The organism is Aeromonas salmonicida subsp. salmonicida (genome assembly GCF_001643305.1).
In the GTDB taxonomy this organism is placed as follows: domain Bacteria; phylum Pseudomonadota; class Gammaproteobacteria; order Enterobacterales; family Aeromonadaceae; genus Aeromonas; species Aeromonas salmonicida.
On sequence record NZ_LSGW01000049.1, the window covers coordinates 170,761 to 221,010 of the forward strand.

At 59.8% G+C, this 50,250-nt stretch carries 55 protein-coding genes (1 of these 55 only partly in view); 27 read left to right on the top strand and 28 right to left on the bottom strand.

Annotation, left to right across the window (positions count from 1 at the left end; translation table 11 throughout):
* The 3 genes from AXW79_RS07740 to AXW79_RS07750 all read left to right on the top strand — a co-directional run.
* A protein-coding gene (locus tag AXW79_RS07740; protein ID WP_005313737.1) for a DUF1294 domain-containing protein crosses the window boundary here: on the top strand, positions 1 to 228 show its 3' portion. 114 nt of this gene lie to the left of the window's left edge; 228 of the gene's 342 nt are visible here — the last part of the coding sequence; its start codon lies beyond the left edge, outside the window; it ends in the stop codon at positions 226 to 228.
* A gap of 165 nt (positions 229 to 393) precedes the next feature.
* On the top strand, positions 394 to 606 hold the full coding sequence (locus AXW79_RS07745) for a hypothetical protein (RefSeq protein ID WP_005313739.1): 213 nt from the start codon (positions 394 to 396) through the stop codon (positions 604 to 606).
* A 202-nt stretch (positions 607 to 808) separates the two neighbouring features.
* Positions 809 to 1,264: a hypothetical protein gene (locus AXW79_RS07750; protein ID WP_005313742.1), complete on the top strand. Its 456-nt coding sequence runs from the start codon at positions 809 to 811 to the stop codon at positions 1,262 to 1,264.
* A 68-nt stretch (positions 1,265 to 1,332) separates the two neighbouring features.
* Here AXW79_RS07750 and AXW79_RS07755 read toward each other — a convergent pair whose 3' ends face one another.
* The 4 genes from AXW79_RS07755 to AXW79_RS07770 form a co-directional block, all read right to left on the bottom strand.
* The gene (locus tag AXW79_RS07755; RefSeq protein WP_005313744.1) at positions 1,333 to 1,974 is read right to left on the bottom strand and encodes an FMN-binding negative transcriptional regulator; all 642 of its coding nucleotides are present in this window, start codon (positions 1,972 to 1,974) and stop codon (positions 1,333 to 1,335) included.
* A 240-nt stretch (positions 1,975 to 2,214) separates the two neighbouring features.
* A complete protein-coding gene (locus AXW79_RS07760) occupies positions 2,215 to 2,739 on the bottom strand; it encodes a DUF4865 family protein (RefSeq protein ID WP_005313746.1) in 525 nt (174 codons plus the stop codon).
* Positions 2,736 to 3,128, bottom strand: a complete 393-nt coding sequence (locus AXW79_RS07765) for a tautomerase family protein (RefSeq protein WP_005313748.1) — start codon at positions 3,126 to 3,128, stop codon at positions 2,736 to 2,738. The genes AXW79_RS07760 and AXW79_RS07765 overlap by 4 nt, the downstream gene beginning before the upstream one ends.
* Positions 3,119 to 3,445, bottom strand: coding sequence for a carboxymuconolactone decarboxylase family protein (locus tag AXW79_RS07770; protein ID WP_005313751.1), 327 nt, complete (start codon positions 3,443 to 3,445; stop codon positions 3,119 to 3,121). Before AXW79_RS07770 ends, AXW79_RS07765 begins: the two co-directional genes overlap by 10 nt.
* Before the next feature lie 96 nt (positions 3,446 to 3,541).
* On the opposite strand from AXW79_RS07770, the gene AXW79_RS07775 reads away from it, so the two are divergent.
* Positions 3,542 to 4,435, top strand: coding sequence for a LysR substrate-binding domain-containing protein (locus tag AXW79_RS07775; RefSeq protein WP_005313753.1), 894 nt, complete (start codon positions 3,542 to 3,544; stop codon positions 4,433 to 4,435).
* Positions 4,436 to 4,560: 125 nt separating this feature from the next.
* On the opposite strand, the gene argH is transcribed toward AXW79_RS07775, so the two are convergent.
* The 5 genes from argH to argC form a co-directional block, all read right to left on the bottom strand.
* Positions 4,561 to 5,946: an argininosuccinate lyase gene (argH, locus tag AXW79_RS07780; RefSeq protein ID WP_005313756.1), complete on the bottom strand. Its 1,386-nt coding sequence runs from the start codon at positions 5,944 to 5,946 to the stop codon at positions 4,561 to 4,563.
* A gap of 193 nt (positions 5,947 to 6,139) precedes the next feature.
* Positions 6,140 to 7,375 (bottom strand): argininosuccinate synthase, encoded by a 1,236-nt coding sequence (locus AXW79_RS07785; protein WP_005313759.1) that lies wholly within the window; start codon positions 7,373 to 7,375, stop codon positions 6,140 to 6,142.
* Between the two features lie 69 nt (positions 7,376 to 7,444).
* A complete protein-coding gene (locus tag AXW79_RS07790; protein ID WP_005313762.1) occupies positions 7,445 to 8,356 on the bottom strand; it encodes an ornithine carbamoyltransferase in 912 nt (303 codons plus the stop codon).
* A gap of 25 nt (positions 8,357 to 8,381) precedes the next feature.
* Entirely contained in the window at positions 8,382 to 9,161 is a 780-nt protein-coding gene (argB, locus tag AXW79_RS07795) for an acetylglutamate kinase (RefSeq protein ID WP_005313765.1), read from the bottom strand.
* Positions 9,162 to 9,177: 16 nt separating this feature from the next.
* The gene (gene argC, locus AXW79_RS07800; RefSeq protein WP_005313768.1) at positions 9,178 to 10,185 is read right to left on the bottom strand and encodes an N-acetyl-gamma-glutamyl-phosphate reductase; all 1,008 of its coding nucleotides are present in this window, start codon (positions 10,183 to 10,185) and stop codon (positions 9,178 to 9,180) included.
* A gap of 278 nt (positions 10,186 to 10,463) precedes the next feature.
* Between argC and argE the strand changes: the two genes are divergently transcribed.
* From argE to AXW79_RS07820, 4 genes are all read left to right on the top strand, one after another.
* Complete coding sequence (argE, locus tag AXW79_RS07805; protein WP_005313771.1) at positions 10,464 to 11,609, top strand: acetylornithine deacetylase; 1,146 nt, start codon at positions 10,464 to 10,466, stop codon at positions 11,607 to 11,609.
* 212 nt (positions 11,610 to 11,821) lie between these two features.
* A complete protein-coding gene (gene ppc, locus AXW79_RS07810; protein WP_005313775.1) occupies positions 11,822 to 14,455 on the top strand; it encodes a phosphoenolpyruvate carboxylase in 2,634 nt (877 codons plus the stop codon).
* A 173-nt stretch (positions 14,456 to 14,628) separates the two neighbouring features.
* Positions 14,629 to 14,955 carry an ArsR/SmtB family transcription factor gene (locus tag AXW79_RS07815; protein ID WP_005313778.1) on the top strand — a complete coding sequence of 109 codons (327 nt, stop codon included), beginning with the start codon at positions 14,629 to 14,631 and terminating at the stop codon, positions 14,953 to 14,955.
* Between the two features lie 46 nt (positions 14,956 to 15,001).
* The gene (locus AXW79_RS07820) at positions 15,002 to 16,087 is read left to right on the top strand and encodes a flavin-containing monooxygenase (RefSeq protein WP_005313781.1); all 1,086 of its coding nucleotides are present in this window, start codon (positions 15,002 to 15,004) and stop codon (positions 16,085 to 16,087) included.
* Between the two features lie 189 nt (positions 16,088 to 16,276).
* On the opposite strand, the gene arsC is transcribed toward AXW79_RS07820, so the two are convergent.
* From arsC to AXW79_RS07845, 5 genes are all read right to left on the bottom strand, one after another.
* Positions 16,277 to 16,708: a glutaredoxin-dependent arsenate reductase gene (gene arsC, locus AXW79_RS07825; protein WP_005313784.1), complete on the bottom strand. Its 432-nt coding sequence runs from the start codon at positions 16,706 to 16,708 to the stop codon at positions 16,277 to 16,279.
* A 2-nt stretch (positions 16,709 to 16,710) separates the two neighbouring features.
* Positions 16,711 to 17,781 carry an ACR3 family arsenite efflux transporter gene (gene arsB / locus AXW79_RS23425; protein WP_011898325.1) on the bottom strand — a complete coding sequence of 357 codons (1,071 nt, stop codon included), beginning with the start codon at positions 17,779 to 17,781 and terminating at the stop codon, positions 16,711 to 16,713.
* Positions 17,781 to 19,688: an arsenical pump-driving ATPase gene (gene arsA / locus AXW79_RS07835; RefSeq protein ID WP_443261217.1), complete on the bottom strand. Its 1,908-nt coding sequence runs from the start codon at positions 19,686 to 19,688 to the stop codon at positions 17,781 to 17,783. Before arsA ends, arsB begins: the two co-directional genes overlap by 1 nt.
* 75 nt (positions 19,689 to 19,763) lie before the next feature.
* Complete coding sequence (arsD, locus tag AXW79_RS07840; protein ID WP_005313794.1) at positions 19,764 to 20,207, bottom strand: arsenite efflux transporter metallochaperone ArsD; 444 nt, start codon at positions 20,205 to 20,207, stop codon at positions 19,764 to 19,766.
* Positions 20,208 to 20,211: 4 nt separating this feature from the next.
* Positions 20,212 to 20,580: an ArsR/SmtB family transcription factor gene (locus tag AXW79_RS07845; protein WP_005313796.1), complete on the bottom strand. Its 369-nt coding sequence runs from the start codon at positions 20,578 to 20,580 to the stop codon at positions 20,212 to 20,214.
* A 367-nt stretch (positions 20,581 to 20,947) separates the two neighbouring features.
* Here AXW79_RS07845 and mutS point away from each other — a divergent pair, with 367 nt between their 5' ends.
* On the top strand, positions 20,948 to 23,503 hold the full coding sequence (mutS, locus tag AXW79_RS07850) for a DNA mismatch repair protein MutS (protein ID WP_005313798.1): 2,556 nt from the start codon (positions 20,948 to 20,950) through the stop codon (positions 23,501 to 23,503).
* A gap of 80 nt (positions 23,504 to 23,583) precedes the next feature.
* On the opposite strand, the gene AXW79_RS07855 is transcribed toward mutS, so the two are convergent.
* Positions 23,584 to 25,182 (bottom strand): BCCT family transporter, encoded by a 1,599-nt coding sequence (locus AXW79_RS07855; protein ID WP_005313800.1) that lies wholly within the window; start codon positions 25,180 to 25,182, stop codon positions 23,584 to 23,586.
* Between the two features lie 9 nt (positions 25,183 to 25,191).
* The gene (locus AXW79_RS07860) at positions 25,192 to 25,719 is read right to left on the bottom strand and encodes a hypothetical protein (protein WP_005313801.1); all 528 of its coding nucleotides are present in this window, start codon (positions 25,717 to 25,719) and stop codon (positions 25,192 to 25,194) included.
* A 162-nt stretch (positions 25,720 to 25,881) separates the two neighbouring features.
* Here AXW79_RS07860 and AXW79_RS07865 point away from each other — a divergent pair, with 162 nt between their 5' ends.
* Positions 25,882 to 26,361 (top strand): MarR family winged helix-turn-helix transcriptional regulator, encoded by a 480-nt coding sequence (locus tag AXW79_RS07865; protein WP_005313803.1) that lies wholly within the window; start codon positions 25,882 to 25,884, stop codon positions 26,359 to 26,361.
* 78 nt (positions 26,362 to 26,439) lie between these two features.
* On the opposite strand, the gene AXW79_RS07870 is transcribed toward AXW79_RS07865, so the two are convergent.
* Positions 26,440 to 27,021: a YjaG family protein gene (locus tag AXW79_RS07870; RefSeq protein ID WP_005313805.1), complete on the bottom strand. Its 582-nt coding sequence runs from the start codon at positions 27,019 to 27,021 to the stop codon at positions 26,440 to 26,442.
* Positions 27,022 to 27,183: 162 nt separating this feature from the next.
* Between AXW79_RS07870 and AXW79_RS07875 the strand changes: the two genes are divergently transcribed.
* Entirely contained in the window at positions 27,184 to 28,128 is a 945-nt protein-coding gene (locus AXW79_RS07875) for a D-2-hydroxyacid dehydrogenase (protein ID WP_005313807.1), read from the top strand.
* A gap of 71 nt (positions 28,129 to 28,199) precedes the next feature.
* On the opposite strand, the gene mepM is transcribed toward AXW79_RS07875, so the two are convergent.
* The gene (gene mepM, locus AXW79_RS07880; RefSeq protein ID WP_005313809.1) at positions 28,200 to 29,537 is read right to left on the bottom strand and encodes a murein DD-endopeptidase MepM; all 1,338 of its coding nucleotides are present in this window, start codon (positions 29,535 to 29,537) and stop codon (positions 28,200 to 28,202) included.
* 260 nt (positions 29,538 to 29,797) lie between these two features.
* On the opposite strand from mepM, the gene AXW79_RS07885 reads away from it, so the two are divergent.
* Both AXW79_RS07885 and AXW79_RS07890 read left to right on the top strand, forming a co-directional pair.
* The gene (locus tag AXW79_RS07885; RefSeq protein WP_005313811.1) at positions 29,798 to 31,096 is read left to right on the top strand and encodes a LapD/MoxY N-terminal periplasmic domain-containing protein; all 1,299 of its coding nucleotides are present in this window, start codon (positions 29,798 to 29,800) and stop codon (positions 31,094 to 31,096) included.
* Complete coding sequence (locus AXW79_RS07890) at positions 31,093 to 32,034, top strand: TAXI family TRAP transporter solute-binding subunit (protein WP_005313814.1); 942 nt, start codon at positions 31,093 to 31,095, stop codon at positions 32,032 to 32,034. The genes AXW79_RS07885 and AXW79_RS07890 overlap by 4 nt, the downstream gene beginning before the upstream one ends.
* Here the strand turns inward: AXW79_RS07890 and AXW79_RS07895 are convergent.
* Together AXW79_RS07895 and znuA are read right to left on the bottom strand one after the other, a co-directional pair.
* Entirely contained in the window at positions 32,029 to 32,703 is a 675-nt protein-coding gene (locus tag AXW79_RS07895) for a transglutaminase-like cysteine peptidase (protein ID WP_005313817.1), read from the bottom strand. The genes AXW79_RS07890 and AXW79_RS07895 overlap by 6 nt on opposite strands.
* Positions 32,704 to 32,778: 75 nt before the next feature.
* Positions 32,779 to 33,714 carry a zinc ABC transporter substrate-binding protein ZnuA gene (znuA, locus tag AXW79_RS07900; protein WP_005313820.1) on the bottom strand — a complete coding sequence of 312 codons (936 nt, stop codon included), beginning with the start codon at positions 33,712 to 33,714 and terminating at the stop codon, positions 32,779 to 32,781.
* A 94-nt stretch (positions 33,715 to 33,808) separates the two neighbouring features.
* Between znuA and znuC the strand changes: the two genes are divergently transcribed.
* On the top strand, positions 33,809 to 34,573 hold the full coding sequence (gene znuC, locus AXW79_RS07905; RefSeq protein WP_005313822.1) for a zinc ABC transporter ATP-binding protein ZnuC: 765 nt from the start codon (positions 33,809 to 33,811) through the stop codon (positions 34,571 to 34,573).
* Between the two features lie 20 nt (positions 34,574 to 34,593).
* Complete coding sequence (gene znuB, locus AXW79_RS07910) at positions 34,594 to 35,373, top strand: zinc ABC transporter permease subunit ZnuB (protein WP_005313824.1); 780 nt, start codon at positions 34,594 to 34,596, stop codon at positions 35,371 to 35,373.
* A gap of 108 nt (positions 35,374 to 35,481) precedes the next feature.
* Here the strand turns inward: znuB and AXW79_RS07915 are convergent, their stop codons facing one another.
* On the bottom strand, positions 35,482 to 36,390 hold the full coding sequence (locus AXW79_RS07915; RefSeq protein WP_005313826.1) for a LysR substrate-binding domain-containing protein: 909 nt from the start codon (positions 36,388 to 36,390) through the stop codon (positions 35,482 to 35,484).
* Between the two features lie 91 nt (positions 36,391 to 36,481).
* On the opposite strand from AXW79_RS07915, the gene AXW79_RS07920 reads away from it, so the two are divergent.
* Positions 36,482 to 37,339, top strand: a complete 858-nt coding sequence (locus tag AXW79_RS07920) for a DMT family transporter (RefSeq protein ID WP_005313828.1) — start codon at positions 36,482 to 36,484, stop codon at positions 37,337 to 37,339.
* 1 nt (position 37,340) lies between these two features.
* Here the strand turns inward: AXW79_RS07920 and AXW79_RS07925 are convergent, their stop codons facing one another.
* Positions 37,341 to 37,922, bottom strand: a complete 582-nt coding sequence (locus AXW79_RS07925; protein ID WP_005313830.1) for a uracil-DNA glycosylase family protein — start codon at positions 37,920 to 37,922, stop codon at positions 37,341 to 37,343.
* Positions 37,923 to 38,024: 102 nt separating this feature from the next.
* Between AXW79_RS07925 and rarD the strand changes: the two genes are divergently transcribed.
* Positions 38,025 to 38,921 (top strand): EamA family transporter RarD, encoded by an 897-nt coding sequence (rarD, locus tag AXW79_RS07930; protein ID WP_005313832.1) that lies wholly within the window; start codon positions 38,025 to 38,027, stop codon positions 38,919 to 38,921.
* On the opposite strand, the gene AXW79_RS07935 is transcribed toward rarD, so the two are convergent.
* The gene (locus tag AXW79_RS07935; RefSeq protein ID WP_034284035.1) at positions 38,903 to 39,634 is read right to left on the bottom strand and encodes a substrate-binding periplasmic protein; all 732 of its coding nucleotides are present in this window, start codon (positions 39,632 to 39,634) and stop codon (positions 38,903 to 38,905) included. The genes rarD and AXW79_RS07935 overlap by 19 nt on opposite strands.
* A 44-nt stretch (positions 39,635 to 39,678) precedes the next feature.
* Between AXW79_RS07935 and AXW79_RS07940 the strand changes: the two genes are divergently transcribed.
* Positions 39,679 to 40,089, top strand: coding sequence for a GIY-YIG nuclease family protein (locus AXW79_RS07940; protein WP_011898319.1), 411 nt, complete (start codon positions 39,679 to 39,681; stop codon positions 40,087 to 40,089).
* Here AXW79_RS07940 and pspG read toward each other — a convergent pair.
* The 4 genes from pspG to AXW79_RS07960 all read right to left on the bottom strand — a co-directional run bounded on the left by pspG (position 40,086) and on the right by AXW79_RS07960 (position 42,131).
* A complete protein-coding gene (gene pspG, locus AXW79_RS07945; protein WP_005313840.1) occupies positions 40,086 to 40,304 on the bottom strand; it encodes an envelope stress response protein PspG in 219 nt (72 codons plus the stop codon). The two genes, AXW79_RS07940 and pspG, sit on opposite strands and share 4 nt — an antisense overlap.
* Before the next feature lie 46 nt (positions 40,305 to 40,350).
* Positions 40,351 to 40,557, bottom strand: coding sequence for a PspC domain-containing protein (locus AXW79_RS07950; RefSeq protein WP_005313843.1), 207 nt, complete (start codon positions 40,555 to 40,557; stop codon positions 40,351 to 40,353).
* Positions 40,558 to 40,559: 2 nt separating this feature from the next.
* A complete protein-coding gene (pspA, locus tag AXW79_RS07955) occupies positions 40,560 to 41,192 on the bottom strand; it encodes a phage shock protein PspA (protein WP_005313844.1) in 633 nt (210 codons plus the stop codon).
* Between the two features lie 210 nt (positions 41,193 to 41,402).
* On the bottom strand, positions 41,403 to 42,131 hold the full coding sequence (locus AXW79_RS07960; protein ID WP_005313847.1) for a 1-acylglycerol-3-phosphate O-acyltransferase: 729 nt from the start codon (positions 42,129 to 42,131) through the stop codon (positions 41,403 to 41,405).
* A 176-nt stretch (positions 42,132 to 42,307) separates the two neighbouring features.
* Here AXW79_RS07960 and AXW79_RS07965 point away from each other — a divergent pair, with 176 nt between their 5' ends.
* The 9 genes from AXW79_RS07965 (at position 42,308) to atcC (ending at position 49,505) form a co-directional block, all read left to right on the top strand.
* Positions 42,308 to 42,685 (top strand): hypothetical protein, encoded by a 378-nt coding sequence (locus tag AXW79_RS07965; protein WP_005313850.1) that lies wholly within the window; start codon positions 42,308 to 42,310, stop codon positions 42,683 to 42,685.
* Between the two features lie 50 nt (positions 42,686 to 42,735).
* Positions 42,736 to 44,778: a protein-disulfide reductase DsbD family protein gene (locus AXW79_RS07970; RefSeq protein ID WP_005313860.1), complete on the top strand. Its 2,043-nt coding sequence runs from the start codon at positions 42,736 to 42,738 to the stop codon at positions 44,776 to 44,778.
* Positions 44,775 to 45,506, top strand: coding sequence for a DsbA family protein (locus AXW79_RS07975; protein ID WP_005313861.1), 732 nt, complete (start codon positions 44,775 to 44,777; stop codon positions 45,504 to 45,506). The genes AXW79_RS07970 and AXW79_RS07975 overlap by 4 nt, the downstream gene beginning before the upstream one ends.
* Positions 45,507 to 45,508: 2 nt before the next feature.
* Complete coding sequence (locus AXW79_RS07980) at positions 45,509 to 46,033, top strand: protein disulfide oxidoreductase (protein WP_005313862.1); 525 nt, start codon at positions 45,509 to 45,511, stop codon at positions 46,031 to 46,033.
* A 184-nt stretch (positions 46,034 to 46,217) separates the two neighbouring features.
* Positions 46,218 to 46,694, top strand: a complete 477-nt coding sequence (locus AXW79_RS07985; protein ID WP_005313864.1) for a DoxX family protein — start codon at positions 46,218 to 46,220, stop codon at positions 46,692 to 46,694.
* Positions 46,695 to 46,994: 300 nt separating this feature from the next.
* A complete protein-coding gene (atcJ, locus tag AXW79_RS07990) occupies positions 46,995 to 47,279 on the top strand; it encodes a cold adaptation protein ActJcold adaptation protein ActJ (protein ID WP_005313867.1) in 285 nt (94 codons plus the stop codon).
* Positions 47,280 to 47,285: 6 nt separating this feature from the next.
* Positions 47,286 to 47,813, top strand: coding sequence for a cold adaptation protein AtcA (atcA, locus tag AXW79_RS07995; RefSeq protein ID WP_005313869.1), 528 nt, complete (start codon positions 47,286 to 47,288; stop codon positions 47,811 to 47,813).
* A 13-nt stretch (positions 47,814 to 47,826) separates the two neighbouring features.
* On the top strand, positions 47,827 to 48,588 hold the full coding sequence (gene atcB / locus AXW79_RS08000; protein WP_005313872.1) for a cold adaptation protein AtcB: 762 nt from the start codon (positions 47,827 to 47,829) through the stop codon (positions 48,586 to 48,588).
* Positions 48,589 to 48,599: 11 nt separating this feature from the next.
* Positions 48,600 to 49,505, top strand: coding sequence for a cold adaptation protein AtcC (gene atcC / locus AXW79_RS08005; protein WP_005313875.1), 906 nt, complete (start codon positions 48,600 to 48,602; stop codon positions 49,503 to 49,505).
* A 299-nt stretch (positions 49,506 to 49,804) separates the two neighbouring features.
* On the opposite strand, the gene AXW79_RS08010 is transcribed toward atcC, so the two are convergent.
* On the bottom strand, positions 49,805 to 50,128 hold the full coding sequence (locus tag AXW79_RS08010) for a hypothetical protein (protein ID WP_011898315.1): 324 nt from the start codon (positions 50,126 to 50,128) through the stop codon (positions 49,805 to 49,807).
* Positions 50,129 to 50,250: the final 122 nt, after the last annotated feature.

Here is a 50,250-nt window from a genome sequence, read left to right on the forward strand (position 1 = left end):
TACGCCCACGACAAGCGGCAGGCCATTCGCGGCGGCTGGCGCATCCCCGAATCTCGCCTGCATCTGCTGGAGCTGTGCGGTGGCTGGCCCGGGGCGCTGGTCGCCCGCCACTGGCTGCGTCACAAGACCCAGAAGGGCAGCTACCGGCTGGTGTTCTGGTTTATCGTGCTGCTGCACCTCACCCTGTGGGGACTCTGGCTCGGACGCCCCCTCTGGCAGGGGGTCTGAGGCGCCACTACCACAAACGTGGCCGGCATCAAGTTCCTGGCAACGGATGGCATAAGCCCGGGTATCACAGGGCTCATGCTCACCACCAGAGCGGGCATTGCGGCCCCTCACCGGGTATGAGACAACAGGGCCATTTCTCGCATATTTATCGACAAGGAGTCACTCATGACCATGTGGACAGGCATAGTCCTGATCGTCTTTATCAGCATGCTGTTCGGCTATCTCACCAAACGTGCCCGCTACCAGCTGGGAGATGCCCGCATCACTGACCGCCTCGGCAAGCAGGATGTGACCATCAACAAGTTGCAGGAGCGTATTGCCAACCTGGAAGCCATCGTCATCGAAGAGGAGAAGCGTCGCCCCTTCAAGGACCTCTGATCCGGCGACCTCGGCGGCAAACCGGCCAGCCTGGCGCTGCAAGGGTTTGCCGCTTCTCCCGCAATCCTTCCCCTCCCCCATATAGCCCCAAAAACTAAATTCACAGCAGGATCAGCACCCTGTCTTAGATTGCTGCATTTTTCGCCAACCTGGCTCAATCCCTGCTCTGTCATTGTCATCAGCCGTACCGGAGAGTGACATCATGATCAGCACCCTGCTTCCCATCGCCTCGATAGCCCTCAAGCTGGGCAGCTATCTGCTGAGCAGCAATGCCAAAGCCCAGCCCGAACCTGAGCCGGTACAGGAAGAACGCCTGCCCCCCACAGTCCAGAGCCTGTTCCAGCGGCTGGGGGTCAAGGATGCCGACAGCGAGCAGAACCGCCCCGCCATCAACCAGTTTATGAGCGAGCTGATGCAGACCCTGGGTCAGGAAAACAATGGCCAATCCCTGACCGAGGCCATAGACACAGCCCGCAACCAGCTCGCCAACGGCACCCAGAGCACCCGCTTGGATGCCCTGCAAAGCAGACTCGATACCCTAAAAGGCACACTGGGCAGCAGCGATCTGAACCTGGATCAACTGCTAAGCGCCTTCAAGCAGACCCTGCCCAATGGCAAGGGCGAAGGGGTCGGCAAGCTGCTCAATGCCAGTGCCTGATTGAAAATAAACACATAAAAACGGCAACCTCGGGGGTTGCCGTTTTTATTGAGACCAGACGGGATAATCTATTGCTGTGGTAGCGACTGTGGTGGGCTCAACATAGACTCTGCAATCTCTACCTGCCCACGCGCTTGCAAGCTGTCTGCGGCGCCCTGACGATCCGCCTCCGCCTTGTTTTGACTCAGTTTGAACTTGCCGACCAGCCCGGTTATCTCGATTTCGATACCAACAACAGCCTGCACCATGGCCTCAATATATTCCCTCGGCGCATCCGCCATCTTCCAGGGGGCAGACTCGATGGCCTCATGAGTGCGGGTCAGGTTCGCCAGCAGACGGCGAACGAAGCGCGCATCATCGTGGATACAAATTCGGCCGTGGGCGTGTACCACGCTGTAATTCCAGGTCGGCACCTGCTGGTGATGCACTTGCTTGCTCGGATACCAGCTGGGGGAGATATAGGCATCCGCGGCCTTGAAGATCACCAACACCTCGTCGCCATTGCTGGCCTCTTGCCAGAGCGGGTTGTTGCGGGCGACATGGGCGCGCAATACGCCCTGCTCCCCACTCCCGGCATCCAGCTCGAACGGCAGATGGTTCGCATCCAGCCCCCGCTCACCGTGGGTGATCAGGGCCCCCAGCGGATGGGCCAGGATCAGTTGATGCAGCGACGCGAGGTCGGGCGTTTCGAAATGGGATGGCAGATACATGCAGGCTCCTTTATCCGGGGTGGTGTGTCCGTACGCAATACCTCGAGATCATGCCCCGCTAGGCGAGCGCCGTCATCTCGAATCTGCCTGCCGATATCCTACGAGAACCTTGATCGTATGCGGCTGGCAACGACCATCAAGCGCTAAACACCAGCACTTCACTGTAAACCAAGTTTAACGCCGCATGCAGGTGAAATGACGAGTGAGGACATAGATCCCCCTCATGTCGTCGTCACCCACTCAGGCTGGAACTCCTTTGGCCAGATAACCAATGTGATAGGCGTCGGCCCCTGCCGGTATCGTCGGCGGGGGCGACGGCAGGAGATCCACCTCCAGCCATTGCCAACGGGAAACATCCCATCCGCTCAGCATGGCCCCGGTGTGCAGCTCGGCCAGGCTGCAGTGCGGCGCAATGCGGGTGCGCCGCAAGATGGCCACCCTGGCCTGGTCAAGCGCCTCCATCTGCGGGGCTGACAGCAGATGCCAGGTCTCGATATGGGGCCAGCCAAAGTGCCTTGTGAGCGCCGCGAAACCCTCGCTGACAAGGAAACTGTGCATCGCCTCGACGCTTTGCCACACATAGAAGGGGGCATAGCGATTCTCCCTGCATGGCAGCGCGGCCTCGTCATGGCGGCCATAGAGATAGGCCTTGAACAGCAAGCCGGGGAAGCCGTCGAGTTTGGTGCCATTGCTGGCGATACGCTCTTCGATAAGCCCCATGTCGTAATCCGCCGGCAGGGTGAATCTGTAATGCATGGCGATCATAAGATCACCCCCTGCCGAAACATCAGACCCCGTCCGAAACTCCACTCCTCGCTGCCGTTCAGCTGAATGACCACCATGAGGTTGTCGGGGTGAATGTCCATGTCTGCGTGCAGACGCTCGGCAAGCCGCTCATAGAGCCGCTGCTTGACCTCAGTGCTGCGCGGCCTCCCCGCCAGGATCTGGAAGAGGATGAAGTCTCCGTCCCGGCGGCCGGTCTGATAATGGGGATGATAAACAAGCGCCTTGGCTGGCAAGGCCTCCAGGATCTGGAATTTGTCCTCCCGCGGTACATCAAACACCTCCACCAGGGTCTCATGATAGAGGTCGGAGAGCTGTTGCAGGCGCGCGTCACTCATCCCCTCGCGCAGAGTGATACGGGTCAGCGGCATGGGTGCGGCTCCTCACGGCTGGGCAGGTAGCTCACGGCGGTGACCGCCGCAGGCAATCCGGCGTAGAAAGCGAGATGGGTGAACAGCTCCTCAAGCTGTTCCCGTGTCAGGCCGTTTTGCTGGGCAAACGCTATGTGCCACGGCAGCTGTTGCACCCGGCCCAGCGACGCCAGTATGGCCAGGGTGATCAGGCTGCGTTCGCGCGCAGACAAGGCGGGCCGCTGCCAGATATCGCCAAACAGCGTCTCTTCCGCCAGCTGGGACAGTCTCGGCGCTGCCCGCGCCAGGTCGTCACGATCAAGAACAGGATGGGTCATGGCAATCTCCTTGGTTGGTGAAGCCACTCTCTATCACTGCTACAATTTTAAAAATCAAAACGTTCAAGACGAACAATCCCGATTATCAGGACTATCATGCAACCCCTTCCCCTGAACCTGGATCTCGATGCTCTGCGCAGCTATGTCCTTGGGCTGGACTGTGGCAGCTTTGCGCTGGCGGCGCAGCGGCTGTGCCGTTCCACCTCGGCGGTCAGCGCCCAGTTGAAAAAACTCGAACAGCAATGCGGTACCGAACTGGTCATGAAGAGGGGTCGCCACCTGGTCCCGACGGCCAGTGGCGAACGACTGCTGGGATATGCCAAACGGCTGCTGGAGCTCAATGACGAAGCCGTGCTTGCCCTGAAAGGGGAGCTGCTGCAAGGGGAGATCAGGCTGGGAGTTCAGGAAGACTTTGGTGAATCCCTACTGCCCGCCGTGCTGGGCCCCCTCTGTCGTCAGCACCCCACGCTGCGCATGACGACGCGCATCGATCGCAATGCGCAGCTGATGAAAGGGATCAGGGAGGGAACCCTCGACATGGCCCTGGCCTGGCAGCACCCGGAAGAGAGGATTGACGCCCATCTCATCGACTTGGTGTCACTCCAGTGGATTGCTCACTCGAACTGGGATCCGGCGCCCCTGCTGGCACGCGGAGAGCCCTTGCCCCTGGTGCTCTTCGATGCCCCCTGCCTGATGCGTTCACGAGCCCTCAAGGCTCTGGACGATGCAGGTATCCCGTGGCGCATCGCCTTCACCAGCCAGAGCCTGGGCGGGATCTGGGCGGCCTTGCAGGCAGGGCTCGGGATCACAGTGCGCTCTGCCATCGATATGCCGACCTCTCTCTCCCCGTTGGCCTATGTGCTGCCGTCGCCGGGCACGCTGGGGGTCGTACTGCTGGGAGCAGGCAATGGATCCGGTGAGGCCGAACGCCAGTTGCAAAGCCTGCTCACCCAGGCGGTGCAGCGGGCCCATGCCACGCACCAGAGCTGAAGATACGGTCTCTTTTTCCTGGCATCTGCGCAAGCCATCTCCCTCCCCTTCATCATCAGGCAAACAAAAAACGGCAACCTCGGATTGCCGTTCTGCTTTCTTCTTCGAATGACAAGCCGGTGGGGTTAACCCGCCCATTTGGCCAGCCACTGTTCGGCGGCGGTGAGGGCCGCATCCACCAGCTCGCGGGCGACGCCGCCTTTGGCGACCCGCTTGGCCAGCGTCGCTTCCAGCTCCAGATTGGGATAGACATCCTCGCCGATGACGGGGCTGAAGCGCTGGAACTCGGGCAGCGAGAGATCTTCCAGCGGCTTCTTCACCTCAAGCGCATAGACCACTGTCTCGCCGACGATATGGTGCGCCTCACGGAAGGGTATCCCTTTGGCCACCAGATAGTCCGCCAGCTCGGTGGCATTGGCATAGCCGCCCTGGGCCGCCGCCTTGGTACGCTCGACGTTCACCTTCAAGTCGATCAGCACCAACGCAGCCATGTCGAGGCAGTCGTGCCAGGTGTCGAGGGCATCGAACAGCCCTTCCTTGTCTTCCTGCATGTCCTTGTTGTAGGCCAGCGGCAGCGCCTTCAGGCTCATCAGCATGCCCATCTGGGCGCCGACCACCCGCCCTGTCTTGCCACGAATGAGCTCAAGCGCATCCGGGTTCTTCTTCTGCGGCATCAGGGAGGAACCCGAGGTGACCGCATCGGACAGCTCGACAAAGCCCGCCTCGCCGGTGTTGTAGAAGATGAGGTCTTCGGCAAAACGCGACAGGTGGGTCATGGAGAGGGACGCCACGTGCATCAGCTCCACCACGTGATCCCTATCCGACACCGAATCCAGGCTGTTGCGGGTCGCGCCGCCAAAGCCCATGTCCAGTGCCAGCGCTTCACGGTCGATGGCATAGGCGGTACCCGCCAGGGCGCCGCAGCCGAGCGGGCTGGTGTCGAGGCGCTTCAGGGCATCCTGCAGACGGGAATAGTCCCGCTCCAGCATCTCCACATAGGCCAGCGCCCAGTGGGCGAAGGTGACGGGCTGGGCGCGCTGCAAGTGGGTGTAGCCCGGCAGCACAGCAGCCTGATTGGCACGGGCAGAGGCGACCAGCCCGGCTTGAAGGGCACTGATGGAACCGAGCAGCAGCTCCCCTTGCGCCTTGCACCAGAGTTTCAGGTCGGTGGCGACCTGATCGTTGCGCGAGCGGCCAGTATGCAGCTTCTTGCCAAGATCGCCGACGGCGGCGATGAGCTGACTTTCGACCCAAGAGTGAATGTCTTCGGCATCGGAATTGAGGATCTGGTGGGGATCCTGCTGCACCGAGGCGAGCAGCACTTCCATCGCCTGTTGCAGCTTTCCTTGCTCGTCGGCTGTCAATACGCCCACTTTCACCAGCGCCTTGGCCCAGGCCATGGAGCCCTGGATATCCTGCTCCGCCAGCCGGTAATCGAACCGCAGCGAATCGTTGAACTGCTTGAACCTGCTATCGGCTCCCTGACTGAAGCGTCCACCCCAAAGTGCCATACTGCTCTCCTTGAATGCGTTGTCGGCGGCGTCTTGCGCCGTCGAGCTTGAAATCGTGCCCTGTTTTTCTGCGAGCCTGTTATCTCACAGAAGCGGCCGAGGCGCTGCCGCTCTGCTCACACCCCACCATATGGGAGGGCTGATAAAAGAGGGGGCCATGCCCCCTCACCAGTATCAACGGATTGGCGTCAGCTTAGCCGTGGGTATGGTCACCGCCGATCGCCTGATGCTGCTCCTTCATGGCGCGGATCCGGCTGGCCAGGGTGTAGAGACGGATAAAGCCTTCTGCATGGCTCTGGTCATACACTTCATCGGCACCGAAGGTGGCGAAGTCTTCGGAGTAGAGGCTGTTCGGCGACTTCTTCTGCACCGCAGTGACCTGACCCTTGTACATCTTCAGAATGACTTCACCGTCGAGATCCTCGGCGATGGCATTGGCGGAGGCGACGATGGCCTTGCACAGCGGAGTGAACCAGCGACCGTCATAGACCAGGTGAGAGAACTCGGCACCCAGCTTTTCCCGCCAGGCGCGAGTCGGTCTGTCCAGTACCAGCTCTTCCACCGCGCGCAGTGCCGCCACCATGACGGTGCCGCCCGGAGTTTCGTAGCAGCCACGGGACTTCATGCCCACCATGCGGTTTTCGGTGATGTCGATCCGGCCCACGCCGTGCTTGCCGGCACGCTCGTTCAGGGTGGTCAGGATCTGGTGCGGGCTCAGCGGCTGGTCGTCCACGGCAACCACTTCGCCTTTGGCGACGGTCAGCTTGACGTATTCCGGCTCGTTCGGTGCCTGCTCGGCAGAGACGGTCCACTGCCAGACCGCTTCGGACGGCTCGTTCCAGGTGCTCTCGAGCTCGCCACCCTCGGTGGAGATGTGCCAGGCGTTGGCATCACGGCTGTAGATCTTCTTCAGGGTCGCCTTGCAGGGAATGTCGCGGGCTTCAAGATAGGCCAGCAGATCTTCCCGGGAGCGCATGTCCCACAACCGCCAGGGGGCGATCACTTTCAACTGGGGTGCCAGGGCAGCCACGGCACCTTCAAAACGCACCTGATCGTTGCCCTTGCCGGTACAACCGTGGGAGATGGCATCGGCGCCTTCCGCCAGGGCCGCTTCTACCATCGCCTTGGCAATGATGGGACGGGCCATCGAGGTGCCCAGCAGGTAGGTGCCTTCATAGACGGCGCCGGTTTTCAGGGTCGGATAGACGTACTCTTTGACGAACTCTTCCCGCAGATCCTTGACGATGCATTTGACCGCGCCGGACGCGATGGCCTTCTGCTCGATCCCTTCCAGATCGTCACGCTCCTGACCCACGTCGGCGACGAAGGCGATGATTTCGGCATCGTAGTGCTCTTTGAGCCAGGGAATGATGGCCGAGGTATCCAGTCCGCCCGAGTAAGCCAGTACGATCTTGTTGATTCCGCTCATTTTACTTCTCTCCATGATGATTCGATAAGGTGTTGTAATTCAGGGTCGGTGGCCGCGTTGCTTATTCCGCTACTTGTTGCCAAGCAGGGTCAGCAGCACGGCGTTCTGGATATGCATCCGGTTCTCTGCCTCATCCATGATGAGGGAAGCAGGCCCGTCCATGACGTCGGAAGTGATCTCCAGCTCCCGGTGCGCCGGCTGGCAATGCAGCACGTGCTGGATGCCGGTGCGCTCAAGCAGGGCCTGGTTGATCTGATAAGGCATGAAGATATCTTTTACCTGCTCCATTGGTGTGTTGTCACCCATGGAGACCCAGGTATCGGTATAAACCACGTCAAACCCTTCAATGTCGCCCACGTCATCGCTGATGTGAATGGTGGCGCCGGAATCGGCCGCCAGCGCCTGGGCCTGCAGGAAGATCTGGGTATCCGGGCCATAGCCTTTCGGGCAGATCAGAGTCACGTCTGTACCCAGAGTGGCCCCCAGCAGCAGCAGAGAGTGGCTGACGTTGTTGCCATCGCCGAGGTAGGCAAGCTTCACCTTCGACAGATCGTCGTAATGCTCGGCAATGGTCATAAAGTCGGCCAGCCCCTGACAGGGGTGGTAAAGATTACACAGGCTGTTGACCACGGGCACAGAGCCGTAGGCTTGCAGGTCAACCAGGGTCTGGTGATCGAATACCCGCGCCACTATGGCGTCACACCAGCGGGACAGGTTGGCGGCGAAATCCTTCACCGATTCCCGCTTGCCCAGGGCACCGTTCTGTTGATCCAGATAGACGCTATGGCCGCCCAGTTTGGCGATGCCGATGTCGAAGGTCACCCGGGTGTGCAACGAGGGCTTCTCGAACAGGGTAACCACACTCTTGCCCGCCAGTGCCTGGCTGTACTTTTTCGGGTCGGCCTTGACCGCTTTCCCCAGCGCTATCAGCGCCTCGATTTGAGCCTTGCTCAGATCGCTATCTTTCAGAAGATGTTGCATCGGAGGTTCCTTTTTCCAGCCAGGGTTAGAGGGTGACTTGGGTGCCGACGGCACCGCCAGCCAGCAGCTTGAGCAGTTGATCCGGGTAACGCCAGCTGGCGACACAGACCGGCTTGCCGAGGGTCTCGGCGGCGTGCAAGGCGGCTTTCACCTTGACCGCCATGCCATCGCTGATCACGCCCTTCTCCATCAGATCCAGTGCGGTTGCCTTGTTCAGCTGCGGCACCAGCTTGCCCTTGCCATCCAGGATGCCGCTCACGTCCGACAGCATCACCAGGTCAGCACCGAGCGCCTCGGCGATGGCGGTGGCCGCCTGATCCGCGTTGACGTTCATCAGCTGGCCGTCGGCCGTGATGCCGATGGAGCTCACCACGGGCAGGAAGCCCTGCGCCAGGATACCGGTCACCAGCGCCGGGTTGCCTGGCTGGCAATCACCGACTGCACCGAGATCCGGATCGAGCTGGGTCACCTGGCACAGACCGCCATCGGCCAGACAGAGTCCCACGGCCGGAATGCCGGTGGCGATGGCCTTGGCCATCATCTGCTTGTTGGCCGTCCCGGCCAGCGCACCCGCAATGAAGGGGATCTGCTCGAACGGGGTGACCCGCAGGCCGTTCTTCTTGGTGGAACTCAGGCCCAATCCCTTGAGCAGGTCATCCACCAGACAGCCGCCACCGTGCACCAGCACCAGGGGTCTGTGTTGCTCATCCAGAAACGTTTTGAGGGTGCCGAACAGGGCGGTCAGCGCCTCGTCGTTCTCGATCAGGGCCCCACCCAACTTGATAACCAGTGTCTGCTTGTCCATATCTCTCAATCCTTTCTTAAATCAGGCCGGTGGCCGGGTCAAAACCGAATTTAATATTTATGCATTGCATTGCCTGGGAGGCGGCGCCCTTGAGCAAGTTGTCGATGGCAGAGACCACCACCAGCATATTGCCCTGCTGCTGCCAGGCGATATCGCAGTAGGGAGTGCTTGCCACGCCACGGATGGAGGGCATCTGACCGGTGAGGCGCACCAGGGGTTTTCCTTCGTAGGCCTTGAGGAAGGCCTGATCCACCTGGGTCGGCGTCACGCCATCCGCCATCTGCACATAAATGGTGGCCAGGATGCCGCGCACATAGTTGCCAAGGTGGGGCTGGAACAGCACCTCCTTGCCCAAGTGGTGGCTGATCTCCGGCTGATGCCTGTGGTTGAAGGTGCCGTAGGGGCTCAGGCTCACTTCGCAAAAACTGGTATTGATGGCCGCCTTGCGACCGGCCCCGGAGACACCGGATACCGCATTGATGATGGGCTGCCATCCCTCGGCAATCAGACCGGCCTGTTGCAGCGGCTTGAGAGCGCACAGAGAAGCAGTCGGGTAGCAACCTGGCACAGCAATCAGCTGGGCGGCGGCAATGGCATCGCTGTTCCATTCCGCCAGACCGTAGGCGGCCTGCTCCAGCAACTGCTCGTTCTCGTGGGTGAAGCCGTAGAAGGAGGAGTAGAATTGCTGGTCCTTGACCCGGAAGGCGCCGGAGAGATCGAACACCGGCAGCCCCTTGGCCAGGAACTTGGGTGCGAGCTCGGCACTCACCTCATGGGCGGTCGCCAGCAACACCAGGTCGGCCTGGGTCAGGATCCGGGTCATGCCATCTTCATCCAGCGGCAGCAGCGGCTGATCCAGCGCGCCGACCCACTGGGGATGCAGAGAAGAGAAGCGCTTGTGGGCATCCTGGCTGCCGGCGGAAACATAGAGACCGAACAGCTTGAGTTGAGGATGGTTCTGGACCAGTGCGGCCAGTTCGGCTCCCGCGTAGCCACTGGCACCGACGATAACGGTGTTAAGCATTTTTGAGTATTCCAAGTCAGAGTTCGAAATTCACAGCATGGCGCTGCAGACAGTGCAAGGGGTGAGGAACCGCCCCTTCAATGCAACGAGTGCGGAGGGGCAATTCAGGCGGGGTTGTGTCGTCGGTTATAGATCAGGTGACAGAATATTAACTTTCCCTTACAACTAGAAGCCTTGTTGATGAGCCACGAATTCAGGCAAACTCAAAGAATATTCATGCACTCACTTTGCATTTGTATTTTCTAACAGAAACGTTCCGGGGACGCAAGGAGCAGCTGATGGCCAATCTGGATTTTTTTGCACTTTATAAGAATATTATTGCGATTCCCTCTATTAGCAGCACAGATCCGCACTGGGATCAGAGCAACGAGGCGGTGATCCGGCTGCTGGCCGACTGGTTCGGCCAACTCGGCTTTCAGTGTGAAGTGACGGCGCTGCCGGAGCTGCCCGGCAAGTTCAATCTGGTGGCCACCATAGGCCAGGGAGAAGGCGGTCTGCTGCTTGCGGGCCACACGGACACAGTGCCGTTCGACGAAGGGGGCTGGCGCAAGGATCCCTTCAAGGTGACCGAAGAGGGCAACCGCCTGTACGGCCTCGGCACCATCGACATGAAGGGATTCTTCGCCTTCATAGTGGAAGCCCTCAAAGAGATCGACCTCACCAAACTCACCAAGCCGCTGCGCATTCTGGCCACCGCCGATGAGGAAACCACAATGGCGGGTGCACGCGCCATCGCCGCCGCGGCCGAGATCAAACCCGACTATGCGGTGATCGGCGAACCGACCGGGCTGGTGCCCGTGGTGGCCCACAAGGGCCACATGTCGGAAGCGATCCGCATTACCGGCAAGAGCGGTCACAGCTCGGATCCCGCCAACGGCGTCAATGCGCTGGAGATCATGCATCAGGCCATGGGGCGGGTGCTGCGCCTGCAACTGCGTCTGGAAGAGACCTATGCCGACTACCGGTTCGCGGTGCCGCAACCCACGCTGAATCTGAGATACATACATGGGGGAGACAGCCCGAACCGCATCTGCGGCTGCTGCGAGCTGCACATCGACATGCGTCCCACCCCGCAAGTGGGGCCGGACGAGCTGATGGGCATGCTCAAAGAGGCGCTCGCGCCCATAGAGGTTCATCAGCCAGGCGGCCTGCACCTGCAACACCTGCACGAGCCCATTCCCGCCTATGCCTGCGCGGACGACTCAGTACTGGTGCGCGAGGCGGAGCAGGCAAGCGGACACAAGGCGGAATCGGTGAACTACTGCACCGAAGCGCCCTTTATCCAGCAGTTGGGATGCCAGACAATTGTGATGGGCCCTGGTCACATAGCCCAGGCTCACCAGCCGGACGAATACCTGGATCTGTCGTTCGTCAAACCCACCACGGCAGTGCTGCAACACCTGATCCGCCGGTTCTGCCTGTAAGCCATAGGGTATGTAAGTAAGTTACTGACAGTCTGCCCGGGACAGGTGAAGGAAATACATGTTCTGAATCGGCCTGTTATTTGACCTTGCGCAGACAATCTGGGTAGATTGTCACCCTAAGATGACGGAGCATATGTTGTAATCACACAACAATAAGTGAGGCTGTCTCTCACCTCGGATGGAGAGAGACACCAACCAGATAAGGATGTGGAATGAACGAAAAGTACGCCGCTCTACGCGCCAACGTAGGCATGCTGGGTCAACTGCTGGGCAAGTCCATCAAGGATCATCAGGGACAAGCCTTCCTCGACAAGATCGAAACCATTCGCCAGTTGGCCAAGTCCTCCCGCAAAGGCAATGAGGCAGACCGGGAACGTCTGCTCGAAACCCTGCGCACCCTGAGCGATGACGAGCTGTTGCCGGTGGCCCGCGCCTTCAGCCAGTTCCTCAACCTGGCCAACGTGGCCGAACAGTTCCACACCATCTCCCGCCGCTGCGAAGAGCAGGTCTGCACGCCGGATCCGCTGGAGCAGATGTTCGCCAAACTCAAGGCATCCAACCTGTCGCAGGAGGCCATCATCCAGGCCGTGCGCGAGTTGGATATCGATCTGGTGCTGACCGCTCACCCGACCGAGGTGACCCGTCGAACCCTGATCCACAAACACGTCCAGCTCAACGACTGCCTGGAAGCGCTGGAACTCTCCGATCTGCTGCCCCGCGAGCGGGACAAGATCCTCAATCGCATCGAACAGCTGGTCAATCAGGCCTGGCACACCAACGAGATCCGCGAGCAGCGCCCGACACCGGTGGACGAAGCCAAGTGGGGCTTTGCCGTGGTGGAAAACAGCCTCTGGCCGGCCATTCCCGAATTCATGCGCAATCTGGACGAGCGTCTGCAACAGCACCTGGGTGTGCGGCTGCCGCTGGATGCCGCGCCGGTCAAGTTCACCTCCTGGATGGGCGGTGACCGCGACGGCAACCCCTTCGTCACGGCCAAGGTGACCGCAGAGGTACTGGAACTGGGCCGCTGGATGGCAGTGAGCCTCTTCTACAAGGACATCAAGGAGCTCACCTCCGAGCTCTCCATGTCCGACTGCACCGACGCCGTACGCGAGCGGGTGGGCGATCACCCCGAGCCCTATCGCGCCCTGGTGCGCGAGTTGCGTGAAGCGCTGCGCGAGACCCAGGAATACCTCACCGCCAAGGTGCAGGGTCAGGTGAGCGAGAGCCGCGACCTGATCACCACCACAGCCCAGCTGCGCGAGCCGCTGGAGCTCTGCTACCACTCAATGCACGCCTGCGGTATGGGCAACATCGCCGATGGCATGCTGCTGGACGTGCTGCGCAAGCTGGCCTGTTTCGGCATCCATCTGGTCAAGCTGGACATACGTCAGGATGGCGAGCGCCACGGTCAGGTCTTCTCCGAGCTGACCCGTTATCTGGGCATGGGCGACTACGCAGAGTGGAGCGAAGACGACAAGCAGGCTTTCCTGCTCAATGAGCTCAACTCCCGCCGCCCCCTGATCCCGACCGACTGGGAGCCGAGCGACGAGACTCGCGAGACCATAGACACCTGCCGGGTGATCGCCCAACACGACCCGGATGCGTTCGGCATCTACATCATCTCCATGGCGGGCGCCCCGTCCGATGTACTGGCGGTACAGCTGCTGCTGAAAGAAGCCGGCTGCAAGTTCCGCATGCCGGTCGCCCCCCTGTTCGAAACCCAGGAAGACCTGATGGCGGGCACCGCCGTGATGGAGCGCCTGTTGTCGGTGGACTGGTATCGCGGTTACATCCAGGGTCGCCAGTACGTGATGATCGGCTACTCGGATTCCGCCAAGGATGCGGGCATGATGGCCGCAGGCTGGGCCCAGTACGCTGCCATGGAATCTCTGGTGGCACTGGCCGAAGCCAGCAATCTGCGCCTGACCCTGTTCCATGGCCGTGGCGGCACCGTCGGCCGTGGCGGCGCCCCCGCCCATCAGGCGATCCTGTCCCAACCGCCAGGATCCCTGCGCGGTGGGCTGCGAGTGACCGAACAGGGCGAGATGATCCGCTTCAAGTTCGGTCTGCCGAAAGTTGCCATTCACAGCCTGAACCTCTACACCAGCGCCGTGCTGGAAGGGAACCTGCTGCCGCCACCCAAGCCCAAAGAGAGCTGGCGCGCCGTGATGGAGCAACTTGCCACCGTCTCCTGCGATCACTACCGCAGCATAGTGCGCGGTCATCCGGACTTCGTGCCCTACTTCCGCGCCGCCACCCCTGAAATGGAACTTGGCAAGCTGCCGCTCGGCTCACGCCCGGCCAAGCGCAAGCCCAACGGCGGCGTCGAGAGTCTGCGCGCCATCCCCTGGATCTTCGCCTGGACCCAGAACCGGCTGATGTTGCCGGCCTGGCTTGGCGCCCACAAGGGGCTGGAGCATGCCATCACGGACGGTCAGAAGAGCGTGCTGGAAGAGATGAGTCGCCAGTGGCCCTTCTTCCGCACCCGCCTCGAGATGCTGGAGATGGTGTTCCTCAAGGCCGACCTCTGGCTCGCCGAGTACTACGACACCCGTCTGGTACCGCAAGAGCTGTGGAATCTGGGCAAGCAGTTGCGCCAGGAGCTTGCCGACGCCATCCAGATCGTGCTGCAGCTGCGCCCGCAGGGAGACCTGCTGGACGACCAGCCCTGGATCAAGGAGTCCATCAATCTGCGCAACCCCTACACTGATCCCCTCAACGTGCTGCAGGTCGAACTGCTGGGCCGCTCGCGCAGCCACACCGAGACCCTGCATCCCGAGCTGGATCAGGCGCTGATGGTCACCATCGCCGGTATTGCCGCAGGCATGCGCAACACGGGTTGATCAGGTTTTCATAAAACCCGCAAAAGGGCGCCATCATTGGCGCCCTTTTTTATTTATACGACCCGGCGCCACGATCAAAACGGCGGGTGTCCCAACATCCCTGTATTGCCAAATGGCTGATCACTGCGCATCAGCGCTTTACATGTGCATAGATGCGCACATATAGTCACGACATGAATACAACACTGACCCAAACCCAAGCCATTGATGCCGCCATTGCATCCCTTGATGGTGCCTTCTTCAAAGCACTGTGCGAGCCACCACGGGTCGCCGTGCTGAAGCGCGTCATGCAATTGGGCCGAGCGGATATCACGGAAATTGCCGCTGAGTTGCCCCAGGAGCGTTCGGTTGTTTCCCGTCATCTTCAGGTGCTGCTGGAAGCCGGGATAGTTCGCGCCTCCAAGGTTGGGCGCCAGGTGTTCTACGAAGTGGATGGCCCGGCCATTATCCAGCGCCTGGAGGCCATACTCCACCACACCAGGATGTGCTGCCGAGGCTGATCGGATTGATTTTTCTTCGCCCAAAAACGTGTATGGATGCGCACATATGAACTCGATGGATCAGCGACTGGATGTGGTTGTCATAGGTGCAGGTCAGGCCGGATTGGCCTGTGGCTGGCACTTGAAACAGCAGGGGCTCAGCTTCGTGATACTTGACGCGCAAGCGCGGCCTGGCGGGAACTGGCGCAACTACTACGACAGCCTTGAGCTGTTCTCGCCAGCAGCCTACTCCTCCCTCCCCGGTATGCCATTCCCCGGCGCACCGGGCCACTATCCCGGACGTGATGAGGTGGTGCGTTACCTTGAGCAGTATGCCGACCTCTTCCAGCTACCTGTTCGCCAGGGAGTTCAGGTCACCCAGGTCGCGCGAGCAGATGCGGGCTTCCAGATAACTGCCGCCAACGGCCAAGGCATGCTGGCAAGCGCCGTGATAGTGGCATCGGGGGCCTTTAGCCACCCCTACCTGCCCGACATTCCTGGACTGGAAAGTTTCAGGGGCGCTCAGCTGCACAGTGCCGACTATCGACATGCGGCGCCTTTTCGCGGGCAAAACGTCGTCGTCATTGGCGCGGCGAACTCCGCCGTCCAGATCGCTTACGATCTCGCCAGCGTGGCCACTGTGACACTGGCCGCCCGAGAAGCAATCCGGTTTGCCCCCCAGCGGATATTGGGGGCAGATTTTCATAGCTGGTTGAAATGGACAGGCCTGGAGAAAACCCGCTGGCTGAACGACCAGAGCACACCGGTACTGGACGACGGCACCTACAGAAAGGCGCTGAAAACCGGTTATTTCAAGCAGCGCCCCATGTTCACTCAGGTAACGTCAAGCGGCATTGCCTGGCCGAATGGCCAGCATGAAGCCGTTGACAGTCTGGTGTTTGCCACAGGTTTTCGCCCCAACCTGCCATTTCTCGAGGGCCTGCCCGTGATGAACGAACGAGGTCAGGTGATGCAACGCGACGGGCACGCCATGCATGTCCCCGGCTTGTACTTTGTCGGCCTGCCCAAACAACGCAATTTTGCCTCGGCAACCCTCAGAGGCGTCGGGCAAGATGCCGGACACCTGCTCCCGCACCTGCTTCGCTACCTGAACCAACCGGAGATGGATCGCACATCCGTCTATCCAGAGTGAGCTGGTCGAGCGCTGGCATTCTCGATGACGCAAAACGTTCCCTGCTGGCGCATAGCCCGCAAGCAGGTCTATTGCAGCAGAACATCGGTATCAACAAGGCTGCCCGATTGCCTGAGCAGCCAACCGTAGAGCTCATGTTCGTGCGGCTGTCATGCCGTCATCAGACAGAGGGCACACCGCTCGTGCGTGTCACTTGATGCGGTTTCCCGCTGCATCTACCACCTGTTCCCCATCTTCCTTGGTAAAGGCGCCTTGCTGGGGGCTCGGCAAAATATCCAGCACTACTTCCGATGGGCGGCACAGTCTGGTACCAAGCGGGGTCACCACTATGGGGCGGTTGATCAGGATGGGATGGGCCAGCATGGCGTCGATCAAGTCGCCATCGCTGAAGCGGTTTTCGGCCAGTTCCAGCGCCTCATAAGGAGGGACGTTCTTGCGCAGCAGGTCGCGCACCGGCATCCCCATGGCCCCAATCAGCGCAACCAGCGTCTCGCGGCTCGGCGGTGTCTCCAGGTAGTGAACGACGGTCGGTTCAACCCCTGAGTTGCGGATAAGTTCCAGCGTATTGCGGGAGGTGCCGCAAGCCGGGTTGTGGTAAATGGTGATCTGGTTGTTATGCATGATTAAGCCTCTGCGTTGGGATAGTTGCGTTTCATTCTAAGAGCCACATTGACCAGGGCGATCAAGACTGGCACCTCCACCAGAGGGCCTATCACACCGGCAAACGCCTGATCCGAATTCAGGCCGAACACGGCGATGGAAACTGCAATGGCCAGCTCGAAGTTGTTGCCGGTGGCAGTGAAGGCGATGGAGGCATTCTTGTCATAGGGAATACCCAGCTTCTTGCCGACCAGGAAACTGGTGAAGAACATCAGCACAAAGTAGACCACCAGCGGGATGGCAACGCGTACCACATCCATCGGCAGCTCGACGATCATCTCGCCCTTGAGGCTGAACATCAGCACTATGGTGGCCAGCAAGGCGATCAGCGTGATGGGCGAGATAGCCGGGATAAAGCGCTCGGTATACCACTTCTCCCCCTTGGCCTTGACTAGGTATTTACGGCTCAGGAAGCCTGCCAGGAAAGGGATCCCCAGATAGATCAGCACGCTTTGCGCGATATCCAGCATGGTGATGTCCACCGCGAAACCCTGCAAACCAAACAGCGGGGGCAGCACTGTAATAAACAACCAGGCCATGAAGCTGTAGGTGAGGATCTGAAAACCGCTGTTGAGCGCCACCAGACCCGCACCGTACTCCTTGTTGCCGCCGCCCAGATCGTTCCACACCAGCACCATGGCGATGCAGCGTGCCAGACCGATCAGGATCAGGCCCACCATGTAGTCCGGGTAGTCATGCAAGAATGTCAGGGCTATCACGAACATCAGGATGGGGCCGACCAGCCAGTTCATCACCAGTGAGAGGGTAATCGCCTGACGGTCGCGGGTCATGGCGCCCATGGTGCCGTAATTCACCTTGGCCAGCGGCGGATACATCATCAGGATAAGGCCGATGGCCAGCGGGATATTGGTGGTGCCGACCGACATGGCCTCGTTCCACTGAGCCACCTGGGGGAACAGATAGCCAATCCCGACCCCCATGCCCATGGCGACAAAGATCCAGAGGGTGAGATTGCGGTCGAGAAAGCTCATTTTTTTGCTGACGGGCAGATCGCAGCAGGCATTGGTACTCATCAAGAGACTCCATGGGGGTTGGATGAAACGAAGGACTCAACCCGGGCAAATGCCTCTGTTGGTTGCTCCTTGGCAGTAAACTCGCTCTGATGCATGTCACCCCGCCCTGTAGACAGGGTGACACAGCGCTTGCAGCGCCTTGACACCCACCGGCTCGACGGCCTGCAAGGGCACAACGGCATAACGGCATAACGGCATAACGGCATAACGGCATAACGCCGGGCATGCTCACCTTTGACCGCGTCGATATGGGGCTGCTGGCGATAGGCTCGCTGGGCCAGCAGGGGGGACGTGACGCTGGCCGGGGCCAACATGTGATTGACCACCCAGGCCCAGGGCTCGATACCGGCGCGGCGCAGGTCGGCTTGCAGGTTGGCCGTCTCCTGTACCGGGGTGGGCTCGGGTAGGGTGACTATCATCACCTTGGTCTGTTTCGGGTCTTGCAACTGCATCATGGGGGTAGTGAAGTGCATCCCCTTGCCCCCCATCTGACGGGCAATCTCCCTGTGATAGGCACCGGTCGCATCGAGCAGCAAGAGGGTGTGGCCGGTGGGGGCGGTATCCATCACCACGAAGCGCTTGCCAGCCTCACGAATGATCCGCGAGAAGGCCTGAAACACGGCAATCTCTTCGGTACAGGGGGAACGCAAATCTTCTTCCAGCAGGGCGCGACCCTTGGTGGCCAGCACCTGGGCACGGTAACGTTCAGTCTCGGCATGGGGATCGATGCGGCTGACCTCCAGGCTGGGCAGTGCCCCTGCCAGTGTCTCTCCCAGATGGGCAGCGGGATCTGACGTAGTGAGGTGAACCGGCAGGCCCCGACTGGCAAGCTCTACCGCCACCGCTGCCGCCAGGGTGGTTTTACCCACACCGCCCTTGCCCATCAGCATGATGAGCCCGTGGCCATCTGTGGCCAGCTCATCGACCAGTTGCTTCAAGCCAGGATGTTGCTGGTCCTGTGACTCGGCGGCCGGGCGTTCGACCTCGTGGCGCCCGTTGACAGGCGCTGCACCGAGCAACTGACGCAGGCTGTCCACCCCCACCAGATTGGTGGCCAACAGAGGCACTCTGTCTTGTGGCAACCTGGCCAGCAATCCTGGCATCTGCGCCATCGCCTGCTGCTCTCGCTGCCAGACAGCGGAGGCCAGGGGGTCATCCGCCAGCTCGCTTTGGGGGAATATGCCATTGATGACCAGTTGCTGATTGGCAAGGCCGATGGCCGCCAGCTCATCATGGGTACGCGCCACTTCCCGCAGGGTTGAGGCTTGCGCCCGAGCCACCAGAACAAGCCGGGTTTTCCCGGCATCTGAGAGGGCTGCAACGGCCTCTGCGTATTGGCTTCGCTGTTTTTCCAGTCCGGCCAGTGGCCCCAGACAAGAGGCATCCCCCTTGCCCTGCTCCAGAAACTCGCTCCATGCCCCCGGCAGTTGCAACAGACGTATGGTGTGACCTGTGGGCGCCGTATCGAAAACGATATGGTCGTATTCCCCAACCAGCTTGCTGTCGGTCAAGAGCGCTGTGAACTCGTCAAAGGCGGCAATCTCTGTGGTGCAGGCACCGGAGAGCTGCTCTTCAATGCTGCGCACCACGCTGTCGGGCAATTTGCCACGCACCGGGCCGACGATCCTTTCCCGATAGGCTTGCGCGGCCGCTTGCGGGTCTATCTCCAGTGCTGACAGCCCACTGACTGCCGCTATGGCGGTAATCTTGTTGCCTATTTGAGTATCAAAGACCTGACCTACGTTTGAAGCCGGATCCGTGCTGACCAGCAGCACCCGTTTACCGCTGTCACACAAGGCGACCGCGCTGGCGCAGGCCAGCGAGGTCTTGCCGACGCCACCCTTGCCGGTAAAAAAGAGAAACGGCGGTGCATCAGTCAGAAACGAATAGCTCAGAAACGAGGACATAAGAGACTCCTATCAGGCAGAACAAGGCAATCAACCCCGCAGGCGGCAGGGATGCGGCCAACTAAAGGGTCACGCTTAGCAGCAACCGCTGCTGCCGGAGCAGCATCCACCCTTGACGATCCCTTTGATGGCGCCCGCTTTGCCCGGCCCGGCTGCTGGCGGATTGGCTTCAGCATCATCGATTGTTGCACCACCGCTTTCAGCCGCTTTCGGTGACGCAAGACCGGCATAACGGGTCAACTCTGCGCGGCTGGGATAACGGCCTGTCAGCACCACCTGACCCTCTACCAGCACCAGCGGCAAGCCTTCCTCCCCCGCGTGGACAAGAAAGGCACTCACCGCCGCTGTCTCGGCAAACACCATAGGTTGCTGGGCCAGATTGAATCGCTCTATGGCAACCCCCTGCCCCTTGGCCCAGGCGAGGTCGGCGGCGAAGCTCACCAGGCGCTGTTCAACCTCGGTTCCGCACACACCGCTGGCACAGCACAGTGCCGGATCGAAAATCTGGATAACTGACATGGTATTACTCCTTATTGCAGCAAGGTTGCTCGGGCAATACATGGGGCGAGCAGCCGGATTCGGCCCGCATCACGCCACAGGCTTCGGGGTGACCGGCACAGCACCCCTCGGTGAGATAACCGATCAAATCGAGCATCAGGGGGATATTGGCGCGATAGCGCAGAAAACGCCCCTCCTGCTCCACCGATACCAGTCCGGCGTGAAGCAGGGCCTTCAAGTGAAACGAGAGGCTGTTCGGTGCAATGTCGAGCTCGCCAGCGAGCTCACCGGCCACCCTCCCTTCCAACCCGGCCTTGACCAGCAAGCGCCATACATCGAGACGGATACCGGATGCGAGAGACTCGAACACCCTGGTGGCCACATCTTTGTGCATTTGAAGTCCCTCAACCCATGGAATGGATTCAACCATACAAGAATAGTTGAAATGATCAATATGCCTGCACTATCTCTGCACTCTATTTTTGGCATCTTCCCTGTTGCGGGTAGTCCGGATGATTTTGTGAATGCATGGCCTTTGTTGCCGCGGCAGGGATGATAAGATTGGCACCAACTCGTGGCCCTGGTTGTGGTGTGACGCCTTGCCACCCGGGCTGACGCGCACCGGACTCAATATCCTCCTCGGATGATCGCCTCATCGAGCCTCTCATTCCAGACGCTCATCCGTGGAAAAACAGCACATCACAGACCCGATGCCAGATGACAACACAGCTCAAAAACAACGACTTAATGGTGGATGCACATTGATTAACATAGAAAACATCCAGCAGCACACCCCCATGATGCAGCAATACCTTGGCCTCAAGGCCGAGAACCCCGAGATACTGCTGTTCTACCGGATGGGTGACTTCTACGAACTCTTCTACGACGATGCCCGCAAGGCCTCCCAGCTGCTAGATATCTCCCTGACCAAGCGCGGCCAGTCGGCAGGCAACCCCATTCCGATGGCGGGGGTGCCCTATCACGCCATCGAAGGCTACCTGGCCAAGCTGATACAGCTCGGTGAATCTGCCGCCATCTGCGAGCAGGTGGGGGATCCCGCCACCAGCAAGGGGCCGGTGGAGCGCAAGGTCATTCGCATCATCACCCCGGGTACCGTCTCCGACGAGGCGCTGCTCTCGGAGCGACAGGACAACCTGATCGCCGCCGTCTATCACGATGGCCGCCGCTTCGGCTACGGCACCATGGACATAGGCTCGGGCCGCTTCTTCATCAACCAGTTCGACAAGGAAGAGACGCTGCTGGCGGAGCTGCAACGCACCAACCCGGCCGAGCTGCTCTATCCCGAATCCTTCGCGTTTTTGCAGCACGTCGAGGGCCGCCGTGGCCTGCGCCGCCGCCCCGAGTGGGAGTTTGAACTGGGCACAGCCCGCAAGCTGCTGTGCCAGCAGTTCGGCACTCAGGATCTGGTGGGCTTTGGGGTCGACAAGAGCGAGACAGCCCTGTGCGCCGCCGGCTGCCTGATGCAGTATGTGAAAGATACACAGCGCACCGCCCTGCCCCACATCCGCAGCGTGCGCCTCGAGCAGCCGGATCATGCGGTCATCATGGATGCCGCCACCCGCCGCAACCTGGAGCTGACCCAGAATCTGGCGGGCGGCTATGAAAATACCCTGGCCGAAGTGCTGGATCGCACCGCCACCCCCATGGGCAGCCGTTTGCTCAAGCGCTGGATCCACCAACCAATCCGCGATCGGGTTATCCTGAAAGGGCGCCAGAGCACCATCAAGGAGCTGATCGAGCAGAACCTTTATGACGAGCTGGGCGCCCTGCTGCGCCAGGTCGGCGACGTGGAGCGGGTATTGGCTCGCCTCGCCTTGCGCTCTGCCCGCCCCCGCGACCTCACTCGCTTGCGTCAGGCGTTTGCCCAGTTGCCAGAGTTGCAGCGCCTGCTGGCGGACAACCGGCACGAAGCGGTACAGCAACTGGCCGAGCGGGCCAGCACCTTCCCCGAATTGCTGAGCCTGCTGGAGCGCGCCGTGATGGAGGTACCGCCCGTGCTGATCCGCGATGGGGGCGTCATCCGTGACGGCTTCAATCAGGAGCTGGACGAGCTGCGGGATCTGGCCAACGGCGCCACCGCCAGTCTGGTCCGCATCGAGGAGCGCGAGAAGGCGCTGACCGGCATCAACACCCTCAAGGTGGGCTACAACAGGGTGCACGGCTTCTATATCGAGGTGAGCCGCGCCAACAGCCATCTGGTACCGGCCCACTACATCCGCCGTCAGACCCTCAAGAACAACGAACGCTACATCATTGACGAGCTCAAAAAATACGAGGACAAGGTGCTCACCGCCCAGGCTCAGGCGTTGGCATTGGAGAAACGGCTCTACGAAGAGCTGCTCGACACCCTGCTGCCCCACCTCGGCGATCTGCAGGAGTCGGCGTCCGCGCTGGCGGAGCTGGATGTGCTGGCCAACCTGGCCGAGCGGGCCGAGACCCTGGACTACCGCTGCCCGACCCTGATTGACGAGGATCAGATCCTGATCGAGGCGGGCCGTCATCCGGTGGTGGAGCAGGTGATGAGCGATCCCTTTATCGCCAACCCGATCCGGCTTGAGCGGGAGCGCAGGATGCTGATCATCACGGGCCCCAACATGGGGGGTAAATCCACCTATATGCGCCAGACGGCCCTTATCGTGCTGCTGGCCCATATCGGTGCCTTCGTGCCCGCCGACAGCGCCCACATCGGCCCCATAGACCGCATCTTCACCCGGATCGGGGCGTCGGACGATCTCGCCTCCGGCCGCTCCACCTTTATGGTGGAGATGACAGAGACCGCCAACATCCTCAACAACGCCACCGCCCGCAGTCTGGTGCTGATGGACGAAATTGGCCGCGGCACCAGCACCTACGATGGGCTCTCCCTGGCGTGGGCTTGCGCCGAGCAGCTGGCAAGCAAGATTGGCGCCTATACCCTGTTCGCTACCCACTACTTCGAGCTGACCCGCTTGCCGGAGCTGATGAGCGGGCTGGCCAACGTCCACCTCGATGCGGTGGAGCACGGCGACACCATCGCCTTTATGCACGCGGTGCAGGAAGGCGCGGCCAGCCGCTCTTACGGCCTGCAAGTAGCAGCGTTGGCGGGGGTACCGAAGTCGGTGATCAATCAGGCTCGCCACAAGCTGGCGGAGCTCGAAAGCGCCACGCCCCTGGCCACAGGGGAAGTTCGCCCTGCCTCCATACCGTTGCTGCCCCAATCCCACCCTGTAGTGGATGAGCTGGAAGCGGTACGGCCGGACGAGCTCACTCCTCGTCAGGCGCTGGATCTCGTCTATCGCCTCAAGCAGATGCTCTAACCGCCAGCCGACTACAGCAGCATACAAAAGGGGAACCTCACGGTTCCCCTTTTACTTTGCACGGTTTGACTGTCAGGCCATCAGCCCGGACCTATGCGATCCATCAGACTCAGGTTGACCGAGCCAGGGTGACGCTTGAGCTTCTGTCGATACTCGAACTGATGCTGACTCTCTTGCTTGAGCCCCAGCACCAGGGAGTAACACATGGCCAGCATGATCACCGAGAACGGCAGTGCGGCTATGATGCTGGCCGCCTGCAAGGCTGCCAATCCACCGGACACCAGCAAAATAGCGGCGACCAGCCCCTGCCCCAGGCCCCAGATGGCACGGTGCAACACGGGAGGATCCTGATCGCCGATGGAGAGCAGCGTTGTGATGACCAGGGTGCCCGAATCGCTGGAGGTAATGAAGTAGGTGCAGATCAGCAGGGTCAGTACCGCCTTGGCGATCCAGCCGAAGGTGTCCCAATGCAGCAGTTCCACCGTCTGGTAGAGCGCCAGGGTCACGTCCTGATTGACCGCCGCCACCACGCCACCGCCGCCGAACAGCTCCAGGTTCATGGCAGTACCGCCGAACACGGTCAGCCAGAACATGCCGAGCAGGGAGGGCACCAGCAGCACGCCGAGCACGAACTCACGTATGGTACGGCCCTTGGAGATGCGGGCGATAAACATGCCGACAAACGGTGCCCAGGCGATCCACCAGCCCCAGTAAAACGCGGTCCAGCTCGACTGCCAGGCCGAGGTGCCGTTGGCTTCGGTGTTGGTCCAGAAGCTCAGTTTGACGATGTTTTGCAGGTAGTCACCGATGTTCTGCACATAGGCGTTGAGTATGTAGGTGGTCGGCCCCAGCACCAAGAAGAGGCCGAGCACGAAGACGCTCAGCCAGATGTTGAGCTCGGAGAGGAGCTTGACTCCGCGCCCCACGCCGGAGACCGCGGACAGGGTCGCGATCAGGCTGATGCCGCCGATGAGCCAGAGCTGATTGGACTGCGACACCGCCATGCCGAACATCTGGTTCAGACCGGTATTCATCTGGGAGACGCCGAGACCGAGGGAGGTCGCCACTCCGAACACGGTACCGAACACCGCCAGCACGTCGGCGGCATGACCCCAGAAACCGTAGATGCGCTCACCGAGAATGGGGTAAAGCACGGAGCGAATGGCCAGGGGCAACTTGCGGCGATAACTGAAGAAGGCCAGCGACAGGCCGACGATCACATAGATGGCCCAGGGGTGCAGACCCCAATGGAAGAAGGTCAGCCGCATGGCGATCTGGGCCGCCTCCGGCGTCATCCCTTCGGTGATGAAGGGGTTGCCCTGCAGGTGATTCATGGGTTCTGCAATGCTCCAGAACACCAGACCTATGCCCATGCCGGCACTGAACAGCATGGAGAACCAGGCAAAGTAGCCGAACTCCGGTACCTGATCGTCGTCACCCAGGCGGATGCTGCCAAAGCGGCTGAACATCAGATAGACGGCGAAGAACAGGAACAGGGCGACCACCAGAATGTAGTACCACTTGAACCCGGCAATGATCTGATCCTTGGCGCCGGTAAACCAGGCGGCGGCCGTCTCGGGCACAAAGACGCCAAACAGCAGGAACAGGGTGATGACGGTGAGGGCCGTCATGGCCATGGTCGGGTTCAGGCCTTTCAATAGCCCTTTGGTTGCTCTCATCGGGCCTCCTTAGTCGTTGTTGAAAAAGTCTTCACCCACATGCTCGCCTGCCCCGCCGATGGCGCGATAGACCATACGGCCTGCGGCCAGTTCACGATGATCCACCAGGGTGACGGAAGGCTGGCCATTCACGGCGTGACGCTTGCCAAGGAAGATGGCCATGGGCACACCCAGATTGGAGATACCGCTGGTGATCCAGAGCCGGTTGAAATCGTAGGATCCACCGATGAACTCCAATTGGGCCAGGCCGGTATCGAGGCCGGTCAGGTAGAAGTTCATGGCACTCTCGTCAGGGAACAGGTGGACCAACACATAGGCATAGCGCAATTCGTTCACCAACTCCTTTAGGTTGAAAGCACCTGTCTCACTACAGGAGAGGGGCAGCTCACCATCATAGTGGTGTACCTTGAGGGTATTGGGGTCCTCTTCATAGGCGGGCTGATAACGCACGAATGCCGAGGTATCAGGCAGTTCATAACGGACTCTGACCACGCGTAGATCGGCAACCAGAGACTTGATGTCCAGATAGTCATTCATTATCTCGCTCCTCGATTATTGGGTTGATATTCAGAAAATGCCCGATAACCTAACACAAAAATCATTAGAGCAGAAATGATTACAGCAAAAACCATATTGACCTTGTCACGAATTAGGCGGAGAATTTCGCGCCTCTCAACAGCCCTGCAATGACTCACACCCATGGAAAAACATGATGAAGTGCTGGTTGCCCTGCGCCAGATTATTCGTGCCATCGATATGCACTCCAAGCGCTTGATCAAGGAAGCCGGGCTGACGTCGCCGCAGCTCTTGCTGCTCAAGGGGATCAACGAGCTGGGACAGATTTCCATGCGTCAGCTGGCCGACCACACCAACATGAGTCAGGCCACTGCGACCACCATCATGGACCGTCTCGAGAGCCGCCAGCTGGTACAGCGCATTCGCAGTGAAACCGACAAGCGAAAGGTTCACGCGACACTGACTGACGCAGGCCGTGCCCTGCTGGCCCAGGCGCCAACCCCGCTGCAAGAGCGTTTCATCCAGCGCTTTCAGGCACTGGAAGCCTGGGAACAGACCCTGCTGCTCTCCTCCCTGCAGCGCATCTCGTCGATGATGAATGCCGACGCGATAGATGCCGCTCCCGTACTGAGCGTTCGGCCGCTCACCGAAGAACGGGCATGAAGAGGGAACGGGCATAAAAAAAGCTCCCGACGGGAGCTTTTTTCTATGGAGACGTTTTCTACAGACCCAGTGGCGGTATCAGTCGTCCAGGCTGATGCCGATGTTGGACACACCGTCCTGGGCTGCAAATACCTTGATTGCCAGGATGCGGTCACTGTCACGCTCGTGGGCCACCCGCTTGAGCAGCTCAACCTGAAACTCCAGCTCGGCCTCGATGTACTCGTGCTCGTAGAGTTCCTCTTCGGTCAGCTCGCGCTCTTCCAGCATCTCGATGAAACCGGCCACGGTTCCCACTGAGGCATGGCTGGCATCTTCGGCCTCTTCACCGACCCGGCAGATCACCGAGTTGTAGGCGCTACCGAGTGCCACGCAGGCATCCAGCGCCGGATAGGCACCGTAGGATTCAAACTTGCTGGGCTCCGGAATGTAAACTTCAAACGCCTCCAGGATAGCCCCCAGATTGACGCGGGATCCCTTCACTGTCAGGTAGTTCCACATCTGATCCAGCGCGTGTCGAAAAGCCTTCGCATCACCAAAGCCGGACGCCTGGGCAAACAACGCATAGTTGGGGTACATGCGCTCTGCCAGCGCCAGGGTGTAGACGGTCTGTTGCCAAGGCTGTAGCTCGGCCAGTCGCTTATAAAACTTGTCACCAAACACTGGAGTCGGATCCTTTGCAAAATGTGGGGCAGATTGTAGCCCACGAGGGGCCGCACGAAAACGAAAAAGCGGCCTGGTCGACTATCTTGCCCGATCAACTCGGGTAAGATGAAGGCAGAGCGGCCTCTTTCCCACGCCGCAAATCTGATAAGGAACAAGAGTATGAGTCAACGTACCCTTCTTTTGCTCAGCCAGGACAACGCGCACTACGAGCGGCTGCTCAAGGCGGCTCACCTCCCCCATTTGCGCATTCTGAGAGCCGACAACCAGAGCGATGCCGAGAAACTGATCGGGGAAGCCCATATCCTGATGGCCGAGCCGGCACGTGCCAAGCCGCTGCTGGCCAAGGCCAACAAGTTGAGCTGGTTTCAGTCCACCTATGCCGGGGTCGATGTGTTGCTGGATGCACGCTGCCGCCGCGATTACCAGCTCACCAATGTGCGCGGCATCTTCGGCCCGCTGATGAGCGAATATGTCTTCGGCCACCTGCTCAGCCTGATGCGTCAGTTGCCACTCTATCGGGAACAGCAAAAACAGCGACTGTGGCAGAGTCATCCCTATCAGGGGCTCAAGGGACGCACCTTGTTGATCCTGGGCACTGGCAGCATAGGCCAGCACATAGCCCACACCGGCAAACACTTTGGCATGAAGGTGCTCGGCATCAGCCGCAGCGGCCGCGAGCGCGCTGGTTTCGATCAGGTGTATCAGCTACCCGCACTCAACAAGATGCTGGCCCAGGCCGATGTCATCGTCAGCGTCCTGCCCGCCACCCGCGAGACCCATCATCTGTTCACCGCATCTCGTTTCGAGCATTGCAAGCCGGGCGCCATCCTGTTCAACGTCGGTCGCGGCAATGCCATCAACGAAGGCGATCTGCTCACTGCCCTGCGTACCGGCAAGCTGGGCATGGCGGTGCTGGATGTGTTCGAGCAGGAGCCCCTGCCTGCTGACAGTCCGCTCTGGGGCCAGCCCAACCTCATCATCACGCCGCACAACAGCGCCTACAGCTTCCCCGATGATGTGGCCCAGATCTTCGTGCGCAACTACATCCGCTTCATCGACGGCCAGCCGCTGGATGGCAAGATAGACTTCGACAAGGGTTACTGATACGCCCATGACACCAATGAAAAGGCCCCGCCAATGTGGCGGGGCCTTTTCTATTTGGCTGGAAACCGGCTTCAGCCTGCCTCCATCTCCTTGCGATAGCTCTTCACCTTGGCGAGGAACTGGCGCTTGGCCTTGCCGGAGAGCGGCTCCGCCATCGGCAACTTGACCTTCATGGCATCGACCGGGCGGTTGTTGATCCGCACCTCATAGTGCAGGTGAGCACCGGTGGACCGGCCCGTGTTGCCGGAGAGCGCAATCTTGTCACCCATCTTCACCTTCTGGCCGGTTTTCACCAGCAGCTTGCTCAGGTGCAGATAACGGGTCATCAGGGTACGACCGTGCCTGATCACCACATAGGTACCTGCCAATGGGTGGCTGGTCGCCTTGAGCACGACACCATCGCCGGTAGCCAATACAGGCGTGCCCACCGGCAAGGCAAAATCGGTGCCCTCGTGGGGGCGGACCTGGCCGGTGATGGGGTGACGGCGGTTCGGGTTGAAACTGGAACTCACCCGATAGCGGCTGTGGGTCGGATAGCGGCGGAAGCCGCGCTCCAGACTGTTGCCCTGGCCGTCATAGTAGTTGCCATCTTCCGACAACCAGGCCGAGACGCCCTTGCCCTGATTGAACACTTCGACGCCCAGCAGTTGGGTATTGCCCGTGCTCTTGCCCTCGACCGTCTCCTGACGAACCAGCACCCTGAATTTATCGCCCTTTTTCAAATCCTTGGCGAAATTCAGCCGCCACTGGAACAGGTTGGCAATCTTCTGGATATGGCTGGCCGGGATCCCGGCATTGCGGGCACTGACATAGAAACTGCCGTTGATGACACCGTCATAACTCTTCTGCTGCCACTCCACCTCTTCATTGAGCATGTTGGCGCTGTAAGTATCGTCAGTGCGCTCCAGGACCAGCGTCTGCTTGATATTCAGACGAATCTTCATCTGTTGCAGTATGTTGTCCTGATCGATCAGCAACTCTATGGTCTGGCCAGGTTTGAGGCGGGCCAGATTGTTTTTGCTGTCCGCATCCAGCACCTTGTAGAGGGTGGTGGTAGAGAGTCCCAGATTGTTGAAGATGGTGGTCAGATTTTCGCCGTTGCGAACCCGATAATCCTGCCACTGGGGGGTGGAATCGGTCGGGATGTCATCTTCCGGGGTCGCCGCTTCCACCAGCTCATGATCCGGGATGTCGTTAAAGTCCGTATTGTCTTCGTTGGTTGCTGTGCCATGGGTCGCAATCGGCAACTCAAGACGCAATGGCCGCTCCAGGATGTCACCTGGGGCTGGCAATATGGCTACCGCTGACAGCGTCATGGCCGTGAGCAGTAACATGGCATAAAAATGCTTGCGGGGAACCGGGGGTTCCCAATTGGCAGCCTGTGCTACCAAGGGACGGAGACGTTTCATCCGCTATCCTGTCATTAGATTCAATGGGTGTTAGTGGTCGGTCTGATTGTTATAAAACCGTATAAAACTGATTGTTTGACCTAAATACTCACAATAAGTTCATACCAATCTGCATGAACCTCACATTTTATGCATAACATTCCCTTATGGGCAGAAATGATCGTCTTTTTTAACTATTTTTTCCTATTTTTAAGAACCGGGTCCGATCGTGTTTGACCCAAGGTTTCATGATGTTGCGATAACTTTTCCATGGAGTGGATATGTCGTTAGCAAAACTGTTAAACCGAATCATCCTGATCCTGTTCGTTATCGGTGCCTCCCTGCTGTTCATGCTGGAAGTCACCACGGTACGTCAATCCATCCTCGACCAGATGTCAGCCAATCTTGAAACGGCCATCACGGCACTCGGGCTGGTACTGCAAGGTACCCTGCTCAACGATGACAAGGTGCTGGCAGAAACCATCGTCAATGCCATGTTTGACGGCGGTTTTGTCAGCTCGGTCACCCTGCTGGATCCTGACGGTCAGCCGCTGTTTCAGAAGGTCTTCCACACAGCGCAGCAGAACGTACCAAGCTGGCTCCCTTCTGTTATCGACATGCCGCCAGTCAAAATTGAGCAGGAACTGACCGATGGCTGGCGCATGCTGGGCACCCTCACCCTGGAGGGACATACCGGTTACGCCTACCAGCATCTGTGGAATGCCATCAGCCGTACCGGACTGGCCCTGCTCGCCGGCTTGCTGGTATTCACTCTGGTGATCTCCTGGGTGTGCAGCCGCCTGCTGCGCCCCCTCGAGCAGATCAACCAGCAACTGGTCAGGATCCGCAAACGCCAGTTCAGCGGCAGCCTGGAATCCCCCTGGCTGCAGGACCTCAAGGAGCTGGTCATCTCGGTCAATCAGCTGGTCTCCGAGCGCAAGCGTGACCTGCTGCAACAAAGGCTCAAGGTCACCCAGCTTGGCAAACAGCAGACAGTGACAGCTGAACTTCCGCTGCAAGGGCTGATGGACGAAGAAGAGGGCATGCAGCAACAATATTTCTTCTCCACCCAGGGCAAGATCCGCCTCTACAGCCGTCTTGTCCCGACCATTTCCCCCTCACAGGAGAGCTCGCCGGACGAAATCCAGCACCTGCTTGAACTCTGGCTCCGCAACCCGGCGGAAGGGCTGCAACTGCCTCTCAGCCTGCTCAATCATGCCGACTGGACACAATTTGCGCCGCTACTGGCCAAAGCAAGGGGAAAGACCCTCGACTGGCGCTGGGATCTGGCAAGTTTCCCGCCTCTCGGGGAGGAACGGCTCGCTACCTTGCAGGAGCAGGGCGTCGAGATGGCATTTAGCGCCATTCCCAAGACCAACGACACCTTCAACCAGCTCGACCCCATCAATCCCGTCTTCATCAGCTGCCAGCCGACCCAGGATCCCCTCTATTGGAATCTGGTCGCTCAATGCTTGCACAGTTCGGGCTACACCCTGCTGGCTGAAGCCAGCGAGATCCAGGATATAAATACCCTGCGCGCCTGGGGTATCGATGGCTATGCCAGCAAGGAGGCATCATGAACAGAACCTGGTCGTTGCTCGCCCTGCTGTGGCCGCTGCCGCTGCTGGCCAACCCCGTTACCCTCGCCACCGGCGGTGAGCAGGGGATCTATCATCAGGTCGCCAGGGAGTTCTGCCGACTGGCCAACAAGAGTGACCCCGAGCTGCAATGCAAGCCGCAGGCCACCTCAGGTTCCATCGAGAATCTTCGCCAATTGCAGGCTGGCCAGACAAGCTACGCTCTGGTGCAATCGGACTGGCTCTATCAGGCCAGCAAGGGGCTGGGCCCCTATGTCAGCCAGCCGCAACCTGAGCTGAGGGCCCTGTTTGCCACCCATGCAGAACCCTTCACCATAGTGGTGCGGGCCGATGGCGATATCACCAGCCTGGAGCAACTCAAGCTGGCTCCCATCGACATGGGGCTGAAGAGTTCGGGTACCCGCCAGACGGCGCTGGCGCTGTTCGACCTGCTGGGTGCAAAGGAGCAGGATCTCGATCTGAAGAGTGCAGGCAATCTGGTCGATGCACTCTGCAGCAAACAGATAGATGCCTATGGCCTGGTGATGGGCCACCCGAACCGGATCGTGCTCGATACCGCCAAGCGCTGCGCCATCCGCTTTCTGCCGATTGAGGGAACGCTACGGGAGCAACTGATCAAGGGAGTCAAGTACTACCAGCGCAGTCAGGTGCCGGCTCGCATCTACCCCGGCAACCTGAAAGCGACCCCCACCTTTGCCATCGCGGCTACCCTGGTGACCAATGCCGCTACGCCAGAGGCCGATGTCTATCGCCTGACCAGGGCCATGCTGACCCAGCAGACCAACTTCAACGAACAAACCTATGGCTACGCCAACCTGTTTCACAAGGCGCGCAACAAGACAGGCCCGGTGCTGAGCATCGAACAGCACCCGGGTGCAGCCAAATATTTCGAGGAGCTGAAAACAGCGGGAAAACTATAACTGACGACGAGGAGAGCGCAGTTGCTCGCTGGAGAAACGGGTCTTCATCGATGTCCACTGCGCCAACCGGTCAGCACTGCCCGCCAGAGTTCCTTCACGGCGGGATTTCATGATCCAGATGCTCTTGGCATCGAAGCTGTAAACAGGGATGAGATCGGTCCGCTGGCTACCGGGCAGGATCCGGCTGTTGATGTTGTCGAGCAACATAGGATCAGACTTGGGAGTCGGGAAATAAAGCGTCACCATGTGAAACTGGTTGTATTTCACCGCCTTGACATAAGCCAGCCGCAGCTTTTTCTCATCCACCCCCAGCTCCATCAGGGTGTAGTACTTGGAGATGCTGTAATCCTCGCAATCCCCACCTCGGGCACCGATGAACTCCAGCGGATTGGCCCAATAATCCTCATCTCCCCACAGTCTGGGATCCTCGCTGTAGGTCAGGTTGTTGAAGTAGTTGTTCACCAGCTCTATTTTCTGCTGATCCGTGGTGCCAGCCCTCGGTGACAGCAAACGGGAGAACGCCTCGGCCCGCTGGATCGCCCTGCCACCATAGACCTCCTGCAATTTTGCCCGCAGTTCAGGGCTGGCAATATATTCGGAGAGGCGAGAGGCCTGCACGCTGGCGCAGAGCAACGCCAGCGTGCAGGTGGGAATGAGCAGCCATTTCATACGAGACACTCCATGTCAGATGATGAAGGTCAGTATAGTTGGCCACGGTTGCCCTATCGATCAACCCGCCCTGGCTCAGCGGCACTGGGCGAAGGCATCGGCCAGTTGCTGCATGAACTGCGGATAGCCATCCGGCCCGAGCGGCACCTGCTCACCCACCTCGTCCAACAGCAGCACCTTGGCACCGGTATTGCGGGCGACCGACTCGATCACTGCCGGCGAGAACTGCGGCTCGGCATAGATGCAACTCGCCTGTTTCTCCTGCAGCGCCTTGCGGATATCGACCAGCGTCTTGGCGCCAGGGCGACGCTCCGGGCTCACGGTAAAGTGCCCCTTGGAGCTCATGCCGTAGTGACGTTCCCAGTAACCATAAGCCTCGTGAAACACAAAATAGCCCTTCTGGCTCACTGCCTTCATCTGCCCGGCAATCAGCTTGTCCTTGGCATCCACCTTGCCCTTGAAGGTCAGCAGGTTGGCACGATAGCGCTCGGCATTGGCCGGATCCTGGGCGCTCAAGGTTTCGCTCAATGCGCTGGCGATGACCAGTGCCTGGGTTGGCCCCAGCCAGATATGCGGGTCCACCCCTTCATGATGATGCCCTTCGTGTCCGTCATGGTCTGCGTGATCATGGGCAGCATGGTCGTGCTCATCGGCATCATGATGATGGCTGTCATGGCTCGGCTGAGTTGCGTAATTGAACAGCGGCATCCCTTCAACCTGGGTAAGAGTCAGCACGTGAGGATGCTTGGCCAGCGGCTTGGCCATGAAACCTTCCAGCTCTGGACCCACCCACACCACCAGATCGGCGCCGTTGATGCTGCGAATATCGGAGGGGCGCAGGGCAAAATCGTGGGGAGAGGCGCCGGTCGGCAACAGTACCTTGGGCTCGCTCACGCCATCGGTGATCGCGGCCGCGATAAAGCCGAGGGGCTTGATGGTGGTCAGCACCTCGAGGGCACGGACAGGCAGACTCACCGCCAGCAGGGCAGTGATCAGTGTAAGAATTCGCATAGAGATCTCGTCAGGAAGTGAGTGTGTGATAATATAACAAACCAATACTGCTGTTATATTATAACTCTCACAGGCTGTAAACCCCGGAGCTGTCATGACCCAACTGGTGGAGCTGAAAGAGGTCTGTCTTTCGTTCGACGGACGATCCGTGCTCGACAAGGTCTCCTTTACCCTGAATAAAGGCAAAATAACTACCCTGGTCGGCCCCAACGGGGCGGGCAAGAGCACATTGAGCAAGCTGGTGCTGGGCCTGCTCACCCCGGATTCCGGCGAGATCAATCGCAGTCGGGACCTGAGGGTCGGCTATGTCCCCCAGCGCCTCTATCTGGATCCTACCCTGCCGCTGACAGTGCGTCGCTTTCTGCAGCTTGGCAAGAATGGCCGCCTCTCCATCGATGAGGCGCTGGATCGGGTCGGCGCGGGGGACCTGCTGGACAACCGGATGCAGAAACTCTCCGGTGGCGAAATGCAGCGGGTGCTGCTAGCCCGCGCCCTGCTGGTCAAACCCGAGCTGCTGGTGCTGGATGAGCCTGTTCAGGGCGTGGACATCACGGGCCAGATCGAGCTCTACGCCCTTATCAGCCAGCTGGCGGCCGAGCTCAACTGCGCCGTGCTGATGGTCTCCCACGACCTGCATCTGGTGATGGCCAGCACCCATGAGGTGATCTGTCTCAATCGTCACGTCTGCTGTCACGGTGAACCGGAAAGCGTGGCGCGCCACCCTGAATTTGCCCGCCTGTTCGGACGACCTGAACAGGAGGTGCTGGCGGTCTACACCCACCATCATCACTGCGACGGCGAACATCATCATCACGAACCGCAGGCGCCCGTCATCCGCCTGCCGTCTCGCAATCAATAAGCGCAGCTAAGGACATTCAAGTGGACAGCTTTCTGTTATATGCCCTCGCGGCAGGTCTCGGCATCGCCCTGCTGGCCGGGCCTCTGGGCAGCTTTGTGGTGTGGCGCAAGATGGCCTATTTCGGCGACACCCTCTCCCACGCCTGCCTGTTTGGCATAGCGCTGGGGATACTGCTGCAGGTGGATCTCACCCTGGCCGTGGTGGTCTGCTGCCTCGCCATGGCCATGCTGCTGGTGATCATGAGCCGCAACCAGCAGGTGGCGACCGATACCCTGCTCGGCATCCTGGCCCACAGTGCCCTGTCGCTCGGCCTGGTCACCTTGAGTTTTATGGATAACGTGCGGGTGGATCTGATGGCCTACCTGTTCGGCGACCTGCTCTCGGTACAGCCGGTGGATCTGCTCTGGATCTACGGTGGTGGTGCCCTGGTGCTGCTAACCCTGTGGCGACTGTGGGATCCCCTGCTCTCCATGACCATCTCGGAAGAGCTGGCGCGGGTGGAAGGGGTCAGGGTCGATGTGCTGCGCTGCGTGCTGATGCTGCTGATTGGGCTGGTGATCGCCGTGGCGATGAAGTTTGTCGGGGCGTTGATCATCACCTCCTTGCTGATCATTCCCGCCGCCACCGCTCGCCGTTTCAGCCAGACGCCGGAGCAGATGGCCGGTTTTGCGGCGTTGATCGGCTGTCTGGCTGTGCTGGGCGGGCTCAGCCTCTCCTGGTATCAGGACACGCCTGCGGGCCCTTCCGTCGTGGTCTGTGCCACCAGCATGTTTATTCTGAGCCAGTTCAAGAAAGCCTGAGTATCGTATGGCCTGATGCTTGCCATCAGGCCACTGCAAATCCCTCGGTGGCGTCTGTGCCGCCAGCCTGTTTATTCTGCGCCAGTTCAAAAAAGCCCAACCTGAGCATCAGGGCTGTGCTTTTGTTTGCAAGGCCATGCTCTGGCGCGTCTCCATCATTAGCCATTGGCGCAACCGGCTGATGGCGGGCTCATGGGCCCGGGATCGTTTGCAGGTGAAATAGAAGGCATCCCCCGTCTCCAGCTGGTGTACCGGCAAGGCCACCAGCTGGGGATCATCCGGTCGCAACATGTAGTCGTTCACAAAGGCCACCCCCTGATCCCAGGCCGCCGCCTCCATCGCCAGCAACACATGACTGAAGTGGTGCATGCGCGCCTCATCGGGAATGACCAGCTCACCCGCCTTGGCCCAGCGCTGCCAATCCTCTCCCCGCGCCTTGTAGATGGACTGTACCGACAGGAGCGGCAGTTGCCAGATGGCCTGCGGCCATTCCCCTTCAACTTGCTGCAACAACCGCCGGCTGCAAACCGGAAAGAGCCGCTCCCGATAGATGAGATCGTGGCAATAGCCACGGCCATGGGGCGAGACTGTGATAAAACAGTCTGCCACCCGATCGGAAAGTTCGGGGTCTTCCGCCACCATCTCCAGGCTCAGATCCAGCTCGGGATAGAGCTGACGCAAGCCCGCCAGGCGCGGGATCAACCACTTCACCGCGAACGAGCTGTAGACGGCAAGCCGGACCCGCATCTCGCCACCGCCGCGCAGTTGTTCGCTGCTCTGGGCGATCTGGCCAAGCCCGGCCGCTATGCCCTCAAAATACACCTCCCCTTGGGCTGTCAATGACAACAGCCGCCCCTGGCGCAGCAGCAGCCGCTCCCCCAGAAAATCCTCCAGCAATCGGATCTGGTGGCTGACCGCACTCTGGCTGACGTTCAGCTCGAGGGCCGCACGGGAAAAACTGAGCAGGCGGGCAACCGCTTCGAAATATTGAACGGCGCGCAGGGGAGGCAGCTTCATTATCCAAAAATCTCATAGATGGTGATTTTTTATCATTTTACTGGATAACTGACCCCGCGCTACCCTGCCCTCATCTGATGTGGGAGGTGGTATGAATGCAGTCGGGATCGGGATCCTCTATCTGGTGCTGGGCAATATGGTGGCGGTCTTTTCCGATGCGCTGGTCAAGGTGTTGGAGCCGAGCCAGCCCGTGTTCCAGTTTGTCTTCTTTCGCCAGCTCTCCGCAGCCCTCTTGCTGACGCCCTGGCTGCTCTGGTCTTGGCGTCGCAATCCACCGGTCGCCATCAAGTGGCATCTGCTGCGAGCCCACATCTGGGCGGTTGGCGTCTGCTTGATGGTGATCGCCCTCACCCGCTTGCCGCTGGCCACCGCCAATGCCCTCTTCTATGCGGCGCCCCTGATGATGGTACCGCTGGCAGTGTGGATGGCGGGGGAAGCCATCTCGCGCCAGAAGGTGCTGACCGCGCTCATCGGTTTTATCGGAGTGCTGATCGTGCTGCGGCCGACCGAGGTGAACTGGGCCGCGCTGGCGGCACTCGGGGTGGCGCTCTCCATGGCGCTCAACAACTTGCTGATCAAGCGGATCCCGCTCAAGCAGCCCATCGCCCAGACACTGTTCTTCACCAACGTGCTGAGCATGCCTTTCATACTGGCGCTGGCGCTATGGGAAGGGGGCGACTGGCAGTGGCAGATGTGGTGGCCCGCCTTCGGCTCATCGGCGCTGATCATGGTCTATGCCGGCTTGTGCGTGGTGGCCTATCGCAAGGCGGAGGCGAGCAAGATCGCCTCGGCGGAATATACCGGCCTCTTGATGGCGGTTGCCATCGGGGTCTGGTTGTTTGACGAGCAGCCGGGTCTGCCGCTGCTGCTGGGGTGCTTGTGCATCATAATCCCGCTGCTTGCCATGGCCCGCAGCAAGCCAAAACCCCTGGCAGAACCGGCGGCCTGAATCAAAGCAGCAAGGGGGCGACCCTTTGCTGCAAATGGGGGAGCACGTCCTGCTCGAACCAAGGGTTCTTCCTGAGCCAGAAAGTATTGCGGGGAGACGGGTGCGGCAACGGCAACCAGGCGGGACAATAGTCGGCCCATTGTCTTACCGTCTCGGTCAGCGAACCTTTGCCGGCCTTGCCCAGATAGTACTGTTGGGAATACTGGCCGATGAGCAGGGTCAGCTCGATATTGGGCAGCAGCATCAATACCTTGTCGTGCCAGGTAGGCGCACATTCAGGACGAGGGGGCAGATCCCCCGACTTGCCCTTGCCGGGGTAGCAGAGCCCCATCGGCATGATGGCGATGCGGGACTCGTCGTAGAAGGTCGTTTTATCCACGCCGAGCCAGTGACGCAGCCGATCGCCAGAGGGGTCATCCCAGGGGATGCCGCTGGCATGCACTCGGGTGCCGGGAGCCTGACCGATGATCAGCAGACGAGCACTCTCTTTCCCGCGGATCACAGGGCGCGGGCCCAGCGGCAAATGAGCCTCGCACAACCGGCAGGCCCGGATCTGTTCAAACAGCGTATCGAGTCGGTTCATGGGCCCGATGGTAACAGAGTTTTCCCCCTGATCCTGCTTGTGAAAGATTCAACAGATACTTATCATGCGGCCACGAATGTTTAATTTAATAAACGAAAAACGATGAAAAACTGGATGGGCACCGGCAGCGCGGCCCTCTCATTCGCGCTGTGGGGCATGCTGCCCCTCTATTACCAGTTCATGCCCGAGGTCAACATGTGGGAGCTGCTCTCCCACCGTGTACTCTGGTCTGTCGTTCTGCTGGCTGCGCTCTTTGCTCTCTTCGGCTATCAGGTGCCCTGGGCACGGCTTCGCAGTGAACCGCGCCAGCTGGGCCTCATACTGCTGGCGGGCCCCGTCATGTCCATCAGCTGGTGCATGTTCACCTGGTGTCTGACCACGGGTCAGGTGCTGGCCACCAGCCTCGCCTTCTTCATGACGCCGCTGTTCAATATCGTGTTCGCCGTCATCTTCCTCAAAGAGAAGCTCACAGTACAAAAGCACCTGGCAGTGGCACTGGCCGGACTCGCCTACATGCTGTTATCCTACGGTCAGCTGCCCTGGTTCTCCCTCATCATGGGGGCCAACTTCACCTTCTATGGTCTGCTCAAAAAGAAAGTGCACTACGACGCCGGTGTCAGCCTCTACCTCGAAGCCCTGGTCCAGCTTCCCGTCGCCCTGCTGATCATTGGCGCTCTGACGCTCAACGGCATGAGCCAGTTCATGGCCGGTGACTGGGCCGACCGACTGCTGCTGATGGGCAGCGCTCCCGCCACCCTGCTGCCGGTGGGGCTGTTCTGTTACGGCATGATGCGCACCCGCATGAGCACGGTTGGCCTGCTGCAATACATAGAACCCAGCCTCGCCTTCCTGCTCGCTATCCTCTGGTTTGGCGAGACGGCGGATCCGGTCAAATCAGTGGGGTTTGCCTTTGTCTGGGCGGGCCTGCTGGTGAGCCTGCTGCCGCTGCACCGCCTCAGGCGCGGCGGCAACAATGATGCTCAGGGTCTGCTGCGATAGGATTCCAGAATGGCAAGCCACTTGGGATCCCTACCCATCTGCTCGGCAATGTCGTTCAGCCTGGTATGCAACTCGTGGCGGGATTTGGGCAGCAAGAGGTGGCGGGTATAGCTGGATTGGGCAAAGGGCGAAACGAACAGCTTGCCCTCATAGGCATCGTGGGTGAAAAAAGCGAGTGCCGAGCCCGGCACCAGCGTCACATCAATGCGGCCGCGTATCAGCAGGCTGAAATTGGTTCTGACCTTCTTGGCATCGTGGCGCACCAGATCGCCCCGGGCCACAGCATCATCGATGCCCTGATAGCGGTAGCCCTCTATGCCACCGAAGATCAGCCCCTTGAGTGAATCCGGGCCACGATAGGTGACAGGTTTGGCCAGGCTGGAGATAAGCTCGTTGGTGTCGCGCATCATGGAAAAGGTCCACAGATAGTGCTCGCGCTGGGGATCCCCGACCCAGACAGGATTGACCCAGCTCACCAGGCCGTCAAAGCCAGGATCCGACATCTCCAGCGCCAATCTGGCGCGATTCACCAGCCAGAGCTCAAGTCTGGGTTCTCCGCCAAGCTTTTCGTTGAGATACTTGACCAGATCCCGGCTCAGCCCGGTCGTCTCCCCCGTCATAAAAGGGGGATGCTGATGATAATCGTAGAGACGCAGCGTCTCTCCATGAGCCGACATCGACAACAGACACCACAACCAACACCAGACTCGCATCGCACCTCCTTGGGCTGATCTTGAGTTTGGCACAGGCAGATCGAATGAGAAAATCCACCATGGACGCCGAACCGACTAGCTCACCCCCAGCCGGCCAGTGGTCCATCTATCTGGTTCGCACTGCGGCCGGTCTGCTCTATACGGGGATCAGCACAGACCCGATCAGACGATTGCGCCAGCACCAGAGCGGCAAAGGCTCACGCGCCCTGCGTGGCAAAGGACCATTGGTGCTGGTGTGGCAGCAGACAGTCGGTAACAAGGGGGCCGCGCTGCGGCTCGAATATCGCCTCAAGCAGCAGAGCAAAGCCTTCAAAGAGCGCCTGGTGCAAGAGCCGGATCGCTGGGCCGACTGGAGTCAGCCCTGGCTGACGGTCGTCACGCCACCCCTGGAAGCACCACAAAAAAGGCCACTGCAAGCAGTGGCCAAGGAAGGATCCGATAACAGGGAGGGTTAACGGTAGGTATTGGATTGCTTGCGCCTGTTGCTGATGAACCAGCACACCACCAGCAGCACCAGCAACCACGGCGCCAGCTTGATGATGAGAGCAAACATGCCGGCCAGGGCGCCGAACAGCACGAAGACACCGCTCACCACCAACATGGCCAGCACGGTGAACCCCGTCAGCGCCATGGCGACCAACACCAGCATCAAGACAATAAATTCCAGCATGTTCTGCTCCTCACAGGCTTCTCTTGCTGGCTGAATGACCCCGGGGTCAGTCCAGCCAACGCTTCAATTCACGACGGGGCGGCATGATCAGCACCGCCAGCAGATAGGCGGCCAGGGTCAGCGGCGGCATCAGGATCAGGGCGATCAGCGCCACTATCCGTACCGTCACCCTGGAGAGCCCCAGCCGGTTGGCAATGCCGGCGCAGACCCCGGTCAACTTGCGATGGGCAAGGTCTTTCGGCCAGGGCGTCATGATTATGCCTCCACCTTCTGACCCTTCAGACGGGCCAGCTCGCGGAACTGGGCCTCCAGCGAGGGATTCTGCCCCAGGGTCGCCGCCTCCATCTGGGCTTCCAGCTGATCGACCCGCCCCTGAAAACCGTCAAAGCGGGCCATCAGCTCATGCATGCGCTGATTGTCGACCTGAGCACGGGCACGGATGCGACTGTGGGCTGTCTGCTCCCGCAGGGTCAGCATCTTTTGCTTCTCGCGGGCCTCGCTCAGCTTGGCCGCCAGTCGCTCGCTGTCGGCGGTGAGCTGGGCCAGCACCTCGGCCACACGGGCCTTGTCCTGCTCCAGTTGCTCGCATTTTTTGACCTCGGCCAGCTTCTCTGTGAGAGCGGCACGGGCCAGATCCTCACGTCCCTTCTGGATGGCGAGCTCGGCCTTGGCCGACCACTCCAGGACCTGGTGTTGCAACGCCTGCTGGTGACGCTCCAGCTGTTTCTGCTCGGCGATGACGCGGGCGGCCTGGGTTCTCATCTCGACCTGCACCTGCTCCATCTCTTCGATCATCAACCGCAGCATCTTCTCCGGCTCTTCACTCTTGTCGAGCAGGCTGTGCAGGTTGGCATTGATCACGTCGGTCAGGCGGCTGAATACGCTCATGGTCTGGCTCCTTGTTCATTGGGATGGCTATCTCTTCCCATAGCATTACAAGAGCCGTGCCAAAATAATTTATTGTTGTTTTACATATAGATATGGATTTCACACTGAGATTCAAGGCGAGAGCATTGGTAAAAATAACCAATAAAGTGGTGATTTTAACCAACAAAAAAGGGAGCCAGTGGCTCCCTCTATGTCGTCTTCCGTTCAGATTCAGACGGCCTGATGACGACCCAGCTTGCTGTCCAGTTCGACCAGCTTGCTTTCCATCGCTGCACGGCAGGTATCGGACAGATCTCGAATGCCGGCAGCGCCGTGCTCCTTGCTGCACAGCGGAGCCATCACCTCGACAAGCACTTCACCATTGTCCCAGCGGTTCAGGTCAACCTGACCGAAGTAGCTGGAGCAGACGATGGGCACCACGGGCACCTCGGCCTGTACGGCGGTGTGGAAGGCGCCTGCCTTGAACGGCAGCAGGCCACGGCCCTTGGAACGAGTGCCTTCAGGGAACATCCAGATGGAGGTACCGTGATTCTTGATGCGATCCACCACCTGGCCTATGGTGCCGATGGCACGAGAGCGGTTGGAACGATCGATCAGCACGTTGCCTGAGAGCCAGAAGATAAGACCGAAGAAGGGCAGCCACAGCAGACTCTTCTTGCCCACCGCCACCACGCCCGGCATGACGGCACCGGTCACGGTGAAGATGTCGAAGTTGCTCTGGTGGTTGCAGACGTAAACCGCCGGGCCGAGCGACTTGATCTCGTCCGGTATGGTTACCTTGACCTTGAGCCCGAGCAGCGGGCAAACCGCATGGTACATGCGGGCGAAGACAAAGACATTGTTGGGATGACGCGGACGCACCAGACAGAGCAACAGACCGAACACGAACCAGAAGACGAGCAGCAGGGTTAGCAGCAGCACACGGGCAAGTTTGAGCATCGAACACCTCGGATTTTAACTCGGCGCAGTATACTGATCCCCCTTTTAGCGAACAAGCGTTCGCCAAACAGAACTGACCACCCCGCAGCGCACATATGGTCGTATCGAATCCTGCTGACTTGCCCCTGACATTATTGATCGATAGGATATGCACCATTCAACAGGGTAGGGCGAGCATGATTTTGCGACAACGCGTGGCGACAAGACTCCTGCTGCTGGTCTGCATTCTGGTGCTCAACTGTGCGGCCCAGCCGCTGGCACGGCTGGCTCAGCTCGATCAGGCCCTGAGTTGCCAGCTGCTGCCTGTCCCATCTTCCGGCGCCGAAGCTGACGATGCCCAAACCGCAACCCCCCAGCCAAGCAGTTGCCAGCTCAACGGCAAGTGGCTCAGTGCCGCTACCCTGCTCTGCGTCGAACAGATCTTCTTTGCCATCGCTTTTGTGATTGCCCTGCTGGCGCCGCTGTCGCGCCGCTCCCCCGCCTTGCCCCCCCCCAGAAACATATCTCCGCCTGAACGGCGACTTCATCTTACTCTCTGTGTCTGGCGAGAATGAGTTAGCCGCGGTTTACACCACCCTAACTTTCATTTTCAAGAGACAAAAAAATGTCAAACATCATCAAGACCGCCCTGTTGATGGGCGGCCTGCTGTGGCAATCCATGGGATTGGCCAGCGATACCGGCTGGCTTGCCAGCCCCCAGAACGATCACGCCAAAGTGCGGCTGCAAGCGGATACCCGAGATCCCGCCCAAACTCGCGTGCTGCTCAGCCTGGAGCTCGAGTCCGGCTGGAAGACCTATTGGCAGAACCCGGGGGAAGGTGGCATTGCCCCTGAAATCTTCTGGGATGCCCCTCAAGCCACCCAGCAGTGGCACTGGCCCGTGCCGGAGCGATTTGACGTCAGTGGTATCTCGACCCAGGGCTATCAGAAGACCGTCAGCCTTCCTATCACGCTTGCTCACAGCAGCAGCGATGCGCTGACTGGCACCCTGCGCCTTTCGACTTGCAGCAATGTCTGCATTCTGACCGACTACCCTTTTACCCTTGCGCTGGATGGCACCACGCCGGAAGGATTCGACTTTGCCTACGCCCAGGCGATGAGCAAGCTGCCACAAACCCTGCCGGATACCGTCATCCTCAAAGCGGGTTATCAGCAAAACCAGCTGCAGCTGACCGCCGACAACCCGCAAGGCTGGCAGGATCCCCAGATTTTCCTCCAGAAGCTGGAGGGCGCTGAATTTGGCAAACCCGAGCTGGAGGTGCAAGGCAACACCCTGATCGCCCGTATTCCGGTCAGCGATGGCTGGCAGGGCGATGCGCCCGACATCCGTAACCAGCAACTCGGGTTTGTACTGGCCAACGGTGAACAGGCCTGGCAGAGCGAGTTCCACATAGGTGACCCGCTGACCCTGCCGAGTCAGGGTCACTCGATGCTCTGGCTGCTGGGCGCCGCCCTGCTGGGTGGCCTTATCCTCAATCTGATGCCCTGCGTGCTGCCGGTGCTGGCACTCAAGCTGGGGTCGGTGTTGCAGCTGGAAACCCGCGAGCGCCGTCCGGTTCGTTTGCAATTCCTGGCGGCCAGTGCCGGCATCCTGGTCTCCTTCTGGGCGCTGGCACTGATGAGCACACTGCTGCGCGCCACCCAGGGAGCGGTCAGCTGGGGTATCCAGTTCCAGAGCGTCTGGTTTATCGGCTTCATGGTGGTGGTCACCCTGCTGTTTTGTGCCAACCTGCTGGGGCTGTTCGAGTTAAGGCTGCCAAGCAACCTCAATACCCGTCTCGCCACCACGGGTGGCAACAGCCTGGGCGGTCACTTTCTGCAGGGGTGCTTTGCCACCCTGCTGGCAACCCCCTGCTCGGCGCCCTTCCTCGGTACAGCGGTCGCCTTTGCGCTCGGAGCACCGCTGGGTCAACTCTGGCTCATCTTCACCGCACTGGGGATTGGCATGAGCCTGCCCTGGCTGCTGATCGCCGCCTTCCCCCGCCTTGCGCTCTGGCTGCCGAAGCCGGGCCGCTGGATGCGGCGCCTGCGCATTCTGCTCGGTCTGATGATGCTGGGCTCCAGCCTCTGGCTGCTCAGCCTGCTCGGCAACCATATCGGTCAATTCTGGATGCTGATCCTGATGGCGCTGATGCTGGCGGCCCTGCTGCTAGCCGTGGTGTGGCGTCACGGTATTCGGGGTGTGACCCTGGGACTGGCCCTCACCTGTCTAGTGGGTGGAGCCCTGCTGCTGGGCGGCGCCTTTACGATGGAAGGAAAACCCCAGCGAGATACCGTCAACTGGCAGCCGCTCTCTGAGCAAGCCATTGTGGATGCTCTGGCGCAGAACAAGCCGGTTTTTGTCGATGTCACTGCCGACTGGTGCATTACCTGTAAAGCCAACAAATTCAACGTGCTGCTGCGAGATGATGTGCAAAAAGCGCTGAGCGCCCCCGACGTGGTAGCCCTGCGCGGGGACTGGAGCCGTCCCTCCGCCAGCATCGCTGATTTCTTGCGCCAGCGCGGCAGCGTGGCCATTCCCTTCAACCAGATTTATGGGCCGGGCCTGCTTGGTAGCGAGATCCTCTCCCCCCTGCTGGACCGACCGACTCTGCTTGGCACCCTGAAGCAAGCAGCCATAGCCCCTTCTCAAGGAGACACCAAATGAAATCGACCCTGCTCACCCTGACCCTGCTGGGCACCCTGCTGACCCCGGCCCTGCACGCAGCCCCCTTCACCCCGGAGCAGGAGGCCCGCATCAAGGAGCTCATTCGTGAAACCCTGGTGGCCAACCCCAAGATCCTCGATGAGGTGGCCGATGCCTGGGAGAAACAGAATGCGGCGGATCAGGCCAACCAGCTTGGCAACTTCATCAAGGGCAACCAGGATGTGCTGTTCAACAGCGCTACCAGCCCGCGCCTGGGCGCCAAAAACCCCAAGCTGACCCTGGTGTCGTTCACCGACTACAACTGCCCCTTCTGCAAACAGTTCGATCCCCATCTGGCCAGGCTGCTGAAGGCCTACCCAAATGATGTCGGGCTGGTGATCAAGCTGTTGCCGTTCAAGGGGCAGACCTCTGCCAAGGCGGCCCAATACAGCCTGACCCTGTGGCAGCAGGACCCAGCCCGCTTTCTTGCCCTGCACGACAAGCTGATGAGCAAGCAGGGCATGCTGACCGAGGCGGATATCAACAAGGCGCTGGCGGCCACCGGCAACGCTGCGCTCAAACCCGAAGCCAGGGCCACCGAGGAGCTACGCAACAGCCTTCGCATCGGCACGCTGCTGGGAGTGCAAGGGACACCGGCCACATTGATCGGCAACCAGCTGGTGTCGGGCGCCATCCCCTATGAAGAGCTTGAGCAAATTGTGAAAGCCGAACTGGCCAGGAAGGGGTAACCATGGAAGCCAAACCATCCCTCCCCCATCGCCTGCGACGCTGGGGCAAAGAGGCACTCTGGCTGCTGCTGTTTGGCGTGGTCATTTCGACGGCGCTGGACTTCTGGCGCAGCCCGGCGCTGCCAGAAGGCAACCCTCTGCCCACCCTCACCCTGCAAGATGGCACCACCGCCGACCTGCAGGCCATGAGCCGGGACAAGCCGCTGCTGGTCTACTACTGGGCCAGCTGGTGCGCCGTCTGCCGCTTCACCACACCGACGGTGGAGCAGCTCTGGCAGGACGGTGAAAACGTGCTGACGGTGGCACTGCGCTCAGGCAACACGCAGCAGTTGAGCAAGGGGATGGGCAAAAAGGGGCTGACCTTCCCGACCCATAACGATGAGCGAGGGGACCTCGCCGCCCGCTGGCAGGTGAGCGTGACCCCCAGCTTCCTCATCGTCAAGGACGGCAAGGTGGTGAGTACCACCACAGGCTGGAGTTCGGGTCTGGGGCTGAAATTGCGCCTGGCCTGGGCCAGCCTCGGCTAAACCGGCCTCACTGGTGCCGACATTGGTGCTCTTGTCCCTGATGAAGAAGAGCACCACTCGGCCCACATATGATCGAGATAGAGGTAATTTTTGCCCAAGCGGGCGGGACAACCCCTGTTGACCGCCCGCATCCGGCCTCTATCGACCATCAACTTCACATCCTCATACAAATACAGGAGTGGATATGACTTCCATCATCGCGCGTTTTCTGTCGACCAGGAGTGAACGCTATTTCTTGCCGCTGACACTGATCCGGATAGCGTTCGGTCTTTTCTTCTTTGCGTCTGGTCTGAATAAATTGATCCAGCCAGATAACCAGCAGGCCATGCTGCACACCATGATAGAGGCAGGGCTCCCGTATCCTGCCTTTATGGCAACCTTTGTGGCAGGCAATGAAACCCTGTTTGGCTTGCTGCTGGTTTTTGGTCTGCTAACCAGGTTGTCCTCGCTGGTGTTGCTGGTGATCAACATTGTTGCCCTGGTGACCATAGGTCTTCATCAGATACCCGCCGACGTGACCGGGCTCGAATGGTATAGCTGGCTGCTCTATCTGCCTGAGTCTGTCTATATCCTGCTATGCATCTTGCTGGTGGTACAGGGTTGCGGCCCCTGGGGGCTCGATCGCCATCTTGTTCGTCTGCTGCCAGAGGCGGGGCGCTGAACTCCCCTTGGCAAGCCGCAGTTGTTTGTTTACTGCACCACTCAGCTCAGATACTCAACGCCCGGCCTGCCGGGCGTTTTTTCAACCGCCATCACACATACCCCACCCTCTTCTTGCCAAAATGGCAGCGATCGGAGCTTTTCTCGCATTAGCAACTTGCTTGCCATATCGCCTCCTATTCATGGCGGAGCTGGCCTGTTTCCGTTAAAATGACGGGTTTTTGCCGTGCCTGGTTTCTCAAGCTCCACCATCAGGCGCCCGCATTGTGAATTCCAAGATGCCAGTGATGCAGGATCTGCCATGAACAACTACTTTCGGGTACTGGGCGTCAAGTCCAATGCCAGCGAAAACGACATCAAAAAAGCCTATCGACGGCTGTCGAACCAGTACCACCCAGACAAGCTGTTGGGGGCGAGCGAAGAAGAGCGAGAGCTGGCAGCCATCAAGCTGCACCAGGTAAAGCAGGCCTATGAAGTGCTGTCAGACCCGAAACAACGGGCCGCTTTCATCAAGGATTTCAACAACGTCATCGTGACCGATCCCGCTTCTGCCATGCAGGAGATGTGGGACCAATTTTACCCCTGAGGCGCTATGCAGAAAAAATGGGACCAGGCGCGGATCAAAGCGCTGATGAGTGATGCCAGTGAGAACATCGAATCCTACCGGGATCAGGACGACCCCAAGGCGCTGGAGCAATTCACCGGCAAGATGAAGACACTGCTGCTGGCTGACATGAGCATGCTGGAATTCATGCCCGAATACCTGCCACTGGCCCTCTATGGCCGGGTGCAGTTCCCGGCCAAGGCCAAACCCGAGTGGATCAAGTGGCTCGGCAGCGGCGTACAACCCTCATGGGACGAATTCAAGGTGTCGGTGGCGTTCAACAATGCCGACCTGCCGCTGGTGAAAGCGGTACGGGCCCAGAGCGAAGATCAGCTGATCGAAGCCTGCGCCGTGCTGTTCCAGCTGGATAACCCGCTGCCGCGCGGTGGCCGCCGTGCCGATGACGACTATGAGCTTCGCGACGACGATGACGACGGGGAAAACGCTGACGCCGACTACAACGGTGATGGTGACGACGACGGCGATCAAGACATGTACGACGAAGTACGTTTCTAACTTGGGGCAAAGCATGCACAGTCTGATAGAAATTACCGCCATCGAGATCAAAGAGCTGGCCGTGATCGAGCCGAAACAGGCCAGCGAGAAATTCGAACTGATCGCCAAGACAATGTCTGACGATCAGTTGGCCGAAGTCATTGAACAGATTGATATCGTCACCCTGACCCAGATCAACGGCCAGCACGACATGTCGTTCCCGTCGATCATCTCCGAGCTGATGACCCCGGAGCGGATCCGCGACATCGTCTGCCAGCAGCCCCTCTACTGGGAAGAGGCGATCAAGAACAACGCCGAAGAGCTGCAGCAGCACACCTTCGACTTCCTCAACTACCTGATCCGCACCCAGGACAGCGACGCCAAGCAGGCGGAGATCCTAGAGTGCATCGCCGAGGATCCGGCCGGTCTCTTCTACCTCGCCATCCCCTTCATCGAGTTCTATCGCGGTGAGCGCTTCGAGGATGAAGAGGGCTTCCACGACACGCTGCACGCCGAAGAGGAAGACTTGGAAGAGGCGCTCTCCTACAGCGACCGCCAGCAGAGCGAAAATGCCCACGACTACCCGCTGGATGACCCGCGCAGCCTCTTGATGCTGATCCGCGAGCTGACCCCGGATGTGGAAAAAGCCATCAAGGCACTGCTGCGCAATGAGCACTCATCCTGGGAAGGGATCATCAGCAAGTTCGCCAGCGAGCTGGTGATGCAGGCCAAAGATAAGAATGATGCCTCCGACGAGTACGCCGAAGTCGACGACATGTTCAGCTTCCTGGATTGAGGAACCCCGTCATGCAACTAGTCATACGCGATGTCAATCAGGGCCCCTTTCTTACCCAGGTGCTGCGCTTTGGCCGCGAGAGCGAACACTTGAGCGATCAGCAGCTTGGCCAGATCAAGGGCAAGGCGGTGCTGATGAGCCTGAAGTTCGCCGACAAGTACTACAACAAGTACAAGATGCATCTGCTGGAACAGGCCGCCCACGACGTCATCGGCGTGGTCAGCCTGGGCCTGCTGGAGCTGTCGCAACGGGATACCGCCAAGGCGCTGGCCCTGCTACAGGCGCCGGAGGGGCCCATCAAGCCGTTCCAGAAGGGCTGGTCCATGCTGATCTCGGTCAGTGCCAAACAGCCCGGTGGCAACAGCCTCTATGGCGACGTGGATGCGCGGCTCTTGGACAAGATCTCCAGCCCGCCCGACGTGGAGGAGTGGCAAGGCTGGCAGGAGTACGAGAAGGCGCTGGTGGAGCACAACAAGGCCCGCCTGATGAGCCTGATCGATCAGCACTTCTTCGCCTGCGAGAACGACCACCCCACCATGGAGGACAAGCTGGCCGAAGCCCTGCTCTACCGCATCCTCTGCGGCAACGGCAGCGGCGCCGCCAAACTGAAGGTAAAGCAGGATCTCAAGCGCAAATTGGCGCGGGAGATTGAGCTGCAAGAGAAGTGGTACGACACCGACTATCTGGCCGCCCAGCTGGAGCTGCTGCTGGCGGAGCTGCCGGGCGAGCTGATCGCCGGTCTGCGTCAGGATCTCAGCAAGGGATTCGTCCCCAACCTGCTGCATACCCTGGGCTTTGTGCGCCAGTACCAGTTGCTGCAACAAGAGAACGCCGAGCCGGAGAAGCTCGACAATTTCGAGATGCGCGCCGGTCTCAAGCACCCCCTGCTCGGCTGGCCGCTCTACCACGACTTCTAGGCCAGCTTTGGCTCGGGGCCGCTGCCAACGCCACAGCTGGTGGCAGCAAGCAGGATCTGCCCCGTCATGACCCAGCAACGCCCGGCTTGCCGGGCGTTGTTGTATCTGACCACCACAGTGACGAGCGGGAAACACTGGGGGACGAGGTCAGGCCATCCAGGTAGGGTGCAATAAGCGAAGCGCATTGCACCGACAAACCCGCGTATCAAGAGTGATACAACTCCCCCCGTTCACCTCCCCGGGGGCTGCAGGAGCAGGGTTTGACTGAGAGGGCCCTCTCAGCCACGCCCCTCAAGACATCAGTGCGCAATAGTCCACATGGCGCTATCCACCCCGGTTTCACGAAAGTCGATGAGCACCGGATACTGTTTACCACACCCTTCCACCGTCCAACGCTCCTGCCAATAACGGCTACCCGGCTCTCCCTTTGGCGGCTGCAACACAACCGGCACAAAGCGCTCTGGCACTTCACAGCCCTTGGTTGCCACCCAGCCAGCTACACCGACCATGGCATCCTGGATCAGCTGCTGATTGGCCAGGGTTCCCTCCTGTACCGGTTCGGGCGTCTCGGCTTGCGCGTACAAGGCCCAGCAGCAAAACAAGATCGGGACATATTTCATCATCAGATCTCCAGCAGGTTCAGCCTGTCCAAATCGACAAAATTGTTTCGTTTGGGGCTTTTATGATGCACTGAAACACTCCTAAACAAAATCTCTCTCGGTGCGAGTGTAGTGGTCAACTAAAT

Coding starts and splice junctions, on each gene's coding strand:
- AXW79_RS07745 (WP_005313739.1), top strand. CDS start 394: ATGACCATGTGGACAGGCATAGTCCTGATCGTCTTTATCAGCATGCTG.
- AXW79_RS07750 (WP_005313742.1), top strand. CDS start 809: ATGATCAGCACCCTGCTTCCCATCGCCTCGATAGCCCTCAAGCTGGGC.
- AXW79_RS07755 (WP_005313744.1), bottom strand. CDS start 1,974: ATGTATCTGCCATCCCATTTCGAAACGCCCGACCTCGCGTCGCTGCAT.
- AXW79_RS07760 (WP_005313746.1), bottom strand. CDS start 2,739: ATGATCGCCATGCATTACAGATTCACCCTGCCGGCGGATTACGACATG.
- AXW79_RS07765 (WP_005313748.1), bottom strand. CDS start 3,128: ATGCCGCTGACCCGTATCACTCTGCGCGAGGGGATGAGTGACGCGCGC.
- AXW79_RS07770 (WP_005313751.1), bottom strand. CDS start 3,445: ATGACCCATCCTGTTCTTGATCGTGACGACCTGGCGCGGGCAGCGCCG.
- AXW79_RS07775 (WP_005313753.1), top strand. CDS start 3,542: ATGCAACCCCTTCCCCTGAACCTGGATCTCGATGCTCTGCGCAGCTAT.
- argH (WP_005313756.1), bottom strand. CDS start 5,946: ATGGCACTTTGGGGTGGACGCTTCAGTCAGGGAGCCGATAGCAGGTTC.
- AXW79_RS07785 (WP_005313759.1), bottom strand. CDS start 7,375: ATGAGCGGAATCAACAAGATCGTACTGGCTTACTCGGGCGGACTGGAT.
- AXW79_RS07790 (WP_005313762.1), bottom strand. CDS start 8,356: ATGCAACATCTTCTGAAAGATAGCGATCTGAGCAAGGCTCAAATCGAG.
- argB (WP_005313765.1), bottom strand. CDS start 9,161: ATGGACAAGCAGACACTGGTTATCAAGTTGGGTGGGGCCCTGATCGAG.
- argC (WP_005313768.1), bottom strand. CDS start 10,185: ATGCTTAACACCGTTATCGTCGGTGCCAGTGGCTACGCGGGAGCCGAA.
- argE (WP_005313771.1), top strand. CDS start 10,464: ATGGCCAATCTGGATTTTTTTGCACTTTATAAGAATATTATTGCGATT.
- ppc (WP_005313775.1), top strand. CDS start 11,822: ATGAACGAAAAGTACGCCGCTCTACGCGCCAACGTAGGCATGCTGGGT.
- AXW79_RS07815 (WP_005313778.1), top strand. CDS start 14,629: ATGAATACAACACTGACCCAAACCCAAGCCATTGATGCCGCCATTGCA.
- AXW79_RS07820 (WP_005313781.1), top strand. CDS start 15,002: ATGAACTCGATGGATCAGCGACTGGATGTGGTTGTCATAGGTGCAGGT.
- arsC (WP_005313784.1), bottom strand. CDS start 16,708: ATGCATAACAACCAGATCACCATTTACCACAACCCGGCTTGCGGCACC.
- arsB (WP_011898325.1), bottom strand. CDS start 17,781: ATGAGTACCAATGCCTGCTGCGATCTGCCCGTCAGCAAAAAAATGAGC.
- arsA (WP_443261217.1), bottom strand. CDS start 19,688: ATGTCCTCGTTTCTGAGCTATTCGTTTCTGACTGATGCACCGCCGTTT.
- arsD (WP_005313794.1), bottom strand. CDS start 20,207: ATGTCAGTTATCCAGATTTTCGATCCGGCACTGTGCTGTGCCAGCGGT.
- AXW79_RS07845 (WP_005313796.1), bottom strand. CDS start 20,580: ATGCACAAAGATGTGGCCACCAGGGTGTTCGAGTCTCTCGCATCCGGT.
- AXW79_RS07855 (WP_005313800.1), bottom strand. CDS start 25,182: ATGAGAGCAACCAAAGGGCTATTGAAAGGCCTGAACCCGACCATGGCC.
- AXW79_RS07860 (WP_005313801.1), bottom strand. CDS start 25,719: ATGAATGACTATCTGGACATCAAGTCTCTGGTTGCCGATCTACGCGTG.
- AXW79_RS07865 (WP_005313803.1), top strand. CDS start 25,882: ATGGAAAAACATGATGAAGTGCTGGTTGCCCTGCGCCAGATTATTCGT.
- AXW79_RS07875 (WP_005313807.1), top strand. CDS start 27,184: ATGAGTCAACGTACCCTTCTTTTGCTCAGCCAGGACAACGCGCACTAC.
- mepM (WP_005313809.1), bottom strand. CDS start 29,537: ATGAAACGTCTCCGTCCCTTGGTAGCACAGGCTGCCAATTGGGAACCC.
- AXW79_RS07885 (WP_005313811.1), top strand. CDS start 29,798: ATGTCGTTAGCAAAACTGTTAAACCGAATCATCCTGATCCTGTTCGTT.
- AXW79_RS07890 (WP_005313814.1), top strand. CDS start 31,093: ATGAACAGAACCTGGTCGTTGCTCGCCCTGCTGTGGCCGCTGCCGCTG.
- AXW79_RS07895 (WP_005313817.1), bottom strand. CDS start 32,703: ATGAAATGGCTGCTCATTCCCACCTGCACGCTGGCGTTGCTCTGCGCC.
- znuA (WP_005313820.1), bottom strand. CDS start 33,714: ATGCGAATTCTTACACTGATCACTGCCCTGCTGGCGGTGAGTCTGCCT.
- znuC (WP_005313822.1), top strand. CDS start 33,809: ATGACCCAACTGGTGGAGCTGAAAGAGGTCTGTCTTTCGTTCGACGGA.
- AXW79_RS07915 (WP_005313826.1), bottom strand. CDS start 36,390: ATGAAGCTGCCTCCCCTGCGCGCCGTTCAATATTTCGAAGCGGTTGCC.
- AXW79_RS07920 (WP_005313828.1), top strand. CDS start 36,482: ATGAATGCAGTCGGGATCGGGATCCTCTATCTGGTGCTGGGCAATATG.
- AXW79_RS07925 (WP_005313830.1), bottom strand. CDS start 37,922: ATGAACCGACTCGATACGCTGTTTGAACAGATCCGGGCCTGCCGGTTG.
- rarD (WP_005313832.1), top strand. CDS start 38,025: ATGAAAAACTGGATGGGCACCGGCAGCGCGGCCCTCTCATTCGCGCTG.
- AXW79_RS07935 (WP_034284035.1), bottom strand. CDS start 39,634: ATGCGAGTCTGGTGTTGGTTGTGGTGTCTGTTGTCGATGTCGGCTCAT.
- AXW79_RS07940 (WP_011898319.1), top strand. CDS start 39,679: ATGAGAAAATCCACCATGGACGCCGAACCGACTAGCTCACCCCCAGCC.
- pspG (WP_005313840.1), bottom strand. CDS start 40,304: ATGCTGGAATTTATTGTCTTGATGCTGGTGTTGGTCGCCATGGCGCTG.
- AXW79_RS07950 (WP_005313843.1), bottom strand. CDS start 40,557: ATGACGCCCTGGCCGAAAGACCTTGCCCATCGCAAGTTGACCGGGGTC.
- pspA (WP_005313844.1), bottom strand. CDS start 41,192: ATGAGCGTATTCAGCCGCCTGACCGACGTGATCAATGCCAACCTGCAC.
- AXW79_RS07960 (WP_005313847.1), bottom strand. CDS start 42,131: ATGCTCAAACTTGCCCGTGTGCTGCTGCTAACCCTGCTGCTCGTCTTC.
- AXW79_RS07965 (WP_005313850.1), top strand. CDS start 42,308: ATGATTTTGCGACAACGCGTGGCGACAAGACTCCTGCTGCTGGTCTGC.
- AXW79_RS07970 (WP_005313860.1), top strand. CDS start 42,736: ATGTCAAACATCATCAAGACCGCCCTGTTGATGGGCGGCCTGCTGTGG.
- AXW79_RS07975 (WP_005313861.1), top strand. CDS start 44,775: ATGAAATCGACCCTGCTCACCCTGACCCTGCTGGGCACCCTGCTGACC.
- AXW79_RS07980 (WP_005313862.1), top strand. CDS start 45,509: ATGGAAGCCAAACCATCCCTCCCCCATCGCCTGCGACGCTGGGGCAAA.
- AXW79_RS07985 (WP_005313864.1), top strand. CDS start 46,218: ATGACTTCCATCATCGCGCGTTTTCTGTCGACCAGGAGTGAACGCTAT.
- atcJ (WP_005313867.1), top strand. CDS start 46,995: ATGAACAACTACTTTCGGGTACTGGGCGTCAAGTCCAATGCCAGCGAA.
- atcA (WP_005313869.1), top strand. CDS start 47,286: ATGCAGAAAAAATGGGACCAGGCGCGGATCAAAGCGCTGATGAGTGAT.
- atcB (WP_005313872.1), top strand. CDS start 47,827: ATGCACAGTCTGATAGAAATTACCGCCATCGAGATCAAAGAGCTGGCC.
- atcC (WP_005313875.1), top strand. CDS start 48,600: ATGCAACTAGTCATACGCGATGTCAATCAGGGCCCCTTTCTTACCCAG.
- AXW79_RS08010 (WP_011898315.1), bottom strand. CDS start 50,128: ATGATGAAATATGTCCCGATCTTGTTTTGCTGCTGGGCCTTGTACGCG.